This is a genomic window from Pseudonocardia sp. ICBG1034 (assembly GCF_020131375.1).
Classification (GTDB): domain Bacteria; phylum Actinomycetota; class Actinomycetes; order Mycobacteriales; family Pseudonocardiaceae; genus Pseudonocardia; species Pseudonocardia alni.
Map to the genome: position 1 here is coordinate 114,089 of NZ_JAHLEK010000024.1, position 57,671 is coordinate 171,759.

The following is a 57,671-nucleotide window of genomic DNA, read 5'->3' on the forward strand; positions in this document are numbered from 1 at the left end:
GCCGGCGCGGCCGCGGCGCTGCTCCTCGTCGGGTGCACGGCCCCATCCCCCACCGGCTCCCCCGGGACGCCGCCCCCGCCTGCCAGGCAGGCTTTCGATCCCCCGACGGCGTTCGGGCCCGCCGCGTTGTCCCTCGGCGGGGACACCGGGCTCCCGGCCCCGCAGGTCCTCGACGGCGTCTACGGCTGGTCTCTGGCCGACACCGGCCTGACCCGGGTCGACCTGACCTCGGGTGAGGCGATCGTGGGCGGCTTCCCCCAGGCCCCGCTGTTCAGCGGACTGGACGTGTCCCGGCCGACCGCGATCGGTGCCCCGCCGGTCCTCGGCGCCCCGGTGCTGGCCGACCTGCCCGAGGGCCGCCGGGTCCTGGCGGCCTGGCCCGTCGAGCAGCCCGGCCAGGGCACCACCCCGGCCCGCCGCGGCATCGAGCTGGTCGCCGCGGATCCGGGCACCGCCCGCACGCTGTCCTCCATCACCGTCCCTCTGCCTCCCGAGTGGCTCGAGGAATCGCTGACGGGCTTCACGGTCTCGGTCGCCGGCGTCGTGGGGACCACGGCCATCGTGAGCGCCTCGACCTCCGCGACCGCCCACACCGCCGCAGTCGACCTGGCAGGGGGAACCCTGCGATGGTCCGCGCCCGGCGTCACTGCTGTGCTCGTCGGCGAGAGCACCGTCGCCGTCGAGGCCCGCGACCTCGTCGAGCGTGAACTGCGCGGCCTGAGCATCGGCGACGGCAGCACCCGCTGGGCCGGGCTCACGGGCAGCGCGGTGTGGCCGGTCGGGCGAGCTCGGATGCTGGTCGACCTGAGCAGCCTGTCACGCCCGGCCGGAGGCAGTCAGGTCGTGGAGATCGCGACCGGGCGATCGGTCGACAGTCCGCTCAACGGCCAACCGGGCTGGTCCTGCCGCTCCGACGACCAGGCCCTCACGATCTGCTCGCTCGCCCCCTACGTCGGGACCGACGCCGTCCTCGGGTTCGACGCCGCCGGCGTCGAGCTGTGGCGGATCACCCGTGACTCGGGGCGGGTCCCACCGACGGTCACCACCGCCTGGCACGGCATGGTCTACGGCTACACCGACGCCGGACCGCTGGTCCTCGACGGCCGGACCGGCCAGGACAGGGTCGCCTCCGCTACGACGGCTCCGCTGCTGGTCAACGAGTACTTCGCGGTGGGTCCCGACGCCCCGAGGACGCCGGAACAGCGCCCGAACTACCGCCATCCGTCGCGGCTGGTCGCGAGTCCCACTGCCGGATGAGCGGGCAGGTCAGGGGCGGTCCGGGCGCTCGGTGTGTCCGGGCGTCGGCATGGCCCGCAGATCAGCGACGACCTGCTCCAGCGCTCGGCGGGTCGCCGGCCGGAGGTGACCGATGGCCCGGACGAGGTCGGCGATGTCTGCCTGCCGCACGACCTGCAGCACCTCGAGTTCCTCGGCGCTGACCTGGGCGTAGGGGTCATCGAGCAGGTAGCTGACCGGCACCTGGAAGAACCGGGCGATGTCCTCCAGGGTTGCCTTCGACGGGTTGGTGGTGCGCCCGAGGCGCAGGTGGTTGAGCGTCGCGCGCGACACCGATCCGCCGGAGGCCTGAATGCCCGCGACCACCTCGTCGAGAGTGGTGGGCCGCCCTTGCGACTCCAGCGTGCTGAACAGGTAGTTCAGCTTGTCCGCCAGAGATCGCGAGCCCGCGGAGTCCCCTTGCGCCACCACCCTGCCCCCCTCATCTGGCCCACTCCCGAGTCACGGAGAGGCCGACGGTAGTTCTACCGCCCGATGGCGCCACCTGGCCGCAGGCTGCCGCGCGTCAGCCGCCACCGCCGCCTGCCTCTGCTCCGCCCCGCACCGTCGATGCCCGGTCAACGAGTACTTCGCTGCGGGAGCTGCGAGTCCACCAAGCCCGTAACGGCGACCGGACTACCGCGCCCCGGGGCGGCAGGCCGCGAGCCCCACCGGATCCCACCGGATGGGGGGCGTCGACGCTTCTGAAACCTTGAAAGGCCACACGCGGGCCCTGCCGAGCGAAGTGGTTGGGGGGGAGTGCTCAGCCCTGGTCGTCCCCGGGCTCCTCGCGGTAGTGGTCCTCCGGCGCCAGTTCGGGCATACCCACCCGGTCCGCCATGTCGTGCGAGTCCTCGAGGTCGGCGCGGTACCCGTTGGCTCGGCGTTCGGCCTCTCGCGCGATCGCCGATTGCCATCGGGCGGCCACCTGGGGCGGCACGTGGAGCGGGTCGTGCGCGTTGGGCGGGTCTGGAAACTCGGTCTCTACTGCGGCGAGTTCGGCCAGCATGCGGTGAGCGAGGTCAGGGTTGCGGTCCATCACGATGCGTAGCCGTTCCTCTTGTCCAGCGGTGAGTGTCCCGGCGCGCAGATCCGCCAGGTCCTCCCAGCTGAACGGTGCCGGTGAGTTGCGGTCTTCGGGCGGTGTGGTCACAGCCGCTCCGATGCGCTGGTCAGTAGAGGAGACTCGCGGAGGAGTCTAAAAGGTTCCCGCGAGCTTCGCGTTCTTTCGCCCGGAGTTGTGCTCGCGCGGCGTTGGCCCGGTTGATGCGGCTGCGGACGGTCCCGATGGGCACGCCGAGGACCTCGGCAGTTTCCGCGTAAGAGAGCCCATTGACCTTGATCAGCTCGAAGGTCCGGCGCCACGGGGTGGGGATCTGGGCCAACGCCATGGCGATAAGGGCCCGGTCTGTGACCACGTCTGCGGGGTCGGCACCGACCTGTTCGGTGTCGGCAAGGCGGCCGGTGGAGATGTCGGTGACGCGGCGTTGGTCGCGTTGCCGGTTGCGAGCGGCGGTGCGGGCGGTGTTCTCGATGATCGTGCGAAGCCAGGCTCCGACCGAGCTGCGCCCGGCGTAGGTGTCGGCGCTGCGGAAGGCGCGTAGTAGACCGTCCTGCACAGCGTCATCGGCGTCGTGATGATTCTCCAGGACCCGGAGGGCGACGATACGGAGCAGGGTGCGGTGGCGCCGGATCAGCTCGTTGAACGACTGCGGGTCGCCGTCCAGGTGGGCGCGCAGCAGTCCGGCATCGGAGAGCGGGTCGAGTGCGTCGTCCCGTGCGCCGGGGGTACGGCTCGGTCCGGCAGCCTCGGCGGTGGACGTGTCCGTCATGGGCCGAGGCGCTGCCCGTGCGAGTCCGTGTCGAGCGAGCGGGATCGATCCTTCGGGGAGATCAATGCTCTGAGCCGACGCGGTCGGGCTCGTGCAGTCGAACATCAGCTGGCACCTCGGTCTATACGATGATCCCCCCGGACGTGGTCCGAGCGTCGCAACCCGGTGACGTAGATGGCCCTCTCATCCGGTCCAGCCGGGCGAACGACCAGGTCAGAACAGGTGATCTGGATGTTCACTGAGACGATCACGGCGCTCACTGAGAGGGAGCTGATGGCGGCACCGGAATGGTTCGTTGCGCACCTCGACGAGCTGCGACGAGTGCCAGGATCCCGGCCCGCGTCGGCGCGTACCTTGGCGGACTGGGCGGCCCAGATCGGTGATGCCGAGGCGCCCTCGAGGCCTACTATCAGCCGCTGGCTGAGCGGCACCACGCTGCCGACCGGGTTCCGCCAGTTGGAACTGATGGTTGCAGGCGTGCGGGAGCACAGTAGGAATCCGCCGCGCCAGGTGCGGGAGACGTTGCTGCGGGCGGGATGGTGGCGAGGCGCCTACGAGCGCGCCCTCGCCGAGTCCGGCCGAGTAGATGCCGGCAACGGTCAGCAACCGCAGATCGTGTATCAGGGCCTGGCGCCATACGGCCGCCACGATGCTAAGCGCTTCTTCGGGCGTGGGCCGGCCATCGAGTCGCTGCGCACCCGCATCGATGCCCTGTTCCGCTCGCGCGCGCCCGGGGTGCTCGTCGTGCTCGGCCCGTCCGGGATCGGGAAGAGCAGCCTGCTCGCCGCCGGGTTGCTCCCCGCTCTGGAGCGGCACGGGTTGGACTCCGTTCCCGAGGCCGCAGACTGGCCTGCTGCGGTGATCACCCCTGGGCCGGATCCGCTCGCCGCCCTCGCCGAGGCGCTTGGCCCGCCCGGCCACTCCTCCTCGCCGGTCGTGGACACCGAGGCCTCGGCCGCTGGTCGTCCGATGTTCCTGGTGGTCGACCAGTTCGAGGAGGTCTTCACCGTTGACGAGGATCGTCGGCAGCGGTTCGTGACCGCCCTCGTCGACGCGGCCACACCGCGCGCCGACTCGACCACCCCAGCGGTGCCGGCCGGACCGGCCGCCGTGGTCCTCATCGCCTGCCGGAACGATTTCTATCCGGACCTGCGGCGCCTCGCGCCGCTGAAATCTGCGCTCGACGCCCCCTTCAACCTCGACCCGCTCACCAGTGACGAGCTGAGCGAGGCGATCAAGGAACCCGCCCGACGTGCCGGGATCACGATCGGGAACGACCTGGTCACTCGGCTCCTTGCCGACTCGGGAGTGATCAGCGGCGGAACCGTCGACGGGCAGCTGCCGCTGATCTCCCACGTCCTTGCCTTGATGAACCAGTCCGGCCCGATGACCGTCCGCGCCTACGAGCGGGTCGGCGGCCTCGACGGCGCGGTCGCGCACACCGCCACCCAGGCGTGGGAACGCCTGCAGGCCGCCGGGGTCGGCGACACCGCCCTGGCGCTACTCGTGCGAATGGTGCGGGTCGGAGACCACCACAGCCAGGACACCCACCAGAGGCTGGATCGGCACGACGTCGCCCCACTCGAGGGCCCCACCGCCCAGGCGCTGGATGTCCTGGCGGCAGCGCGGCTGATCACCGTCGGTGAGGACACCGTGCAGATCACGCACGAAGCATTGTGGCGGGCGTGGCCGCTGCTACGGGACGCGATCGATTCCGAGCGCACCGACCACGTGCGTCGACAAGCGATCGATCGGTCGGCGCGGATCTGGGATGAGGCAGGCAGGCCCGACGAACAGTTGTATCGGGGCACCCTGCTCAGCGACGCACACCGGGTCACCACCCGCTCAGCCTCCGGCGCGGTGAGCGTCACCGGCATCACGCGTGAGTTCCTCGCCGCCGCCGATGAGCAGGAGCGCCGATTCGCACGGCGCCGCCATCGGGTCCGCGGGGCGGTGACCGCTGTCGTCGCAGTCATCGCCGCGTTGGCCGTCATCGCCGGCCACCAGGCCGTGACTAGGTACCAGTCTCAGCAGCGCGCCATCCTCGCCGAGGTCAAAGCCCACGCGAAGGCCTTGCAACCGACCGACCCCTCGATGGCCGCACAGCTCTACCTCGCGGCCTACCAGCGGCAACCCGACCCAGCGCTCTACACCACTCTGCTCGACACCCAGAACCAGCCGCTGGCACACCCGCTGCGCGGCCACCGCGGTGTGGCGCGCGCGGTGATCGCGGGCTCTACGGTGGTCAGCGGCAGCGATGACGGCACCATCCGGATGTGGGCCGCCGATCAGGCGGGGACACACCAGCCCACGAGCACACTCCCGGTGTCCGGACCGGTGACCGGGCTCGCGGTAGTTCCCGGCCGCCCGGTCGTTATCAGCAGCGTGGACAACGCGAGGTCAGATCAGAGCGTGCTGCAGGCATGGAGCGTCGCCGACCCGCGCCGCCCAACAGCGCTGACCCCGGAGTTGCCGAGCGGCCCAGCGGGGATCAACGCTCTGGCGGTCAGCCCGGACGGCAAGCTGCTGATCGCATTGGATGAGGATGGTGTCCTGGGTCTCTGGAACATCACCAACCCCGCCCGTCCGGTCGACCTCGGTGTACGGCTCCCCGGAGCGAGCACGAAGGTCTACGGAAGCGGTCTGGTGGTCAGCCCGGACGGAACTACTCTGACGGCCGCGGGGGACGGAGGAACGGTCGCCCGGTGGAACATCACCGACCCCGCCCGCCCGGTCCCACTGCCGGCACTGGACGGCGGCACGCCCCGAACCCAGGCCGTCGCGATCAGCCCCGACGGGGACGTCCTCGCCGCCGGTGGCGTGGCCGGCGCCCTCCGGCTGTGGGACACCTCGGATCCGGCCCGGCCCCGACTGATCGCACAGCCGCCCGTCGACCGCGCTTCATCCATTCTCGCGGCCGCTATCAGCCCGGACGGCACCACTCTGGCGGCGGCCTCGTCGGACAGCAGCGTGACGTTGTGGAACATCGCTGACCCCACTGGTCCGATCCCGCTCGGGCAGCCCCTGCGCACCGACAGCGGCCGCGGCATCGGTTCGGTCCAGTTCAGCCAGGACGGGAACAAGCTGATCACCGGGAGTGGTGACGGGATTATCCGGGTGTGGTCGCTGCCGCAGACCCGGCTGACCGCCAGCTCGGGCACCGCGGTGGATCTGGCGTTCCGCGACGACGGCGGGATGTTGGCGGTTGGGAACCTGGACAACAACTCGATCTATCTGTGGGACACCACCGATCCAAGCTCGCCTGCCCCGGTGGGTCCTCCCTTGTCGCAGGGCGGTGCTCTTCGCGCCCGCGGGTTCAACGTCGATTTCGCCGGACGCGACGACGACGTGCTTGTCAGCAGCGGCGGGCGCACCATCCGAGCGTGGAGCATGCAAGACCCACGTCAGCCCACCCAGCTGGGGCCGGACCTTGTTCTACCCGTGGAGGTCGGCGGCCAGGCGATCAGCCCCGATGGGCGCACCCTCGCCGTAGGCGGGGCGGATGGTGCCACCCGGCTGTTCGATCTCACCGATCCGACGCGGCCCATGCCGCTGAATGTCTCGTTGGCCGGCACCCGCGGCGAGATCGTCGCCGCCCTCGATTTCAGCCCGGACGGGCGCACCCTGGCCACGACGGGACACGACGGTCAAGTCCGGCTCTGGAATACCAGCGACCCCACCCGGGCCCGTGCTGTCGGTGCCCCATTGGTTGGGCATACCGACAACATCTATGGGCTGGCCTTCAGTCCCGACGGCACGCGGCTGGCCAGCGCCGGTTTCGACCACACCGTCCGGCTCTGGGACACCACCGACCCGGCATCAGCACGAGCGCAGGGCCCGCCACTGACCGCGCAGCGCAACGTTCTCGGGGAGGTGTCGTGGAGCCGTGATGGCACCACCCTGGCCGCGGCCAGCCATGACAGCACCGTGGCCCTGTGGAACGTCGCCGACCCGGTCCGGCCCACCGCGATCGGAAACCCATTGGGTGGGCACACCGACAACGTCTATTCCGCCGCCTTCTCGCCGGCCACTCCGTCGATTCTTGCCAGCGGCGCACGCGACCAGACCGTGCTGTTGTTCAACCTCGACGTTCATGAAGCGATCCGCCGGGTCTGCGCCGCCACCCCCGATACTTTGACCCCGCAGGCCTGGGACGCCTACGTCTCTCCGGACGAGTCCTACGAACCCCCGTGCGCGGACGCCGACATGGTCGGCGACGACCAGCGGTCGAGCGCGGCCTGGTAGGCCTCCGGCACCGTCCCGACCCGGTCGACCCGCCACGCTCTTTCCCTCTGGTCGGAAGGCACTGGTGGGATCTGAGCCGCGAGCTCGTTCAGCACGGCCGTGTCCCGCCACTGCTGGTCCTCGGCAAGCTGGCGTAGCGCGATGCGGGCCTCCGCGATCTCGCCTACACACTCGAGCGGTTTGTGTCCGTCCAACCCGAGCAGTTCTCGATATCCGGCGATCTGCGCTCGATCATCCAGGAGATCTCGCTGGAAGATCTGGACGAGCCGCGATCGGGGCATGACCGCCGCCAACGCCAAGAAGACCCACCGGCATTTCGCACAATCCAGACACCAACGCTCGGTCCTGTGCGGATCCGTGGACCGGACCACGACGTTGCAGCTGCTGAACAGCTCGTCGTAACCGTCGAGCGCCGCGAACATCCGGCAAATTTCTAGCTCGCCCATTCCACGCAGGAGCGAGAAGCAGCCCGAGGCGACTCCCGTGTGCTCGCGAAGAGCACGGTCGAGTGCCTGTTCTGCTACGGCGGATTTCGCCCACTGGTGGTTCACCTCGCGGCCGCGCCAGACCAGGTTCGGCTCGTCGGCCGAACGTTCGTTGGCCAGCACCGCGGGCCCGAGTCCATGCAGTGCTGCAACTGCGGTTCCGACCAGCGACGTCATCGCAGTCAGCGGCGCATGTCCCCGAAGGAGCGCCGTGTGCCGCATCAGCTGTTTCAGCTGTGGGTCCGGGCGCGGCCGGACCCGCAACAGCCTGACCTGCGCTCTTCTCATCAAGGGTTCGAGCTGTGGTTTGACTCGACGGTCGGTCGTAAATGCTGCCGGGTTGAGACCGCCGGACTTGAGGACCTCGAGCGCCACGACCGAGTCCTTTCCACCGCTGAACCCGACCAGGGGTGTGCGACCGCTGCCCCCCAGATTGTGCAACCGGTCGACCGGGTCCCGGTACTGGGAGCGCACCGGCAGATCCAGCACGTGCTCCAACTGATGACGGTGTGCGTATTCCGCGAGGCCTTCGCGGTAAAGCTGCTGAGCCCAGGCTGCGGCCGCCGGGGCAAGCGGCATCGCAGTGATCGACACCTGCGGCGGTGCCGATACTTTGTAGTAGAAAGTGCCGACAGCTATATAGAGTAGTTCCAATACCCGAAGAAACGCCGTCAACTCAGTGTCGCCGACACCGCCCTCGGGCAGCGGGAACTTGACACCCTCAGTGAAGCACAACCGCTGGGAACTACCCTCGTGGACGAAATCGAACTCCGCGATGCCAGTCTCCGGATCGAAGCGGATCCCGGAGTAGACAAATGTGTGTATCGCGGGGAGGCGGTCATCGTCCGGCCAGTCCACAGGGCGCCCTTCTCGTCGTCGCGGGGGTATGTCTTCTCGCTCGGGCGCGCAGCACCTGGATGTGCGCGCCCCAGGGTGACAGCAGCGGACTGGACGCACGCTACCGCTGGCGCTGCGTGCTCACGGGCACCCCAGCGAGGCCTTCGCGGGTTCGTGCCCCTCCCTCCGCGGACACCTCCGGAGCGAGTCTGCTCTGCCAGGAACTTTGACACCGCCGCGCGGGTCTCCTCTCGATCCGCCCCTCCCAGGCGCGCTCCCAAGAGCTGAGGCAGACCTCGTCAGGCCGGCGAGCTCGGGACAGCGTCATTGACGGCTGGCCCGCAGGGCAGCACTGGATGGGCAGAGCGCCTCGCAGCGTCGCCTCGGCTCGAAAAGTCTTGCAACGCGGGAACTTTCACCTCCACGACGCGAGTCTCCTCTCGGACCGACGCCCCGGTTGCGACCCAACCGGCACAGAAGCAGGCCCAGGACGGAGAGGCTATGTACCAGCCAAGTGCTGTAGTCCGTCACTACCCGGATTGCTCTGGTCCCCCCGCCCCTCGGGGAGAGACGACGTCCCAGCATGACGCCCGGCCGGCAGCCCTGATCAGCAGGCTGGAGCGGGAACTGACATCGCTGTCCAGCGCAGCCATCCACGCGCTGACCTCGATTCAACAGACGTTCGACGCGAAAGTTACCGGCGGCGCTGAGCCAGGGGGCGAGAGCACCGAACGGTTGCTGAGTCTCGCCGCGGAGGCACTCGAGTCGGCGCTCACGGCCCATCAGGCACTCCAAGCACGCATCGCGGCCGTTCAGGAGGAGCGGTGAGCCTGTTCGCTGTTCTGCATCTGCCGCAGGTCGTCGACGATCCGGGCGAGAGACTTACGAGTCTCGGGGCGCAGCTCACTGATGCCGCCGACCAGTGCGGCGAGGTCTGGATCCCGCAGCTTCGCGAGCATCTCGTGTTCGCCGTCGGTGAGGACGGGATGCGGGTCGTCGAGCAGGTAGGAGACCGAAACCTTGAAGTAGGTGGCCAAGGCTTCGATGGTGCTTCGGCGTGGGTTGGTGTTGCGTCCTCGCATCATCGTGTTCAGCGTGGCGCGCGAGACCTGTCCGCCCGCAGCTTCGATCCCCTCGACGATTTCGTCGAGGTAGAGAGCGCGGGTGCTACCGGGCGGGCGAGCGAGGTGGTTCAGCTTCTCGGCCAGCGTCCGCGGCGCGCCGCTGAGGCGAGGCTCGTCTGGCACCAGTCACCTCCGCACGAACACGCCGCCTCCGTGGGCGTGGCACGGGGCGCTGTGACGCTAGCTGCGCCCAGCGCCAGATCCCAGCCGGGGCGCCCACCCGCGGCTTAGGAACCGGATCTCGCACACGATCGGTTGACCAGCCGTCGCGCTGAGCGGATAGTGACGTGATGTCGTCTTGTATTCTAGATTCTGTTTGCGATCTGATCTATTTTTGTGGAGGAGGTCCGTCATGGCACCACCGTCTCGGCGGCACCGCGCAGGGCGGTGGGTGTGATGCCGATCCGGTCCCGTCCCGCACCGTCCTCCAGCGCGCCGTGGCGCACCGCCCCCGGGTTGGGCTCCGACGGAGCCGCTGCCCCCATCAGCCGGACCTCGAGTACTGCCCTCGACAAGCAGGAGAGCCATCCCAACGAGGGCACCGTGCGCGAACCTGCTCCCGTCTTGTTCCGCCCCCCTCTCCACCGCGCCCACGAGAACGAGCCCGCGACGAGCGCTCCCGCTCCGGCTGCTGTCGGTGACATCGACAAGGACCCCCCGGCCCGCGAGCAGAAGGTGGAACAGCCAACGCCGCCGGAACAGCCACGCGACGGCGAGGGCGACGCCACCGGTTCAGAACCCGCCGGTGCGCTCGCGCGACCCCAGGTGCGACTCGACGCCGACCTCCCCCGCGAGCAGGTGGCCCCACCTCACCGTGGTCGGGCCACAGCAGCCGATACAGCCGTGATGCGCTACACCGCTAGCCAGGACTCCTTCTCCCGCTCGGTGCGATCCCTGGAGCCGATCTCGGACCTGGAGGCGGCGAGCTTCGCGGGACGGTTCGCCACGGACTTCCAGTCGTTCGACCAGGACGACCCGAGCCGTCGGGCAGAGGTACTGCGGCCTCTGCTCGCTGACCCCCAGGCCTGCACCTGGGGGTGGTCGGGCGCGGGCAGGCAGCGCGCCGACTCACCGCTACCGGGCCGGATCTACCGGCCCAGCGACACGGTGGTGTTCGTCGAGGTGATCGTCCGTGTCACCACGTACGCGCGCGCCTGCCCGCAGCCCGACGAACCGGCGGCGCACCCCACGGCGGTCGAGTCCGAGCTGACCGGAGTCGTGGGTCCCTCCTGTGCGCCTCCCGACGCCGACCCCAGGTGGGTGGCGGCCGAGGCGAACTGGGTCCGGATGACGGTCCCGATCACCCGTGACGACGACGGCCACCTGGTCGTCGACCCGCACCTGCGTCCCACCGATTCCTCCTGACCCCCACCAAGAGGTAGCTGCTGATGTCCTCGTCCAACGGCACCAACAACACCCCCGCTGCCCCGTCCTGGCTGGACGCGGGCGCTGGATGGGCCGCTCCGACCACCGGGCACGACGGGGCCCAGGTCCCCGCGACCGAGCCCGAGCCCCCGGCCGCGCCGGCGAGCGCGTCGGCGAACTGGCCGAGCAGCTCGCCATCTCGCCCGGCGGCGCCCGCGCCGGAGCGCTTCCTCGCCGAGCCACCGCTGACGAGGGCCGAACCGGTCGGTCGGTCGGCGTCGTCATCGGCAGCGTCGTCATCGGCAGCGTCGTCATCGGCAGCGTCGTCATCGGCAGCGTCGTCCGTGTCAGCGCCCGCCCCGGCGGACCCGTCCCCCGCCCCAGCTCATCGGGACCCGGTTGCCTCGGAGGATCCGCGGGCGTTCCGCCCGGCGTGGGACGAGCAGACCGGGGTGCTGTCGGGAGTGGTCCGCGAGCGGCGGGCCCGTCCTCAGCAGGGATGGCGCCACTTCGCCTACCAGCTGACCGGCGGCCGCTGGAACCCCGGACTGTCCGAGGCCGAGGCCCGGCTGCGCGACCAGCTGCAGAAGATCCGCACCCCGCTGCCCGGCCCGCACAGCGTCGTCGTCGGCTCCATCAAGGGCGGGATCGGCAAGACCACCGTCTCCGCGCTGCTCGGGCTCGCGCTCGCCGAGTACCGCGGGGACCGGGTCATCGCGATGGACGCCAACCCCGACGCCGGCACCCTCGGCGACCGCCTCGTCGGCGAGACCCTGGCCGCGAAGACCACCGTGCGCGACCTGCTCTACGCCCTGGACGAGATCCGCGCCCACACCGACCTGGCCGGCTACACCCACCTCGCCGGGCGCCTGCAGGTCCTCACCAGCGAGCAGGAACCGGAGCTGTCGGAGACGTTCTCCGCGGCCGACTACGAGGCCGCGCTGCGGCTGCTGGCCCGCTACTACAACGCGATCATCACCGACTCCGGAACCGGGATCGTGCACTCGGCGATGCAGGGCAGCCTGCGCCACGCCGACTCCCTGGTCATCGTCGGTGCCCCGACCAACGACGGCGCCTCCCGCGCCGCTCGCACCTTCCGCTGGCTGGCCGCCAACGGCTACCGCCACCTCACCGAGGACGCGGTGGTGGTGCTGTCCTACGACCGCCACAGCCCCGACATCGACGACCGCGTCATCCGCGACTTCTTCGCCGAACGCTGCCGCGCGGTGATCGTCCTCCCCCCGGACCCGCACCTGCAGGCCGGCGGGATCATCGACTTCGACGCCCTCACCCCCGCCGCGCGCGACGCCGCGCTCGAGCTCGCCGCGACCGTCGCCGAGGGCTTCCAGGGCCGGCGCACCCACGGGCTGGCCAGCCACGGGTTCCGCACCCCGCCGACTGACCCCGGTGGTGCCCGGTGATCAGTCCCCAGCTGGTCGTGGGCGCCGCGCTGGCGCTCACCACCACCCTGACCGCGTCCGGGCTCGTCCCGGCCGCCGCCCCCGAGGGCGGGGTCGAGTGCGGGTGGCGGATCACCGCGGTGCACGTGCTCGCCGAGCTCACCGGCGACACCTCCGCGCGGGCGGAGAAGCTGCGCCGGGCCCTGCTCGATGTCGGCGCGAACAAGCCCGGCTTCATCCCGTCCGAGTGCTACGAGCCCGGCTCCGGCAACTCCAGCGGGTCCGGCTCCGGTGGGTCCGGTGGGTCCGGCAACGATTCCAGCGACACCGGTACGGCCCCGGGCACGGGCAACGGCTCGGGCAGCAACGACTCCGGTGGCAACGGCTCCGGTGGCAACGGCTCCGGTGGCAACGGGTCGGGAGGCGACGGCTCCGCAGGCAACGGCGCCGACGCGGGGAACAGCTCCGGCGGCGGGACGGCCTCGGGCGGCGGAGCTGCCAGCAAGTGCAAGACCACCGCGGCGGAGACGCTCGGCTGGGGCGAGCCGAAGGTGGCTGATGAGTTCGAGGGCACCTCGATCTCCGGGGACTGGAACGCCTACGACGGGCCCGGCCACGGCGGCAACGGCCGCCGGACCCCGGACGCGATCAGCGTCGCCGACGGGCAGCTGACCATCACCGGTTCGGAGAACGGCGATGCCGGCGGGATGGCCTGGTCGCCCCACAGCCAGCAGTACGGGCGCTGGGAGGGCTGCGCCCAGTCCCCGCCCGGGGCCGGGTCGCTGCACACCCTGTTCCTGCTCTGGCCGACCGCGGAGAACTGGCCCGAGGGCGGCGAGGTCGACTTCATGGAGATCTCCGACGGGACCCGGCAGAAGGTCGAGGGGTTCCTGCACTACGGCTCGGACAACTCCCAGACCCAGGGCTCGGTCGAGATCGACGCCACCGAGTGGCACGCCTTCGCCGTGGAGTGGACCCCGGACAAGATCACCTACCTCGTCGACGGCAAGCCGTGGTTCACCGACGACGACAAGTCCCACAACCCGCCCGGGCCGATGCACCTGACCATCCAGCTCGACTACTTCGGCGGTGACGCCTCAGGCGGGGCGGCGATGCACGTCGACTGGGTCCGCCAGTACGAGCTCACCGGCGGCGGAGCCTCGGCCGGGGTCGACGTCTCGGCCGGGCAGGACGGCGTCGACGCCGGCGCCGATGTCTCCCTCGGTGACGGCGACTCCACCGGTCAGAGCAGCGATGACCGCAGCGGCGGCGACAGCGACCGCGGTGGCGATGGCGGTGGTGAACGCGGTGGCTCCGGTGGCGGGTCCCGCGGAGGCGACTGACCGACCGACCTGCTCGTGAGACAGCCCCCGGATCACCTGACAGAGGACCTGTGACATGCCCTGGAACCGCACGTCGCGCCCCTCGTGGGCCGAGCACCTTCCCCCGTCCTCGCGCGGTCCTGCCGCGCGCCGCGCCGCGGTCGCGGTGCTCACCGCCGGAGCGCTGGTCGGGGTGACCGCGTTCTCGCTGAGCCCGCTACCCGCCCAGCTCGGCCTGACCGCGGTCGGCTGCAACGAGGGCAAGGCCGTGCGCCAGCTCGCCGCCGCCCGCGAGACCCGCACCCAGACCCGGGCGTTACTGGCCGATCTCGCCGTCAGCGACGACACCAGGGCTCAGGGGCTGGCCCGCGAGATCGCCGGGCTCGGTTTCACCCCCGCGACCCAGCCGCCCGGGTGGCGGCAGAAGGCCGTGGACGTCTCCGACCAGCTCAACACCCTCGACGCCGCCGATCCGCACCTGCAGCAGGTCGCGGCGAAGCTGGCCCGCGCCGGGTTCGGTCCGACCCCTGCCGACCTGCTGCCCAAGGACCCGCCGCCGCCCGCGCCGGGTCCGGTCGCCGAGCTGGGCGAGTCTCTCGGCAACGCCGCGGACAGCGCCGTCGGTGCGGTCACCTCCGCCGGTGAGGCGGTCACCGAGATCGGGAAACCCAAGCCCACGCCCAGCAGCGCCGGGTCCGCCGGACGACCTGCCGCCTCGAACCCCAAGCGGCAGGCCGAGCCCGCGCTGCCCCAGACCTGCATCGACCACGCCGGGGCCACCGCAGCGCCTGCCGCCCCAGCCCCAGCACCGGCCGCGCCGGCGCCGAAGCCCGCTGCGGCAGCACCCGCCGCCCCAGCCCCAGCTGCGGCACCGGCGGCGCCCGCAGCGACACCGGACCCCGAGCCGGGCGCGGACTCGCCCTCGGATGCGACACCGGACAGCGACGACACCAGCAGCCCGAGCACCGGCGAGACCGGCTCGGACAGCCCCGCCGACGACGGCGACGCCGCCGAGCAGCCCGACACCGGCGCGCCGAGCACCGCCGACGAGACCGACACCGACTCCTCGGAACCCAGCTCTCCCGGGCCGGACACCTCCGGCTCCGCCGACTCCGGTAACTCGGACTCCGGACCGTCGGACAACGACACCAGCACCGACGACCCGGACGACACCGCGACCGACAGCAGCACAGGCCCCGGTGCCGATTCCGGGTCCGGCTCGGACAGCTCGACGACCACGGACACCTCGCCGGGCAGCTCGGACAGTTCGTCGGGTCCGGGCGAGTCCTCTGGCTCGTCCGGAGGTGCTTCGGGCCAGGACCTGGAGAAGGCGCGGATCGCGTTGCAGCTGGTCGGTGAGCTGATGCAGGCTCTGGGTGCCAGCTCGGACGCCGATGCCGGTCAGGTCCGCGACTCCGTGCTCGGGGTGCTGGACCGTGAGCAGCTGGAGAAGCTCGGGGCCGACCCCGCGGACCTGGCCAAGCTCGATCAGCTCGACGACCTCGGTTCCGGGGACTCCCTCACCTCATCAGGCTCCGGGTCGAGCGACACCGGCACGGACAGCACCGGTTCCGACAGCACCGGCCCCGCCGATTCCGACGGCGCCGGTTCGGGATCCTCGGATACCGACTCGTCGACGAGCTCGGGCTCGGGTGACACGCCGACGATGTCGTCGTCGGGCGGTGGTGAGTCGTCGTCGACGACCGAGCAGGCCAGTGCCGGTGGCGCAGGTGATGCGTGGGAGGCCGGGGCGGAGAAGCTGGCCGAGCAGGTGCGCGACGCCGCCGACGCCGACCCGTTGGCCGAGCAGCTCGCCGAGAAGCTCGACGCCGCAGGCATCGGCTCCAGCACCGACAGCGGCTCCGACTCCAGCACTGGCTCCGGCACTGGCACTGGGTCGGAGGCCGGCTCGGGCGCGACGCAGCCCGATGAGCAGGCGACGGACGGCACGGGGCAGGGCGAGACCGGCAGCTCCGAGCAGCCCTCCACCGGGAACGGCGACGCCGACACCGGCGGAGGGGCCGGGTCGGGCACCGGTTCCGGCAGCGACGCGGCGGGCGGCGACGACGTGCAGAGCCCGCAGGCCGGGGACCCGATCTCGCGGCCCGGCGCGGACCAGAACGGGCAGGGCCAGAGCGGGGCGGGGCAGGCCGACCAGCCCAGTGACCAGCAGGACGACAGTGCCGGAGAGGCCGGGCAGACCGGCTCCGACGAGCAGGGAAGCTCCGACGGGCAGAGCGACCCGGATACGCAGGGCGGCTCGGCCGAGGACGGGGAGCAGCCCCGGGACCCGGAGGGATCCGAACCCGCACCGGCGGCCGGCGGCAGCGCGCAGGCCGCGACCTGGGACCGGCTCGCCCAGTGCGAGTCCGGCGGGGACTGGGCGATCGACACCGGCAACGGCTACTCCGGTGGGCTGCAGTTCGACCAGGCCACCTGGGCGGCCTACGGCGGCACCGGCTCGGCGCACGAGGCCAGCCGCGAGGAGCAGATCGCGGTCGCGGAGAAGGTCCGCGCCGACCGCGTCGGCTACTCGGCATGGCCGGCGTGCTCGAAGAAGCTGGGTCTGGCCTGAACGATGACCAACCGCTGCTGGCGCACGACGTCGACGACCACGGTCCTCACCACGGTGATGACCGCGGCGTTGGCGCTGGCGCTGTGGACCTCCGAGGCCCCGCAGGGCGCTCGGGTGGTGGGACTCGGGTCGGCCGCACCGTGGGGGTCGGCCGACCCGAGGACCCCAATCACATCCCTGGCGCCGGCGCCGCCGGTGCAGGGCCAGGCCGGGCCGGTCGTCGGCGGGCTGTCGGCGACCTCGGTCGGGGTACTGGTCGTCGACGGTGGCCGCCACCAGTGCTCGGCGGCGGTGGTCGCCTCGCGGTCGCGGCGGGTGCTGGCCACCGCGGCGCACTGCGTGTGGCTCGACGGCGGCTGGCGGGTCGACGGGGCGTTCTTCATCCCCGGCTACGCCGCGGGTGAGGAACCGCTGGGCCGGTGGACGGTCGACACCGCCTACGTGCCACCGGCCTGGCAGCAGATCGACTCCCCCATCAACGACGTCGCCGCCGACACCGACTTCGCGTTCGTGACGCTGCTGCCCCGCGACGGGGTCCTGCCCGAGCAGGTCCTCGGCGCGCAGGGCATCCGCTTCTCCACCCCCGACCGGCTCCCGGTCGCCGCGCTGGGCTACCCGGCCACCGGCGTCTACGACGGGCAGTCGTTGCGTGGCTGCGACGGCCCCGCCGCGGTCGAGACCTTCACCCGGCCGGACCGCGACGGCGGGCAGGTGCTGGCGATGACCTGCGACATGACCGAGGGCGCCTCGGGCGGGCCGTGGCTAGCCGGCCCGGACGCCGCGGCCGGGCGCGGGCAGGTCGTCGGGGTCGTGTCCGGCGGCGATGCCACCCAGCTGGTCTCCCCCCGATTCGGCGCCGCGGCCCGCGAGGTCTACGAGGCCGCCGACTCCGCCGCCCTGATCCCCGACCAGCCCACCACCCCCGACCCCGCGCTCGCCCGGACCGCCCCTCGAGGAGGGACCAGCTGATGACCTCACCCCGGAACGCGGCCGACCCGCACCACCACTGGGCAAGGCCGGGGGCATCGCCGCCGCGCAGCCCGTACGAGCTCAACCAGCGCCTCGGCGCCGCCGCGCGCACCCACGCGCCGGGCGGGCTGGGCGTGGTCGACACCGAGACCATCGTCGACACCACCTCCGCCGCAGCCGCCGCCGACCAGGGCCACGGTCCAGACCCGATCGAGGCCGCCGAGCAGCTCGGCGCGGCCACCGACGCCGCCCAGGACCGCACCCGCACGGCATTCCCCGAGTCCCGCCCGGTGTCCTGGGCGGCGTTCGGGCCGCTGATCCCCGTGCTCGCCGGGTCCGCGGGCGCCGGCGCCTCGTGTGTCGCGGCCGCGATCGTGGACGCGCTACAGCAGGACCAGCGATGCGCGCTGCTCATCGACGCCGACGACCCCGCACGCTCCGGGCTCGCCGGAGCCTCCTCGGTGGACGGCCCCTGGACCCGGCAGATCAACGACCACCTCACCGTGCGCTACAGCTGGCGCGCCGACGCGCTGCTGGCCCGGCTGGAGACCCGCGACCCCGCAGCGCTGCCGACCATCACCCCCGGGATGGTGCCCCCACCCCCGGACTGGCTGCCCGACCCCGCACCCGACCCGCTGCACGCCACCGTCGTCGACCTCGGTCACGGCGGCTGGCGGGCCGCCGCGACCCCGATCTACGGCGCCGGGGGCTGGCTACGCCGCGGCCTTCCCTCCCAGCGCCCGATCCTGGTGGTCCGCGCGACCCGCCCGTCGCTGCGCCAGGCCGAGCAGCTGCTCGCCCGCCTGGACCCCTGGGTGCAGCGCGGCCTGGCCACCCCGATCTACCAGCTCGTGGTCAACGGCGCCCGCAAGTGGCCGACGGGAGTGGCCGGCGCCGCCGGGCCCCGGGTCGCGGCCCTGCTGGACGAGGCCCTGTTCGTGCCGCACATCCCGGCCTGGGAGCTCGGCGGGGTCACCGACGAACCCAGCCCCCCGAAGGCGGTGGAGGCGCTGCGCCCGCTGCTCGCCTCCTGGCGGCTCATCCCCTCGCCGAGGCGCCGCTGACCAGCCGACCGGTCCGCCCCGCTGCGTCCGGCACCCCCACACCGGCACCAGCCCACACCTTCACCCCGGCACCACTACGTCCAGCCACCACATCGTCCACCCCACCCCTCCTGCGGAGCGCGCCATGTCTGTCATCAACGTGATCAACGAATCGCTGACCCAGATCCATCTGTTGCCGACACAGGACCTCCCCAAGCCGAGCCCGATCGAGCCCCCCGGCGCCGGGGCCATCCGCGACATCGTCGGCTACATCCAGTGGATCGCCGGGGTCTGCATCGTCGGGCTGTTCTTCGGCGGGATCGTCGCCTCGACCGCGGGCCGGCTCTGGGACCACCACGGGTCCGGACGTCTCGGGGCCCGCCTGATCGTCGGTGCTCTCGCCCTGGCCGTGCTGTACGGGATCGGCTACGGCGTGGTCAACCAGTTCGCGAAGACAAGCGCCTGATGGCCCGCCTGATGAACCCTGACGGCCGGCAGATGTACTCGCGGCCCGGGCGCCCGGGTCCGGGCGAGCGAGGGCGCGCGATGCTCATCCTCGGTGGGGTCGGTGTACTCCTGCTCGGACTGATCATCGCGGTGATCATGTCTCTGACCGGCATGTTCGCCGGATCCGAGGCCACCGGCACCCAGCCGTCTGCGGACCCGATGCTGTCCTCCCCGGGGCTCGGTCCGTCCGCTGGGAGCGGCCCGCAGGCCGAAGCGGCACTGGCACAGGCACCGATGCTGCAGCTACCGGTCAGCGCCGTGTCACCGCGAACGCTGAGCACCCGCAGCGCGGGACCACCGATCGCGCTTCCGCAGCCCGAGCAGGTCACCGGCGCTCTCGTGCCGACCGGGTTCCCTGCCACCGAGGCGGGCGCGCTGGCCCAGCTCGTGGAGCTGATGAAGGTCGGGATGGCCGATGCCGATCCCCAGACCTGGGCGCGTGCCTACGACTCGCTGGCCGAGCCCGGCGCGCTACCGGCCGCGCAGACCCGGACCAGCCAGGACCTCGTCGACCTGCGCCGCGGCTCCAACATGCACCCGACCGGCCCGCTGCGGTCCGGGATGCGCATCTCGTGGGCGCCGACCAGCGTGATGGTCAAGGGCACCACCGACGACCGCAGCTACACCGTGGCCTGCGCGCTCGGCGAGCTCGTCGCCGACAACGACGGCCGTGTCGTGAGCTTCGGGTGGGGCATCTGCCTGCCGATGCGCCGGGTCGGTGACCAGTGGCGCATCGCCTCGGGCCCGACCGCGGCCACCGCGCCCTCGGCCTGGCCGGGCAGCGAGGAGGCGGTCTCGGCCGGCTGGCGGGACATCACACGATGACCGCGCTCCTGCTGCCGCTCCAACCGGCACCACCGCCCGATGGCGGGGGTGGGCCGTCCGGCCCGAGCCTGGGCGACTACATCTCCAACCCCATCGGGTCGGCGGCGCAGTCCGCGTTCGACACCGCCATGCAGAACGTCTGGAACGCCGGGATCTGGCTGCTCAAGGCCGGGTTCACCCTGGCCGACCAGGTGTCCACGGTCGAGCTGGACAGCGTCACCGGCCAGAGCCAGGGGGCGTCGTCGCTGTGGTCGTCGCTGATGGGCGTGGCCGGGATGATCGCGCTGGGGCTGTTCTTCTTCCAGCTGATCTCGGTCGCGCTGCGCGGCGGGCGGGGCATGTTCCGGGCGTTCACCGGGCCGCTGCAGTTCGGTCTGGCGATCGCGCTGACCACCGGCGTCGTCGTGGCCCTGCTGCAGACCTCCGACGGGCTGACCGAGTTCTTCCTGTCCCGCCTCGACGGCGCCACCTCCTTCGACCAGGCGCTGGCCAACGACACCGTCGCCGCCCGGATCGGGGAGAACCCCGACCTGGGCGAGGTCGAGGACAGTGCCCGCTCGATGATCCTCGGGCTCGCCGCACTGTTCGGGATCATCCCGGCCGGGATCGGCTTCGCCCTGCAGATGATCTTCCGGCAGGCCGCGATCCTGGTGCTGGTCGCCACCATCCCGATGCTGGCGGCGATGCTCGTCGCCGACTCCACCGCGCCGTCGTTCTGGCGCGGCGTGCGCTGGTTGCTCGCCGCGATCCTCATGAAGCCCGCGCTCGCGCTGGTGCTGCTGATCGGTGTGTCGGTGATGGCTCGGGCCGAGGGCGTCGCCGGGCTCCTGGCCGGGACCGCGGTGCTGCTGGTCAGCCTGTTCTGCCCGATGGTGCTCTTCCGGTTGCTGGCCTTCGTCGACCCCGGCACCGGCGCGGGGATGGCGCTGCGCTCCGGCGGCGGGTCCCGCGGCTCGTCCGCTCCGGGTGCGGACGGCGGCACGAGTGAGTCGATCAACGTTGCCCGCATGGCCCGCTCGGGCAGCGGTGGTGGGGGCGGTCCCTCGGCCGGGGGCGGGGGCGAGTTGGGCGGCTCCACCGCGGCCTCCCCGACCGCCGGGCCGACCGCCGGGTCCACCGCGGCCGCCGGACGCGCCGGCGGCGCCGGTGCGAGCGCTGCCGGTGGCGGCGCGGGTGGCGGCGCGGCGGCGGGCGGTGCTGCTGCCGGGCTGGGCGCGGTCGGTGGTGTCGCGGCCGCGGCGGTCGTCGGCGGCTATATGGCCACCAAGGCCGCCGGGCAGGCCGCCGGGGGCTACGCCTCCTCCCAGATGGCGCAGACCGGCGTCGGGCACCCCGGCCCCGCGCCCGCCGCCGGTGGTGGAGACGTCAGCTCGGCGGCCGGCGGCGCCTACGCCGGGGCGACAGCCACCTCGGGCTGGTCCGGCCAGCCCGCGGGCGGCGACACCGGGCCGATCGAGCCCAGTGGCGCCCCGGCAGGTGGCTCGGAGCCTGAGCCCGCCCCGCTCAGCGTCGACACCGGGGCACCCGAAGCGGGGCGCCCCGACTTGGGCCCCTCGACCCCGCCCCGCCCTCATGAGGCCCCTCCGGTGAACACCGGCGCGGACGGGCCCTCCACGACGCCGGAACCGACTGACACCAGCACGACCGCATGGGCTCCCGCGCCACCCCGCCCCGCCCCTGACCGTGCTGCCCCCGATCGAGAGGACCGCGACCGATGAGCACCGCCACCGGGCCTGTCGGCCCGCGCGTGTACCGCGGGCTGAACCTCAAAGAAGGGATGGGCTGGATCGCCGGGATGACCCCGGTCCAAGCATTCCTGGTCGCCGCCGCGTGCACCCCGGCCCTGATCGCGATGTCGCGCAACCAGTGGTCCACCGCGTTCAGCTGGGGCGTGTTCGCCGCCGTGCTGGTCGTGCTGATCGTCGTCCCCGTCCACGGCCGCCCCGCGTTCCGCTGGCTGGCCGACCTGATCATGTTCCAGACAGGAGTGCTGATGCGCTGGTCACCCTGGCAATCACGCGCCGCGGCCGGGCTGGCCGGTGACCGCAGCGAGCCCGACCTGCCCGGCGTGCTGTCGCGCCTGGAGTTCCCCGACGGCCCGGAGTTCCACGGCTCGCGGATCTGCCTGATCCACGACACCGACCAGGGACGCTGGGGCGCCACCGCTCGCCTGACCCACTCCGGTGTCGGGATGCTGTCCGACGACGAGTGCGCCGAGCTCGCCCGCCGCCTCGGCTCGATGCTCGTCGGACTCGGGCACCGCGAGGTCGTCGACCGCATCTCGCTGCTCGTGCGCACCGTTCCCGACGACGGCACCGAGTACGCGGTCTGGCGCGAGCGCCACCAGCGCGCCGACGCCCCCACGCTGGCCCGGCAGGTGACCACCGAGATCGACCGCGACGTCGCCTCGGTCAGTGTGCGGACCGAGCTGTTCGTGACCGTGTCGGGCACCGAGGACGCGCTGCGCCGCCCGGCCAAGGCCGCCGGCGGCGGTGTCGCGGGCCGCGCGTACGCGCTCTACCGCGTCCTGGAAGCCGTCGCCGACGGTCTGCGCGGGCTCGGGGTGCAGTCGGTGACCTGGCTGACCTCCACCGGGGTCGCCGAGGCCATCAAGACCGGCTTCAACCCCGCTACCGCCGCCTCCCTGCAGTACCAGCACCTCATGCGGCCCGACCCGGACGGCTCGGTGGGGCTACCGATCTCCCAAGCCGGCCCCGCCCTCGCTCCCGCTCCGGCTGCCCGGGCCTATCACCACGACGGGTTCTCGTCGGTCTCCTACGCGGTGCAGCCCCCGGAATCCGGGACGATCTTCGGGTCGCTCGGCCCGCTGCTCGCGGTCCGCACCGCAGGAGAGCGCCGCACCCTGCAGATCCACTACGAGATCCTGTCCCAGGCCGCCGCCGCCCGGGAGGTGCGCTCCCAGCGGTTCCGCAACAACGTCCTGGTCGATGCCAAGGCCCAGCGCGGGTTCAACACCACCGCCGTCGACACCCGCCGCCAGACCGGCGCGCGTGAGCAGGAGGCCGCCGTCGCCGCCGGGCACGCCCTGGTCCGCTTCACCGTGGCCTCCTCGCTCACGGTGCCCGCCGAGTGGAACCTCGAGGACCACGCCGCCCGTCTGGAGAACGACTCCTCGGGCCGGTTCCGGCTGCTGCGCCTGGAGCTGGCCCAGGACTCCGCGTTCGTCGCCGCGGCCCTCCCGGTCGGGATCGGTCTGCCCCGTCTGACCAGGGCGTTCGACTCATGAGCATCTTCGGTAAGCGCCGCCACGTACAGCCGCGCACCACCAGCGAGCTGCTGAGCCAGTTCACCGACCTCGACGGCATCCCCGTCTCCGCACCCGCCGACCCCATCGGTCCGGACGAGGAGCGCACCAACGGCCGGCGAGGCGGCCGGAGTCGGGTCAACCAGGCCACCGCCCCCCGCCAGGGCCACCGTGAGCCGGGCCGCGGATGGGCGGCGGTCGACGCGGCCCGCCGGGCCCCGGTCTACCGGGCCACCACCGCCGAGGTCGGCGGACTGTTCCCGCTGCTGGCCTCCAACGGCGTCCCGGCCATCGGCGCCCGGCTGGGCTACGACACCCAGTCCGGGGGCGCTTTCTACGTCCACCCCACCGAGTGGGTGCTGCGCCAGATGGTCACCAACCCGAACCTGGTGGTGTTCGGTGAACCGGGCCGCGGCAAGTCCTCCACCGTCGTCGCTTTGATGCTGCGGATGATGCTCTTCGGCGTCCGCTCCCTGATCTCCGGTGATGTGAAGGGCGAGTACACCCCGCTGCTGCGCTCGCTCGGGATCACCCCGATCGCGCTCGGCCGCGGTAGCCACCACCGCCTCAACGCCCTGGACCTCGGCCCCATCCGATCGAGGTGGGGCACCTGGAGCACCGAGCGGCAGCGCGAGGAACTCACCGGCATCCTGGCGCGCTGGACAAGGCTGCTGACCGCGCTGGCCGAGGCCCAGGGCTACGACCCGACCGTCACCGACGAGCACGTCCTGTCCACCGTGCTCAACCGGCTCGTCGGCGCCGAGCACGGCGCGGACGAGCTGCGCCCGATCACCATCCCCGACGTCGTCGACCAGCTCGCCCACCCCGACGACGACCTGTGGCAGGCCACCCGCTTCGCCTCCCACCGCCAGTTCCTCGACCACACCCGCCAGATCACCGACGCCCTGTCCAACCTCGTCGTCGGCCCTCTGTCGGGGTTGTTCGACGAGCCGACGAACTTCAACCTCGACTGGGACGCCCCTGTCCAGTCGATGGACCTCTCGCTGCTGCGCAGCAGGGGTGATCAGGCAATCGCGGTCGCTCTGACCTGCCTCGGCTCCTGGTCCTCGATGATCACCGACCTGCAGGACGACGGCGACGTGCGCATCGTCGTGCGCGACGAGGTCTGGCGGCAGATGCGGCTCGGGCTGCGCGCGGTCCAGGCCGTCGACTCCGACCTGCGCCTGTCCCGGGCCGAACGCAAGATCCAGCTCCTGGTGATGCACAAGCCCTCCGACCTGCTCTCCGTCGGCGCCGCCGGCTCCCAGGAGGTCTCCATCGCCAAGGACCTGCTCGCGCTGTGCTCGACCCGGATCCTGCTCGGCCAGTCCACCCGGGTCGGCGACGAGCTCGCCGACGAGCTCGGACTGTCCGAGCGTGAACAGGCCGTGCTCACCGGCTGGGCGATGGAAGGCCAGGGCCGTGCGCTGTGGAAGCTGGAGAACCGCCCCGGCATGAAGATCCAGACGGTCCTCTCCCCCACCGAGCGGGCCATCTTCGACACCAACGCCGGGCTGCGCTCCCGAGACGACCAGCCCCACGCGAAACCGCAGCACCCCACGCTCCAGGAACCCGCGCTCCAGGAACCCGCACCGCCGACCGGGCGCCCAGGCCGCCCACGGCTGGTGCCGGTGAGCGCCTCCACCCCCGACCCCAGCCCCAACGCCGCCGCGCCCGCCACCGTCGAGCACCTGGCCGCGGCCGCCAGGATCTCGACCAACGGCACCGGCCACAACGGCCGTGGCTCCGGCGGCGCACCGCCGCGACGGTGACCTGACGGTGAACCAGAAGAAGAGCACCATCGCCCTGGCGGTCGGCGCGGTCATCCTCGTCTTCGCCGGCGCCGTGCTGACGATGGGCGTGGCCATGCTGACCATCGTCGCCGGGGGCGCGCTCCCCGGCGGGGGCTGCGGCGGCGATGGCGGCCTCGGCGGCGGGTCGCAGACGATCGGCGGCACCGACTGGAACGCCGAGCAGACCGACAACGCCGCCACGATCGTCAACATCGTGGCTCAGCGGGGCCTGCCCAAGCGGGCCGCGGTGATCGCGATCTCCACCGTGATCGTCGAATCGAGACTGGTCAACGTCGGCCACGGCGACCGCGACTCCCTGGGCCTCTACCAGCAGCGGCCCTCGCAGGGCTGGGGCTCACCGGAGCAGGTCCTCAACCCCGACTACGCGACCCGGATCTTCCTGGACCGCCTCATCGCCCTGCCCGGCTGGGCGACCATGCCGCCGGGCACCGCCGCGCAGGCGGTGCAGCGCTCGGCGTTCCCCGACCGCTACGCCCCCCAGGAAGCACCGGCCGCAGCCCTGGCCGACCGGTTCTGGGTCGGCCCGGACAACCCCGCCCCCGCCGCACCCGGTGCCGCACCGGACGTGCAGCTGGCCTCGACCGCGTTCGCCTGCCCCGACCAGGGCGGCGCCGGGGTCCCGCTGGCCCCGTCGAACATCGACCCGACCAAGCTCCCGCCCGGGTTCGTCCCGCCCACCGACCCCGCACAGCGCACCGCGGTCACCTACGCCCTGGCCCAGCTCGGCAAGCCCTACATCTGGGGTGCGAAGGGACCCAACGGCTTCGACTGCTCCGGGCTGATGCTCGCCGCCTGGGCCGCCGCCGGCGTCCCGATCCCCGCCGGGACGGTCAACCAGAAGAACGCCGGCACCCCCGCCGGCCCCGCGACCATCGCCCCCGGGGACCTGGTGTTCATCCCCGGCTCGCTCGGCTCCCCTACCAACCCCCGCCACGTCGGCATGTACGTCGGCAACGGCCTGGTCGTCAACGCCTACGACTCCAGCACGGGGGTCATCCTGCAGCCGCTCTCGGACTGGGCCGACAAGATCACCCACGTCCGCCACATCGCCGGCCCCGCCGGTGCACCGGCCGCGGCGCCCGTCCCCGCTGCCCGCGCTGACACAGCCCTCGCCGAGGCCGCGGGCTCATGACCGCTGTCTCTCACCTGACATCACCAGCAGCCGCTCCCCGGGAGGACCCGTGCTGATCAACCGACGGAAGTTCCTACGTAGCTCAGGGCAGGTCGGGCTCGGTGTCGCCGTGTCCGGCCCCGTCCACGGTCTGCTGAGCCGCGCCACGACCGCGGCACAGCCGGGTGCTGCAGCCGGGTACGGGCCGCTCGTCGACGACCCAGAGGGCATGCTCGCCCTGCCCGAGGGGTTCTCCTACCGAGTGGTCACCCAAGCCGGGAAGACCCGCCTCTACTCCGAGCACGCCTCCCCCGGGATCCACGACGGTGCCGCCGCATTCCCCGCTCCGGACGGAAACGTGCTCGTGGTGCTCAACCACGAGGTCCGCGGCGGCCCCGACGACGGCGGCGCCGTCCCGCACCTGCGCGGCTACACCTGGCGCGAGGACGCCGGCGGCGGCTGCACCGTCGTCAAGACCACCCCCGACGGAAAGCTCATCTGGGAGACCGTCGCACTCGCCGGGACCTCCACCAACTGCGCCGGTGGCGTCACCCCCTGGGGTACCTGGCTGACCTGCGAGGAGACCGACAAGGACGGTCATGGCTACGTCTTCGAGGTCGACCCGGTCGACCTGCAGGCCAACCGAGACCCGCAGCCGATCAAAGCCCTCGGCCGGTTCGTCCACGAGGCCTGCTGCGTCGACCCCGACACCCTCACCATCTACCTGACCGAGGACACCTCCAACCCCTACGGCACCGTCTACCGCTGGACCCCACCCACCGGGTTCCGCGGCCGCAGCGGCGCGCTCAAGGCCCTCGACGCGGACGCCGGGGAGCTCGCCGCGATGGCGGCTGCCGACCGGTCCGGCAAGGTCGTCGCCGACCTCGACCAGGCCGACACCGTCGGCACCTCCTACACCGTCACGTGGGTGCCGGTCACCGATCGCGACGCAGCGCGGGGTCCGGTTCGCTCGCTCGACGGGATCACCCGGGCGAAGAAGCTAGAGGGCGCCTGGTGGGCCGACCACGACGGCGCCCCCGGCGCCTACCTGGTCTCCAGCTTCTCCGACTCCCACCGCGGCCAGATCTGGCACTACGACCCCAAGGCCTCCAGCTTGACCCTGACCACGGTGTTCGCCGTGGAGGCCGACGGCGAGACCGTCGAGGCACCCGACAACATCGTCGCCGCCCCGTTCGGCGGGCTGATCGTGTCCACCGACGGCGACGGCGACAACCACCTCGCCGGCGTCACCGACGACGGGACCGCCTACCCCATCGCCCGCAGCCAGATGGGCTCGGAGTTCACCGGCCCCACCTTCTCCCCCGACGGGACGGTGCTGTTCGCCGGGATCCAGCAGCCCGGCACCCTGTTCGCCATCACCGGCCCCTGGCAGACGGGCGCCGAAGCCGGGCAGAGTGCCTCGGCGGAGAAGGGCACGCCGCGGGGCGCTCAATCGCAGGGCTCCAAAGCCGGCACCGAATGGGGTTCCACGAGCCGCGATCAGGGCGCGGCCCGCCGTTCTGAACGGGACGCGTCGTGAGGACCCGGTCCGGAGCTCCTCGTCCCTGGGTTCAGGACGTTGCCCTCCCCGTGACGGCTGTGGGGTTCGCGCTGGCTGTCGCCGTCATTGTCGAGCTGGCGGCCGTGGTCACCGGGCTCCTTCTCGGCGCGGCGTTCCCGATGTGGGTTGGGTTCTCCGATGTCGCAGACATCGTCCGGGGCTCTCTCGGTGCTCCGTTGTCTGCCGATGGCACTGCTGGGCGTCTTATCCGGCATTGGACGCTGTTCCTTGTTTGCGCCGCGGTGGCGGCCGTGGTGCTGGTCGCCGTGACCGCCTTCGCCGTCCGGTGGGGTGGTCGACGCTTCGCCCCGGCACCGGGCGGCCACGCAAGCGTCGACGAGATCAACGCGGAGCTGTCCGCCACGGCGCTCCGACGGAGCGCGGAACGGACCCGGCCGTCGTTGAGCCCAGGCGAAGTACGGAGCGTCCCGCCGACCGAGCTGGGCTTCCCTTTCTACCGGTACCGCAACAAGCAGCTATACGGATCTTTCGTCAACCTCACGGGCACTCTGGCCCCGACCCAGTCGGGGAAGTCTCGGAAAGACCTGGTGCACAAGGTCCTCGACGCTCCCGGGGCACTGCTGTGCTCGACCACCAAGCTGGACTTGGTGGAGTTCGCCGCGCTGGCCCGCTCTCGTCGCCCCGTGGCCGGTCCTGTCATCGTTCACGACAGCACGGGCCGGCTGCGGTGGCCCGCTCCACTGCGTTGGGCCCTCATCGGTGGGTGCGAAGACCAACAGGAAGCCAATCGACGCGCTTACACCCTGGTCGAAGCCTCAGCGCTGCGAGTGGAGGCCGGCGGCGGTGGTGGTGCTGGCAACGATCGGGTGTTCCGGGAGCGCGCCGTCGTAGTGCTCACCGCCTACCTCGTTGCTGCTGCGGTTTCCGGTTCGTCGGTGGACACCATCCGTGCTTGGGCCACCGAGCCTCCTGAGGCTGACTCAGCCGCGCCGGCAGCGGCGGGTAGGCCAGGGGTCCGGCCTCCTACGGCGGCACCGAGGCGGAGGCTCCCCGCGGATCCGGCACCGGTCACGATTCTCCGCAACGCAGGCCGCGGGGAACTCGCCGCCAACCTGGCTGCGGAGATGGCGCTCGACCCCCGGACCGCGTCGGCGGTGTGGATGTCGGTGCGCCGCGTCGTCGGGGCTTGGACCGATCCCCGGGTCCGGGAGCTGATCAGCCCTGCCCACGGGCACGGTCTGGACGTTCGTCGTTTCATCGCACAGGGCGGGTCGCTCTTCCTGATCGCTGACCAGCAGCAGGCGGCCGAGGCAGTTCCGGTCTTGACAGCTCTGGCGGAGCACTGGCTGCGGACGGCTCAGGAGATGGCTATGGACTTCCCTGCCCGTCGTGTCGACCCGCCCGTGACGGTGGTGTTTGACGAGCTCGCCAACGGCACACCTGTCCCCCGCCTCGCTGAGGTGATCTCCGACGCCGCAGGTCGAGGCGTGATCATCCACTGGTCGGCGCAGTCACTTGCTCAGCTGGAACGTTTGTTCGGCCCGGTGGGCTCTCGGGAGGTTCTGGACAACACCGTCAGTCTGAGTGTGTGGGGCGGAATCAAGGACGATCGCACGCTGCACGCGCTGTCCGACCTCTGCGGCACACACGAGACGTATCGGCGCCAGAGTCACACCGATGGTCTGTTCAGTAGTACGCGCCACTCGCTCAGTAGCGAGACCACCCCGGTCCTTCGTCCCGGCGACATTCGCAAGCTTCCACCGGGTCGCGTGCTGGTGATCCACCGCGGCATGCCGGTGTTCGTCGCCGACGCCGTCGACGTCACGGATCGATCCGACTATTCGGATATCGCCACCGACACAGCCATCCTGCGGGACAGGTCCAGCATCCCGATCGATGCTCGCGGCTACCAGTCGATTCACCCCGCATAGGCGCGCTCGACTGGTATCGGGGGCTGACAGGGTGGAGTGCGGCTCGATCACCCTGACAAGATCAATCGTACATATGTTCGTCGAATGTATGTTCGACACTTTACAGCGGCGCGCGGAGGGCGGCCCACCTGCACAAGGGCGCGGGCAGGGTCTGCCACGATGGAGGGGATCCGAAGTACCACCTGCCAGGTGGGAAGCAGACGGAGGGATTACTCCATGGCTCGCGTACATGTGGTTGCAAATCAGAAGGGCGGCGTCGGGAAGACGACCGTCACGGTCAACTTGGCCGCGGTCGTCGCGGACACCCTGGGCGGGACCGCAGAGTCGTCGCCGGTTCTGGGTGTTTCCACTGACCCACAGGCCTCGATGCTGGAGTGGGCCCAGCGGGTCGGGGACGACCTGCCGTTCGACTTCGAGCAGTGCCACGACAATCCGCAGTTGCTCGGCAAGTTGCGGGAGATCAAGCAGTACTCACACATCTTCGTCGACACCCCGGGGAGCCTGGAAGACGAGTCGATTCTGCAGACCGTCCTGACACAGGCCGATGATGTCATCGTTCCGCTGGAGCCCGAACCAATGTCGTTCTCGCCGGCGACGCGCTCCATTCAGCGGGTCATTGAGCCCGCGGGAGTCCCGTGGCGCGTGCTGCTCAACAACTGGGATCCCCGCGACGGGACGGGCGACCTCGACCAGACCCGCGAGTATGTGGCCGCGAAGAAGTGGCCCGTGTTCAACACGGTCATCCGGCACTACAAACTCCACACACGTGCCTCAGCCGAGGGCGTCACCGTGGTCCAGTACGCCAAGAACCGCGTGGCCCTCGAAGCGCGTCAGGACTTCTTCAAACTCGCCCTGGAGGTCCTCGGCACTGGTGGTGAAGGGCCGCGACACGCGAGCGGTGTAAACGACGTTTACACCCCTGGTGAGGGCTGAGCCGTGGGTAAGCGCGTGAACCTGGCGGAGCTCGCACGGGAAGAGGTGCCCGAGGACTACTCGGCCCGCACGCCAGTCGAAGCATCAGCCGCCCCGGCGCCACCGCCGCCGACCGCCCCCCAACCTGTCGTGGAAGCGGATCCCGGTCCGGCCACGTCGATGCTCCCGGTCGGGGACATCGTGTCCAACCCGCTCAACCAACGCGCTGCCGCGGACGAAGAGGATGCCGAGTTCTACGAGCTCGTCGCGACGATTGGCAATCACGGGGTCTTGCAGCCCATCGTCGTCTGCTCGGCTGCTGCCTTCGTCGATCGGTACCCCGAGCAGCAGGCCGCTGTGGGCAGCGCCCGTTGGGTAGCGCTGATCGGCAATCGCCGGCTTCGCGCCGCTGGGGTGGCTGGGCTGCAACAGATCCCGGCCCTGGTCAACGACGACCGGGTCGCCTCGATGTACGAGGTCATGCTGGTGGAGAACAGCCACCGCAAGGCCCTTGGTCCACTCCATGAGGCAGAGGCGATGAAGCGCCTCCTTGAAGAGGCCAACATCAGCCGGCGGGCTTTGTCGACACGGATCGGACGCACTCCGATGTATGTCAGCCAACGGATGGCTCTGCTCGATCTGATTCCTCCGCTGCGGGATGCACTTGAGACCGGGACGCTCAAGCTCGAGCAGGCCCGCCAGTTCGGCACTCTGCCGATATCGGAGCAGGAAGCCATCGCCGCAGCCGGCCCCCCGTATCGGCGGCGTCCGGCGGGAGGGGCCCCGGGGAACTCCGAGTCGCCGAAGCGCACGCGCCGCAGCATCGCGGTGTCGAGCCCGGCTCGCGCCGCTGCTTCGATCCGGGAAGTGTTCACCGAGACCGAACGGGCCGAACTCGTCCGTCTCCTGCTCGAGTCCACCACCGCGCCTGACACCAGTCCTGCGGAGTGACGGCGTAGGACGAGCCAGATCCTCTGGCTCCGGAGTGCAGCGGCACCTGCACAGGGCCTGGGTGTAAACGACGTTTACACCCAGGCCTTTCGCTGCCCATTCGATCCTCTGATGATCCACCGCCGCGGGTGCCGGCACACACGCGATCGGTTGGTGCCGACAGCTCGCACCAACGTTGTGCACGTCCGCGATAGAGCGACCACGGCCCGGTCAAGCCCCACCAGTGAACCGCCCCGGCATGGCCGGAGACTTGATCGTCCGAGGAGATGGAGCCAGGACACGTCGTCGTTCCCAGGGGCACTACCCACCGAAGTTGCGGGAGCGGGCGGGCGGTGCGAATGCTCGCCGAGATCGCGGGTGACTACGACTCGCCGTGGCGGGCGATGCACGCGGTCGCGGAGAAGTTGGAGGTCGGCTCGGTGGGAACGGTCCGCAAATAGGTCCAAGCCGAGGTCGACACCGTTGACCGGCGGGAAACCACGACCGAGGAGTCCGAGGAGCTCAAGCACCTGCGGCGGGAGAACACCGAACTCAGACGGGCCAACGAGATCCTGAAGACGGCGTCGGCCTTCTCCGCGGCCGCGATCGACCGGCCACAAGGGCGCTGGTGAGGTTCATCGACCAGCACGCCGCCCCACACCACCGCGGGCCGGCGGTGGGGTCGACCTGTGCCCAGCTCGCTGAGGTGGGCGCGGCGATCGTCCCACCGACTTACTTCGCCGCCCGCGCCGACTTGCCAACAGCAGCGCGACCGGGGAGCTGACCGCCCAGATCCGGCGGGTGCACGCCGAGAACTAGGGCGGCTATGGGGAGCGCAAGGTGTGGGCTCAGCTCAACCGCGGGGGAGCCAAAATCGCTCGCTGCACGGTCGAGCGGCTGATGCGCGAAGCCGGGCCAGTCGGAGTGCGCCGCGACCGCCGGATCCGGACCACGATCACCGGGTGCCCGGGCACCCGGGCGGCGGACTGGTCGGGCACCCGTTCGACCGGCCAGCGCCCGACCGGTTGCCGGTCGCTGACTTCACCTACGTCCCCACCCTGGTCCGGAATGGTCTATGTCGCGTTCGTCATCGACGCGTACTCGCGACGGATCCTGGGCTGGCGCGCAGCCACCTCGATGCGCACCGAGCTCGTGCTCGACCCACCGAGCAAGCGGTGTCGATCCGCGCACGGCGCGGCCACGACGACCTGTCCGGGCTGGTCGCCCACTCCGATGCCGGGTCGCAATGCCGGTCCATCGCCTACACCGAACGCCGCGCCACGGCTGGAGCGGCGCCCTCGGTCGGGTCGGTCGGCGACGTCTACGACAACGCCATGGCCGAGTCCACGATCAAGCTGTTCAAGACCGAACTGATCAAGCCATGTCGAAAGGACGACCGCCCCCACATCAGCGCCGACTGCTGATCGAGTCAGTGTCAGCTCCGCAGCCCGAGGCGTGTAAACGGCGTTTACACCATCCCGCACGGTCGCGTCTTCGCCCCGGAGCCGAGAGTCCGTGAGCAGCGACGTCTTCGATGGCGTGCAAGCGTGCAGCGCTGAAGTAGGCCATGGAGTCGCCGCACATCCCACGCTGCTGCTCGAGCCCGGTGTGGCCCGACAACGCGCTCGCACTATCCGCGCGAGATGCTGCAGCCCGACCCTCCCCGCTTCGACAGCGGTGCAGACCTCACGGAGGTCCGGCATCGGTCAGGTGAAGGACATCTGTCCCAGATGACTCTGTACTGCCAGCCCTCCCACAGTTACAACGACTCCCTGCCGTGCTCTTAGCGCGCCGACCGTAGGTCCCCATGCTGCACTTACCCCGCCCGCTGGGGTACAGCTGCACACCCCGCTCAGTTGCAAGTCTCGCTGGATCGTGGCGCAACCGATCGACTTACCATCTGAAACCAGAGTATTTGCGATAGTATATCACTTTTAGTGACAAGCGAGCCTTCCTGGGCGAGAAGTCCATCCAACTGGCTGGTTCAGAACTCTGACCGAAGGTTGCCTTAGGCTGAGGGAGGGCCCCACCTGCACTTGCAGCGACACCGGAACCAACGGCAATGATCGGAGGCCGAAATGATTGGTGGTCGTTTTGGCGACACGCATGTCGCCCCGGTGCCGCTCTTCGATGTCTGTGATCCGCATGCGGCCCCGCCGGCTGACTCGCATGAAGTGCAGTTCCGCATGCCCCTCTCGCTGTCGGCGCTGCTCGACGGCATGGCTACAGCAGGCTTGGACCAGGACGTCGCGGGGTGGGGGACGGCCTACACCCAGCTGGTGCAGGAGCGGCTTCTGCGTCGGGTGCAGGAGGCGTGTGGCTACGCAGCAGATCCAGCGAACCCCGACGTCGGCCTGCCGGCACGTCTAGAGCTGGCCGCGGTGGTGGAGGCTGCGGTCCCGGGGATCGACGCAGCGCGATGGCACTGTCACGTCTACGTCGGGTCGACAGCATGTGTGCTGGCCACGGGGGAGCGGCTCCCCGTCTACGCATCCCAGATCGAGCAGGGGGTCTTCGGCCTCGCACACAGTTTCCACAACGCCGACGTGCGAGAGCTCGCGGAGCGCGAGTTTGGTGTTACGTGGGGCGATCCAGGCCCGACGGCCACGATCGAAGAGATCGTGGATCCGCCATGGCACGAGCATGTTGATCCTTCGGCTGTCCGTGGTGTGTGTCCCGGCCCCTGGGAGGTCCAGGGCGTGCGGGTAATTGCCGACGAGCGCTCGTTGCGTCTTGCTGCCCAGCAGGAGGTGTTCCTCCGCACGGAGCTGGAGCGGCGTGCGAACGAGCCTCAACCGTCGCCGCCGTCGCTGATGGAGCGGTACGCCGAGTTGCTCGGTGATGCAGTTTCGCCGCCGTCGCGCTGACCGAAGACGTCCGCGTGGCAATCGCTGCCACTGGTCCTGCGATCCCCACGGGTGTCTGAGACACGCATGGGACGCCTCCGCGTCGCTGTGCGGGAGACGGCAGGCCCCTGGCTTTCGTCGACCGCTGGCGTAGCGGTGGGGTTAGTGGTCGTAGTCAGTGTCGTAGGGGTCGTAGTCCGCGCCGTGCTCATGGCCCTGTTCGTGGCTCTGCTCGTCCTGGCCACTCTGGTGCTGGTGGCGTTCGTTCTCGATGGCGAGCTGGTCGCGGTGGGCCCGTTCGGCATAGCCACTATCGAGGTCGCGGTCCCGGTGGGGCTGGTCGTTCTGGACACGGGCCTGCTGGTGCAGCTCTCGGAGCTGCGACCCGCGGGTCACGCGACGTAGATCATCGACTGCGTCGCGTACCGCGCCCGGATCGCGCTCGGCGCTGTGGCCAGCACCGTTGTCCGAGGAGGGTACCTCCTGGGCGGCCTCGGGTGTCTCGCTCCCGCGCGGCGGCTCCTGCACGTCCGGTTCGACCGCAGGCGAGTCCTCGCGGTGCCCGGTGGCCGGCGCCGTCCCCGAGCGCGTGCCCGGTCCCTCATGCTCGGCGTTCCTACGCGTGGCGGCTGGGCTGCTCTCGGACTCCGCGGCCCCGGCGGGCGCCGGGACCTTGGTGGGCAGCGTGAGTTGTTCCCCGGCCGCCGGTGTCGGAGTGTCGCGCCAGGCGGGGAGCTGGCGCCGTTCCAGTTCCCCGGCCGCGGCCTGGTCGGCCTCGCGCAGCGGGGCAACCTCATCCCACCACTGCTGCCGAGCCTCGTACTCCTCGGCCATGTCCGCCGCTTGGGCGGTGTAGGCCTGTGCGAGGGCCCGATAGCGGTCGGCGGCCGCGACCAGCTCGTCTCGGCCAGGTCCGTCGGCGGTCACGTCTGCTTCGGCTGCGGTGAGCACGGCGTCGTCGCTGATCTCGGTGGCCAGCCGCTGGGTCGCGGCCAGGTCTCCACCGACGGCGCGGGGCCCGTACTCATCGGCGTGGTACAGCGCGAGCGCCCAGGCTTCGCGGGCCTGGTAGAGCTCGCTGTCGGTCTTGTGCTGCCAGGCCAGCGCGGTTGGGTCCGGGTCGAGAGCTTCGGTGGCTTCGCGCCACAGCGCGTAGGCGAAGGGCTGCTGGGTCGGGGGCGCCTGCCCGAGCGAGGACTGATGCGCGGGAATGCCTCGGTACTCTCGGTACGCCGCGACCACTCCGGCGCGGTACTCCCATGCGCGGCGGGCGTCGGTGTCGTCCTGGTCGGGGACGTCTGGGAGCCGGTCGAGCGCCCACTGCGGCGGGTCGAGAGCGATCTCGTTGCCGAGTTCGCGCTGCCGGTCGGTGGCCAGTTCCCCGAGCTGGTGGAGGTAGTCGCGGACGGGGCCGGGAGCCAGGGTGTCGGCGACCGCGGTCCAGTCGTGTTCCGGCTCGGCAGTTCCGTTCTCCGGTGCGTGGGCGGTGGTGAGCTCTCCGACGCGCCAGTGCAGAACCTTCGCGATGGACTCGGCGTCGTCGAACCCGCGACGCGTCACGGCCTCGGTGAGCAGTGCGCGCGGGTCGTGTCCGTCGAGTTCGGCGCCGTAGACGGCGGCCAGCATGCGTCCGTAGGCCTCCTCGCCCTGCAGGCGTTCCATCTGCTCGTCGGTGAGCAGTTCCCTGAGGATCTCGGCGTTGCGGCCGCCGGAGGCCCGCATGCTGACCTGGTTGATCAGAGCACCCAGAGTCTCGAACGAGGCAGTGTCGTGCTTGGCGACCTCGCGCACGGTCAGCGCCGCTTCCGCGACCTCTGTGCGCGCGAGGATGTCGGTGAGCCGCTGGGCGGGTGTGTCCTCGATGCGCCGCTGATCGTGACCGTCCGGGGCCTGCTCGGTGACCATGTAGAGCAGGTTGTTCTCCCTCCCGCGGCTGATCGGCACATACACCGACTCGCGGGTCGCGTCACGGTCGAGCAGGCCCCGCCCGACATCGACGGTCACGCCCTGGGCCGCGTAGGCGGTGACGGCGTAGCCGAGGATGACGTGCTTCTTGACGTACTCGGGGGTCATATGTGCGACCGCGCCGCGCTGGTCTCGGGCCAGGATCGCGCCGTCGGGGCTGAGGCCGATGACGGTGTAGCGCTCCTTGTTCAGGACCTCTCCAACGGTCCCATCCGGTGCAGGATCCACGCGCAGTCGCCGGTCGTTGCGGGTCGCCTGGATCAGGTCCCCGACCCCGATATCGTTCTCCACGCCGCCAACAGTCACGGTGGCAAGAGCGTCGGGCGAGACCCGCCCAAGCCCGACCAGGGTCCGGCGAACCTGCTGCGACATCTCCGCCGCAGTCCGGTTGGTTCCGACGATGAGCAGGGCGTCCTTGCCGTCGAGCATGTCGGCCATGTGCCCGCGCACGGCGTGCTCGCTCATCTCCTCCAGCGTGCCCGTGCGCAGCCGACCCCGGTCGGCGTAGGCGGCTACGGCGTCGACGTCACCCACGCGCAGCTGCAGCGACGCCTCGGCCTCCCAGGCGTGGCGGAACCGGTGCACCGTGTCCAGCTCGAGGACGCCGGCCTGAGCGGCGAGGTGAGCGAACATGCCGCCCGCGCCGACCGGCTGGAGCTGGTGGTGATCGCCGACCAGCAGCACCTTGGCCCCGGCCGCCGCAGCGACGTCACTGATCTCGACCAGCTCGGCGGTAGTACTCATGCCGGCCTCATCGACGACCACCAGGTCCCCGGCCCGGAGCCGATCACGAACCTCGCCGGTAGCCCGGTCAGGCAGGAACCGCTGCCGCCACTGCGCGGTGTTCATCCCCTCCAGGCCGAGCTCGCCCAGGTTGCGCGCGGCCATCTCCGCGGTCGCCAACCCCAGCACCCGGCCACCTTGCTCACCCGCCCACACCGCTGACAGTGCGCCAACGGTGTGCGACTTCCCGGTGCCCGCCGGCCCGACCAGCACGTCCACTGTCCGACCGGACCCCAGCACCCCTGCCACCACGGCAGCCTGATCGGCAGACAGCCTCTGGGCGCCGAGTACCTCAGCGAGTTCGACGAGCCGCGCGGCCGGAAGCGGTGTGACACTGTCGGTCCGGCTGTGGCCCAGCAGCCGCTCTTCGGCGGTGACCGCCGCGGTGGTCGCGTAGCGCTCATCGATGTGGGCGCGGAACATCGATCGGCCGTCACCACTGGCGCCGAGGCGGCGCAGCTCGTCCGGGACCGGCACCGGGTCGGACGCGGAGACCTGCACGATCCCGAACTGACCGGGCGCGGCCAGCACCGCCTCGGTGACGGTAGCCATGAACGCCGGACGGGCGGCCGCCGCCACCCCGAGCGCGGCCGCGTGGTCACCGAGGTGGTCGTCGATGGCCGCGGTCAGGTTCCCGACCGTCCACGTCGCATACCGGCTCTGGACATCGGCCACTCCGGCCTCGATAGCGATGGCCACTGCCCCCGCGAGCGGGGCCGGGCCCTCACCGACAGGCATGTTGTGGCCGGACACCGCTCGGCCGGCGCCGATGACCGCCAGGACCTCCAGCGCAGCCTCGCGTCCGTCAATGGCCTGTGCCTGGTCACCACGTCCGGACACCGGATGGGTGCCGTTGGCCGCCGCGGTCATCACCACCTCGTCGACCGCGTCCAGTGCGGCCGCGAGCCTGTCCACCCGCCCCGGCTGTCCGGTCGTCCACGCCAGTACCGCGGCCGGCCCGGCCAGACCGCGCTTCGGCTCGCGGGTGCCCTTGACCGCCTGTTCGACCAGCGCGCGGCGCGCCCGCGGCCCCGGGGCCCGCCCGTGCCGGGCTGTGTAGGCCTCCACCAGCTCCGCGACCGCCGGGCGGACACGCTCCAAGGTGCGGGTGCTCGCCTGCGCCAGCAGTTCCGGGTCGAACCCGGCGATCTCCCGCGCCAACCCGTCAGGCCGCAGCTGGAACAGCACCCCCATCCGCTCGGTCAGCAGCTGCTGGTATGCCCGCGTGTAGGCCGCCGACAGCGCCTCCTTCACCGGCCGGAACGCCTGCCCATCCAGCGCGAGCACCCGCCCATCGGCGGTCGCGGCACGGTTGAGCACCCCGGCGTGCGAGTGCAGCTGGGGCTCACCGTCACGGTTGGTGTGGTGGCCATAGACCACGGCGGCCAGGCCCGTGGCCGCCTCCCACTGACCCACTGTCCGCCCCGACGGGCCCCGGCCCTCGTGGCGGCCCGAGCGGACATACGCCACGTCGGACTGCACCGACGACAACGCGATCCGCACCGCCTCGTCGTGCGCCCAGCGGACCGTCTCCGCGCCGTCGTTGTCGCCCGCGGCGAGCAACGCCGTGTAGTACATCGACACCGACTTCACCGGCGAGAACGTCACGTCGTAGTAGGCCGTCGGAGTCCGGGTGTTGCGGGTCGCCGCCGTCTCGATCTCGAATCGGCGCTCCGCCGACGCGGTCGGTTCTTCCTTGAGTGCGTCGGCCACGATCTGGGCTGCTGTGCGGAACTTCCGCGGCTTCGAACCGAGGTAGACCGGCGTCTTCTCGGTCGACCCCGCGAGCACGTGCTCTGGATAACGCAGCTGCCCGAACACCGCCCGAACGTCATCTGCGCTAGCCGTGGCGCCGGCCGCGAACGGCAGCCCGAGCCCCTCGATCCCAGCGCCGAACCAGACGCCGTCGGGCTCGCCATGCTCGGCCGCAGAGGTCAGGTACTCGGCGGCACCGGGGGTGCGCTGCAGGCCATCGCCGCCGTTCTCAATACCCTGTTCTGAACCGTGTTCGTGGCCCTGTTCGGGCCGCGAATCGCACCCGTGGAGCAGGTACTCGACAGACCCGGGCGCCATCGCAGTGACCCGCACGACGCCCACGGCGAGAACGCTACGCGACCGGCAATCCATCCAGCAAGATCATTTGATGCATAGGTGTGAGGCGTTGAGGCGTTGATAGTGGACAAGCGGAGATGTAAGATCAGGACACAGCAACATGATCGAAAAGTGGTGGTTCGGAACGAACCGAATCAGGCCAGGGTGATGTCCGGTGTCAGCGAAGTTGAGCCAGTGTCAGCAGATCTGAGCTAACAGGCTGGTGCGTCTCAGGAAGTTGAGCCAGCTGCTGGTAGCAGAGGACAGCAGGGACCGGATGGCACGACGAGTTGGCTCAGGTCCGGTGAGACCCGAGCACCGGCTCCGTCTCAGTCGTTCTGAGCCACCGCAGCTCACCGCTTCGGACGTGGCTCGGGTCAACTGAGACAGGACAGGTGAGGCCGAGTCGGAACGCTGAGAGAGACGTACAGGGCCGGGGCCGAGTGCTGATGGAGGGGGCCGGGCATCGCTGCCAGGCGACCGAGCGCGGCGCCTCGCCGCCGCTGCGGCCGGCTCCACAGCGGGGCCCGGGAGGACACGAGTTGGTGCCCACCTGACGTCGGCAGGGGTCACCGGTAGGTGACCAGCTGCGTGCGGCGTTCGGGATCGACAAGAGGCGGGGGAGCGAACGATGGCGACCAGGAAGACAGCACAGGCGGAGCGGGCGGTCCGGGATCGGGCCGATGCCATCGCGGCGGCACGCGATCGTCTCGATGCCGATCAGGCCGAGCGTCGACGGCGGGAGGACGAGGCGTTCGCGCGCTACGCGCGAGCCGACCGTGATGCCGAGCAGATCGTTGCCGACCGGGACGCGGTGATCGCCGAGCTGGAGCAGCGCCGGCGCGACGCGGAGGGTGAGGCACAGAAGCGGCTCGAGGAGGTCGAGACGCGCCAGCGCGAGGTCCTCGCCGAGCTGCACCGCGATGGCCGGAAGGCCGAGGACCTGGCCGCGATGTTCGAGCTGTCGGTCAAGCGCGTGCGTGGACATCTACGTCAGGCCCGCCGCGCGAGCGCGGCCACCGATTCGCCGCCGGTGGCCGCCTCACCGACGCCACCGGACACCACAAGCGACCACGCGGCCACTGCCTGACCGTCCGTGGCCGCGGCTCCATGGCCGGCCCCGCAGGTGATCGCGGGCGATGCTGTGCCGCCGAAGGCGGGTCCGCTCTGAGCGCTCGGCCTGGCGCGGCCGTGAGCGCCACGTTGGGCCCGGGCCGGCGACCACGTTGGGCCCGGGCCGGGCGGTCAGGTGGACTGTGCGTCGCGCCAGGCGATGACGGCGAACTTGTCGGCCTTGGTCATGACTCGCCAGTCCCGCCGCAACCGGGCGTCGCGCTCGGTCGGGCTGGTCGAGGTGGCGGCGATGTAGTCGCACCGGGCGGTCAGCATGGCCTGCCGGGTCGCGTCGGCGGCCGGGACGGCGATTCCCGGGGTCCCGTCCTCGCGGCAGTCCTGGCAGAGCCCGTCGCGGTTGGCGCGGCGCTGGTCGGCGGTCGACCGCTCGACTCCGCAGGCCACGCACGGAAGACCGCGCATCGGCGGGACTGCCGCAAGGTCGTAGTCCAGACGGTCATCGTGCTGGGGTTCGTTGGTGTCCTCGACCGGGTCGATCCGGTCGGCGAAGTAGCGGGCGACGGTGTCGCGCTCGACGGCGCGCGGGTCCTGTCGCCCGCGCGGAGCGCTCCGGCGGCTGGTCAGGTCACGCGGCTTGCGGGCTGCGTGAGCCTGGTCCTTGGCGCGGTTGCTGCGCGCGATGCGGTCGGCGTCGCGGGTCTTCTCCGCGCGCCGCTCCGCGCTCGGGGCGCACGCCTCGACCAGCGCGCGCCCGTCGTCGTCGGCCTTGCGCCACTCGCGGCGCAGCTTGGCGAGCATCGTGGTCGGGTGCTCGGCTTCCAGGGCCTCCACGCAACGGACCAGCAGCAGACGCGCCGACGGGTCCGTGGTGTCCAGCAGTCGCGCGAGACGGGCACGAGCGCCACGCAGCGCGCCGCGCTCGATCATCTCGGCGATCTGGCCCAGCTCCGCGGCCGCGGCCGCCATGGTGATCGTGCTGGTGTTCGTGGTGGTGGTGGTGTCGGTGGGGTTCATCGCGACTGCACTCCCTCGCTGGCCGGTGGACAGGACCGGGTGGGCCTGGCGGCCCGTCTCGGGTGGCGGGCGTCTGCCCCGCCACCGCGAAGCGGCGGTCGCGCGGCATCCGAGGCTCGACGTCAAGGGCAGCCCGAAGGGCTGTCGCCGAAGGCGACGCGGAGCTTGCGTAGCGCCCTTGACGTTGAGTGATGCCGTGCTCAGCTCTAGGGCCGGCAGGCCCACCCCGCCGAAGGCGGGTCCACCGGGTTTCCTTGGCCCGGCGCGGCCGTGAGCGCCACCACCCGACCGGCGGCCGCGGCCGCCCACTGGCACCGCTTCGCTTCTGGCGCGGGTGCGCCGTCGCCGCGGCCGAGGTCAGCCTCAGCTGCTCGGCGCGACCTCGCGGACGACCAGGATCATCCGGCCCGCCCGGGCCTCGATGACGGCTCCGCCGTCGAGCACGACCGACACCGGCTCGTCCCTGCCGTGGTGCACGACGTCGGCCACCCGAGCACACGAGGTGGTGTCCACTCGTGCGGGGACGCCGTCGTAGTCGTGTCGCATCCGATCGATCGTGTCGAGTGGCAGCAGGTCCCCTGCCCGGATCTTCGTGGGGTAGGTCTGGTGGATCTCGATCTGCATCGGCCGGGCCTCCTCGTCGGAACACGGGCCGGGCCCCGCCCGGCGGGCGGGGCCCTTGGCGGGCGAGCCGCCCTCAGTAGGGCGGCTCGTCGTCGCCGGGCTCGGCCTCGCCGAGCCCGGTCGGCTCGTAGAGGTCGACGAGCAGGTCCTCCAGGACGCGCTGGTCGTTGATGCTGAGCTGGGAGGGAATGACCCCGTCGAGGGCCCAGAGGCCGGTCTCGGTGTCGATGTCGACGCGTCGGGTAGCGCTGGTGCTGCTCATGTGTGGGCCTCCGGTGCTCGGTGCGGCTGGAACGCGGCGCAGCCTCAGCGCGGCCGGGGTGGGGGCCCGCAGGGCCGGCGGCGGTTCTGGCTGGCCCATCCCGGTGTGACCCTGTACGCGGGCGCCGCCGGTGCTGCCCGAGGTGACGGGGTCTCACCGGGATGGGTCGGCCAGGTTCGTCGGCGCTTGCCCACCCCGGGTGTGCTGACCTTCGGGCGATCCAGACGTGCCGAGCACCGGAGGCCCACCCCGCACCACCCACTGCTGCGGACGGCAACCCTGCCGACCCGACCGGCACCGCAGCCGGTGACCCGACGACCCTGGCCGGCACCGAGCTGGCGACACGGCGATGCCCACCGGCACCGGGCCTGGTGACCCGACCACCCTGGCCGGCACCGAGCTGGTGACCCAGGCACGTGACCGGCACCGCCGCTGGCGTGCCGCCCGGCCGGCGCAGCCGGGCGGCACGCGAGTCGGATCAGTCGCCGGGCTCGTGCTCGTGCTCGGTGATGGTGATGTTGTGGGCGATCGGGATCGACAACGCCGAGCTGATCTCGTGCTCACCCGCGCAGCTCGGGCACGGCACCCGGTCGCCGACCTCGTGCTCGCCGGGCACGATGCTCATCGCATCGGTGCACCCGTCACCGAACTCGACCATCGTCGCGTCGCTCAACGCCAGGCCGTCCTCGACCCTGGGATTGACGATCGGGAACTGCTCGCTCATCACGGTCCTCCTCGCGGTGCTGGGTGGTGCGGCTGGAACGCGGCCCTGCCTCAGCACGGCCCGGGTGGGCCCGTCAGGGGCGGCGGGGAGCCGGTGCTGGCCCGCCCGGCGTGGGATCGGCCGCAGGCCGACGAGCGAACAGCGAGCTCGTCCCACCCGCGGCGGCGTCGGCGGCGGGTATCGCCGCGGACCCACCTGGGGTGTGCTGACCTCCGGGCGATCCAGTCGTGCCTGCCCCGCGCCCGCGAGGACCGCACCGGAGTGAGCAGCTCAAGTACTGCCGGACCGGTCAGGGCGTCGGGAGCAGGGTGGCGCCCTCGTGCACTGCGGCGTGCTCGGCCAGCCGGCGGAACTCGTCCCGGACCTGCGCGACCCGGGACGGGTCACCGACCAGGAGCGTCTCCAGCTCCGCCAGTGGCCACCGGAGCGTGACGCCGTGCCGGGCCAGGTAGAACGCGAGATGCCGGGCCTTCCACCGGTCGCCGGTGTCGAGCCAGGCGTAGCCGAGCAGCTGCCACACCCACCGCGCGATCCGCGCGGGCTGATCGGCCCGCAGTACCGTCTTGACCTCCACCAGGGTGTCGCCGACCAACAGGTCGGCCTCTGCCCAGTGCGGGACCAGCACCGGCGAGGCAAAACCCAGGGGCTGCCCACGGCTGGGATCACCGGCCCACCCGCGCCAGTCCGCGAGCGTGCCGGACGACTCGACGACCCGCGCGATCGCGGCGGCGTCCTCGACGACCTCCGGTAGGGCCAGCGCGCGCAGCTGCTCCACCGTCGCTCCGCCGACCTGTGCGATGCGAGCGAGCGGCGGCGGGGTGATCCCGGACCGGTATCGGTCCTCGCCGAGAGTCCACACCGCGTGGGTGCGGGCCAGCGCCGCCTCGACACCGGCTGTGCCGATCACCCCGGTCGGGGCATGGCGGCGGGCGAAGGAGTGGCCCCGGTGGGCGAGTTCGGTGAAGACCACGTCGCCGGGCCGCGGGCCAGCCCCGTCAGCCGGTGGCGCGAGCAGTGCGACGACATCGCTGGGGGAGGGGCGCAGCCCCACCGCGGCCTCGGCCAGCTCGGGCTCCTGGGCCAGCACAGCTTCCTGGGCCGGGTAGCCGGCGGCGATCGCGTTACTCGCCTGCGCTGAGACCAGCTCGGCGCCGACGAGCCCGTACAGGGCTGCGTACGGCGCGGCATCCTGCACCAGCGCGGCCAGCCGCGCGCTGACGATCCCTCCCACCGCTGGCCAGTGGCCCGCCCCGATCCGGCCCGGCGGTCGCGCCACCGTGGCCGTGGTTGCGGCCGCGCGGATCTCGTCGACCACAGCACGGGTGCCAGGCAGGTGCGCCGCGCACCAGCGCGCCAACGAACTGTGCTGCAGCTGCGAGGTCAGCGACACCGCCACCACCTTCCATCTCGATCCTCAAGGCTCCAAGCCGGGTTCTTCTTCCAGTTCGATGCCGTCGTGCTCGGCGATCTCGCGGTTCAGCTGCGCCTCCCAGTCCTCGACGAGTTCCTCGTAGAGGTGGGGTGCGCCGCCGTCGCGCTCGTACTCGAGGTGACCGACGGCTGCGTGGTAGGCAGCCAGAGAGGCCGGGTGGACCTTGGTGGTCCAGTCCGGTTCAGCGAGGTCGGGTGTGGCTGGGGTGAGCTCCCCGCGTTCCGCGGCGGCCAGGCGCTGCTCGGCGGCCGCCAGTGCTTCGCGGGCGGCGTCGATCGCCGCCCTCTCCTTGGACCAGTCGTCATCGGGGTTGTGGCGTACGAGGGAACCGTCGGCCTCCGCCGCCTGCTCCTGTTCTAGCTCCCCGGTCGCGATCCTTAGATCCTTTCTGGCTTCGTCGACGGCCCACGCTTCGTGGGCGACGTGAGGGGTCTCGAAGGAACCGTCGGGCATCTCTCCCAGGTAGCGGACCGCGTTCTCGGTGTAGACGTGACGCGCCCCGTACCCATAGAACCGGTCCAGGCCCGGCCTGTGCTGGTCTGATTCGGCCATCCCGAGTTCGACCATGCGGCGGTCGTACTCATCAGCACGGGCCGGAGTCGTTCCGAGCTGCCGCTCGTAGGCTTCCTCGGTGCTGGACATGGCGTTCCTCCAGTAGTTCGTCAGCCGGGCGTCCCAGGACGGGGCAGGGTCGGCGTCGCGGTCTGTTCTGGTCGTCGGAGCTACTGATCATCGGTGGCGGAGTCGGTGGCGCGACCGCGGGCGATGGTGCGCGGGGCGCGGATCCCGAAGGTCATCCCCCGCGTGATCGTCCGTTCTGCCTCGGCGCGGGTGAACCCTGCGACCCCGATGTGCGCCGCGGCGGCGTCGAGCAGGACCGCGTAGGCGTTGTCGGCGTCGAGCTCCCCGCCGCCGACGAGCTGGCCGAAGACCCGGGCGGCGTTGAGCAGCGTGATCTGCCGCTGGCCTTCCGCGGCGTGTTCGACCTTGTCCAGTTCGTCGGCCTGGATCGCGGCGATGTAGGCGTTCGCCCGCTTGGTCGACAGTCCCCTCGTCGGCGGTCCCTGCGGGCGCGGCGCCGGCGGCGGGGTGAGCAGGGTGGCCAGCCACGTCGGGAGTTCTGCGATCTGGCCGTGCTCGGCGACCAGGTAGGCGCCCTCGGGGCGGATGCTCCCGGCGCCGACGACGAACCCGCCGATCGCCCGTGTATCTACGAGCGGACCGAGGCTGTGCCCATGCCCTCCCTGGGTGTTGCGCAGCTCCAGCCCGTCGGGCATCCGGTAGTAGGCGTGCTCTCCGTCGGTCGGCGTTCGTACGGAGTAGGTGTCGGGCAAGGTCTCGCCGTGCTGGGCGGCGAGCTGGTCGAGGACTTCCCGGCCGGTGGTGGCTCCGTCCCAGTCGGGCAGGGGTTCGGTGCGGGTGTCGAGGTCGATCACCACCAGCCCCGACGGCCCGCAGGCGATCCCGACGTTCCACCGGGTGGAGTTCGACCACCAGCGCCGGATCTGGGCCGGGTCGCGCGTGGCGCGCTGCTCCCAGCCCTGGTGCCCCTCAGCGCAGGGCCCGCGCCCGCGGCACCGGGTCTCGCCGTGGAAGGCGGGGATCTTCGAGCCGGCCTTGACCGGGAACACGAACAGGCCGGCGGCCGCGGCGTCGAGCGCGACCTGTCGCAGCCGCAGGACCTCACGGTCGAGGCGCGGGCGGGCACGTCGCGGCATGCGCGCTGTCTCCTCCCGCCCGGGTCGGGTTCCGTTGTCGTGCACAGCATCGCACCGCGTTGCGTCGGATCGGGGGCTGTTGATGCTGGTCGTGACGGTCATGAGGGTGTTCCTCCTGTGCTCTACCAACCCCGTGCCTGGCCGGGCGGGGATCCGGGCCGGCCAACCGGGGGCAGGCTGTGCGCCTGCCCCTCGGGGGCCTCGCCCCGAGGGCGCGTAGAGGCTCACGGGTCCAGGGCAGCCCGCCAGGGCTGTCGCGCGAGCGACGCGTCAGCGCCCTTGAAGCGTGAGGAACGCGCCCGCAGGATCGGCCCGATCCCTCCAGGTCCACCGTGCGGCGAAGCCGCTCCACCGGTCTGTGGGGTCTTGGGCGTGTGCTCGGCGCGGTCCCGGTACGACACCCGGGGCCGCGCCGAGCGGCTGGGATTACAGATCCAGTTCCTTCTCCGCGTGCTGCTGGATCCAGAAGGAGCGCTCGGCCAGCTCCTCGTCGGTCGGGCTGCGCCCCGCAACAGGCTGTGGTTCGGGCTCACCGGCGGCCTCGCGCTGCTGCTCGGTGGCCTCGGCTTCGGACAGGCCCTGTTCGGCGTGGTGCACCGCGACGTTCGCGTGGCAGACCGCGTTCAGGTTGACCAGGCTGGGCTCGTGGTCGCGGGCCTCGCGAGCGACCTCCAGGTCGTCGCGCGCGTGCAGAAGGTTCTGTTCGGCCTGGGCGACGTCGAGGCCGCGGAACGAGCCGTCGGCCATCAGGCCGAGATCGCGCACAGCGTTGGCCTCGTACCACTCCGGCGGCATGATGTCGCCGTAGTAGACCCCGGACCCGGGCGCGGAGATGCCGGGTTCGGCGAGACCGAGCTCGATCATGCGGGCATCGGTCTTGGCGGTGTGGTCGTCCCATCCGGACCGGCGTGTGTCGCGCATCGTGGCTCCTCGTGGTGTCGGGGTCTGTGGTGATGTGCCCGGTCGAGCGCGGCGGGACCGGGCGCGGCGGGGGTTCGGTGCTGGCCCGAGCGGTGTGGGAACCCGCGGAGCGGGTCCGAGCGCAGCGAAGGCGGTGTCCCACCCGGTCGGTGTCGGCTGCCGGTTCATCGCCGGTGCACGGGCACGGTGTGCTGAGCTTCGGCGCTCACCTCACCCGACACCTCGCAGTAGCCGCAGCACACCGGGCATCTGGGCTGCGACCTGTGCTCGGTGCGCGACACTGCTGATGTCCGACGCGATCGAGGGAGGGGAGAAGCGCCATCGACGCGATGACGGCCTGGGCCAGCCCTGGGCTGCTCGCCACCGAGGACGCTGCGGACTCCGTGGTCGCCTACGTGACCGTCACGTTCGCCGTGACGGTCCAGACCAGCGATCCGCACCCGGCGGCCGAACCGGTCGACGCGATCACCTCGGCGCTGCTCGGGCGCGGGTTCGCGATGCTGACCGACATGGGCCCTGAGGTCCTGCGAGCGGCGCCGGTCGTGCCGGGGTGGACCGGTGTGATCACCGGCGACGACCAGCTCCGCCTCGGTGCACCGGGCGAGCAGTTCTACGACGGGGACCTCGGGGCCGCTGTCCCCGCCCGGTGGCACGCCACCGCGTTGTCTCGCGGCTGGTTGGTCGTCCTGGTCGCCACCCGGCTGGATCTGCACCGCGACGACCGTGCCGAGCAGACCCACAGCGCCCTGCACGACGGACGGCTCCTCGCCGGGCAGGTCCCGCTACGGGGCTCACCGGCCCCGTAGCGGGCTCCTGCGGCACCGGTCAGCCGGTGGCGAGATGGGCGTCGGCGACGACGTCCATGAGCAGCTCGTCGGCCTCGGCGCCGCGCCAGTACCCGGCACGGCGCAGCCGCCCGGCGTGGGCGAACCCGGCCTTCTCGTAGGCGGCGATCGCGCCGAGGTTCGGCTCGAGGACCTTGAGCCACACCGAACGCAGCGCCGAGATGGTGAAGGCGTAGTCCAGGGTCAGCCGAGTCGCCTCGGTCGCCAGGTTGCGGCCGCGGCCGTCCGCGCCGAGCAGGATGATGAATTCCGCGGTGCGCACGTAGTGGTCGATACGCAGCGCGCTGGTCCCGACCGGCACCGGCCCACCGGGCCGGGTCAGGTCATAGATCGTGAACCGCGGAATGGTGCCCATGCTGCGGGCCTGGGCGTCGTAGCCGGCCAGGCGGGCTTCGAGCGATTCCGGGGTCTGGCGGCCCATGCCGGCGATCACGGCGGGCTCGTTCTCCCACTGCCAGTACAGCTCGGCCAGCTGCCGGGTGAACGGGCCCAGCGCGGTGCGCTCGCCCCGCATCCACAGCAGCGGTGTGGCCGCGGCGGCGGGGTCGCCACTCGTGGCGCTGGGGGCGGTGGTGTCAGCTGTGGCGGTGTGGCCGTTGGAGGTCAGCGTCATGAGGTGTCTCCTTTCGCCGCCCGGCCATGGCCACGCGCGGGCGCGGCGCCGGGTTCGGGCAGCTGGATCAGTGGTGTGAAACGCAGCGTGGAGGTGGGCTCGCCGACGGGGCAGCCGTCGAGACTGAGCCAGGCGTGCAGCCTGATCGGATCCGCGGCGATCCCGTGGCACCACCCAGCTCGCCGGCCGGTGACGGCCAGGGCGAGCATCGCCGCGACGGTTTCCTCCAAGCACGCTGTCCGGAACGGAGACACGCGTCCGATGACGCGCACACAGTCTAGGACCGCCACCACCTGGGTGTCGCGTGCCGGGCGTCGTGCCACCCGGGTGGTGATCCGGACGAGGCGCAGGAGGCGGGAGAACGCGTGGGGTCGGCGCCCGGCTGTGCGCACGAGCAGCACCGTCGCCAACGCGCACGCCGCGAGGGGCGCCCACGTCGGCGACAGTGGGCCACGTTCCGGGAGGGCGCCGGGCGCTTCCTGGGTGCCCCAGCTGGGGCCGGTCGCCGGGAGCACCACGACCGGTGCGGGCGCCGTGTCCGACCGGGCCGAGAGGAACCCCGCGCCCGACAGGCTGGCGGCCAGTGCCTCGGCCTCGGTGCCGGGCACCCAGGTGCCGGTGGCGTCGAGGGCGAGGAACGCTTCGCGTTGGGCACCGAGCAGGGCGCGCACGGCGCCGGTGCGCTCGTGCAGCAGTACGACGGTGTGGCCGAGATCCGCGGCGCGGACCTCGGGCGGACGGACGAACATCGTGGTCATCAGAAGACCTCCCATCGGGAACAGGTCGAGACCGTCGGAGGCGGGTCCCCGGCCGTGGAGGCCCATCGCGCGGCCGCGGGCCACTGGTTGAGGGCGCGGAGCCACACCTCGGTGGCCAGCACGGGGTTGAGCTGGTGGAACCCGATGCCCGGGGCGCCGGCGGCCGCCCGGGACAGCAGCGACCGGTAGCGGGCGGGGTCGATCAGACTGCGGGCGGCCAGTTCGCCGTCGACGAGCGCGGTGAGGGCCCCGAGGTGGGTGCGTAGTCCTCGGTACTGGTCGGGCGTGAAGTCGCCCTTGGTCCGCCGTGCGGTCACCGTGTCGGGCAGCAGCCCGGTCATGGCGCGACGCAGCAGCGGCTTGTAGTCGCCGGGTCCGGCGCGCCGGGGTCCCGGGATCGCGAGCGCGGCGTCGACCACGCCGGGGTCGGTGAACGGGTTGTGCAGGCTGATGCCGTGGAACTGTTCGGTGATCTGAGCGTCGGCTCGGGCGGTGCGGGCCACGACCCGCATGGCCGTGCGGGTCCGCGCCGCTTCACCCGGCTCACCGCGGGTGGCGGCCGTGCGGGCCTGGGTGAGCAGCGGCCAGACCGCCGTCCGCCGCAGGCGGGCCCAGCCCAGTGCGTGCCGCAGCAGCTGGGCCTGGGCGCGCACTGTTGTTGTGGCGGCGAGGTCGGGCAGGTATCCGGTCTGCGGGCCGAGCAGGGTGTCGCCACCGTCGCCGGTCACCAGGTCACCGACACCGAGGGCGGCGAGCACACCGAGTTCGGCGTCGAATCGGGCGATCGCGATCGTCGAGGGCGCCGGCTCATCGGTCGCCGGGACCAGCTCACCCATCTGCCCGTAGGGCAGGTGACGGTCGTCGAGCGGGCAGAGCAGGTGTCTCACCGATCGGGCCCGCCCGGCCAGCCCGATGCGGGCGTGGTCGACAGCGGCGCGGGCGTAGTCGAGATCGCCACCAGAGGTGATCCCGGCCGGGTGCACCGTGACCGCCAGAACGGTGCCGGGCACGTCCTCGCCGCGAGCGTCGCGATGCTGGGCCAGCAGCATCGCCAGCGAGGTGGAGTCCATCCCACCGGAGCAGTCCGCCGCCACCGCGGCGCCGGTCGAGCCGGGACCGTCGGCGATCCCGGCGACCGCGTCCTGCAACGCCTCCCGAAGCCGGTCGGACACGGCGCCGGTGGCGGTGAGCGGGCAGATCGTGATTCCCGCCGCGGAGATGGTCAGCCGTACGCCGGGGGGCACCGTGGTGATCCCGGCGAACGCGGACCGGTCCCCGGCGCCGTGTTCGACCACGGGATCACCGGCGTGTCCGGGGTGTAGGTGCTGGTGCAGCCACGTGTCGTCGACGCCGGAACCGGTCAGGGCGGCCAGCGCCAGCGAACTCGACCCCCACAGCGCAGCGCCGTCGGTGGTGGTCGTGGTGTAGATGGGCTGGACCCAGCCAGGATCGGTGAGCACCACCGTGGCGTGTGCGGTGATCTCGACGACGGTGTAGGCCCCGGTCAACGCGGTGACCGCGGAGTCGGGGACACCGGTGCGCACCCATCGGGTCAGCAGGTCGATGTCACAGCGGGCGCGGCCCAGGACCGCCACTGTCCGGGCGGGCCCCTGCGCGATCGTGACCTGTGAAGCGGGCCAATCCCCGCACAGCCACGCGGTACCGATGTCATCAGCGAGCGCGCGGCCGCCGGCCGGGTACCCGCTGGTGCCGGTGGTGCTGCGGCCGCCGAACCATCGAACGTTCATCTCCTGACCTCCCACCTCGGGGTACTGCGGGGCACCCCGGGTGGGGTGCGGTAACGACGAGGGCCCGGTGAACGACAGTGCGTTCACCGGGCCCTCGTGCCTCTCGCCTGGATCAGGCGTAGACGTAGCGCTTGTCCTCCGACGTGCCGGAACCACCGCCCTCGGTCAGGACCGCGGCGTCACCCAGCTCGACCATCTCGGTCTCGGTGTGCTGCGACATGCGAAATCACCTCCTCCCAGTGCTCGTGATGGGCGCATCGACCAGGTACTGGCCGCGCGCTGCCCTCCCCGGCCGCTACCGGCCGGATCTGGGGCCCCACCGCCGGTCGCGGTGGGACGTGACTCGCCCGCACCTCGCGGGCCGCCGCGCCGGGGACGCGCGCTCGCCCGACCGGTGTGACACCACCCCGCCCGCACTCAGGCGGCCGAGGGACGAAGTCGGTGGTGTCACCCGCGTCGGGTGCGGCCGGCGCGGCATCGGTGGGAAAGGCGGACCGTGGGGTGCAGAGTCGCCACGTCCCCACCTCGACGGCGGAGGATGCTCCGACCGGGCGCCACGGGTGGTCACGGCCGCGGTCGTGCTACCGGCACCAGGCCTCACTCACCCCGGCTCCGGGATGCGGCGCAGCGCGTCGGCGTCGGTAGTGGTCTGACGACTACCGTTCGACGCAGCTGTAGCCGTTGTCGATCGCCAGGCCCGCCGGGGCCGATCGGTCCCGGCGGGCCTGGCTTGGGGCCGGTCCGGTCATGCGCTGGTGCGGACCTCGGCCCGCCACCGGTCGAGGGTGCGGCGGCTGACACCGGCCTGGGCGGCGACGTCGTCGATCCGATCGCCCTGCTCGACCCGGGCGATGGCCTCAGCTCGTCGGCGGGCCCGGTCACTGCGTGGAGTCCGGTGGTCGGTGCGGCGGGGGCTGCCGGCGGTGCGGCCGCGCCGTAGGGCGCGGCGCTCGTCCTCGCTCAGCCCGCCCCATACCCCGATCTGCCTGGTGGACAGGGCCCACTCCCGGCAGGCGGCCATGGCTGGGCACCGGCGGCACACGGCCTTGGCGGTGTCGAGCTGGTGCTCGGCGGCTGGTCCGGACCCGACGACGAAGAACAGCTCCGGGTCCTCGTCGCGACACGGCAGGGCGTTGTCCAGGAAGTTCATCGCAGCTCACCTCTTTTCGGCGCTCAGGTGGGGTGGAGACCGGGCGGGGCACCGCCTGAGGGGTGGCTGGTGCCCCGCCCGGTGGCCGACCGGGGGTCAGTCGGCCGTCTGGGGAGCGGTGGTCGAACCGGCTCGCTCGCGCCCGGGCTGGCGGGTCACGCTGGCCCTGGCGCGGCGCAGGTCCGCGGCGATGGTCTGGGCCCGCAGCTCGGTGCGCCGGACCGGGTAGTCCTGCCCGGTGGGGGTGAAGGAGTTGTCGGCGAGCTTGCCGATCACGATCACGGCGTCCCCGGCGTGCAGCGAGTCGGCGGCGTTCTCGGCCAGCTCGCGGAAGGCGACCACGTCGGTCCAGACCGGAGGGTTCTCGCGCCACTCGCCGCTGCGGCGGTCGAAGTAGCGGTCGTTCTGGGCGATGGAGAACCGCAGGCGGGCCTCGCCGGTGTTCTTGTTGTAGGTCAGTTCGGGCTTCTTGCCGATGTTGCCGGCGAGGGTGATCTCGTTCATGGGGTGCCTCCTGGGGTGTCGGGCTGGTTGGTGACGCGGCCCTGCCTCAGCGCGGCGGTGTGAGGCCCGTCAGGGGTGGCGGGGGTTCGGTGCTGGCCCGAGCGGGTGGGAACCCGCGCTAGCGGGTCCGAACGCAGTGAGGCGCCGTCCCACCCGCTCGGCGTCGGGCGCCGGTTCATCGGCACGTACCTCGCGCCGGGGTGCTGACCTTCGGGCGTCTCCACACCTGGGCACCGACATCCCCAGGAGGCACCCCGCCCCACCGGGGCACTCGTTCCCGGCCGACGCGTCGCAGCGTGGCGTGCACGGCCGCCGTCAGCAGACAGCCACCGCGCCCAGACCCATGCTCAGACCCAGACGACGTCGCGCTGGTGGGCTCGCGCGTAGAGCGTGACCTCGCGCAGCACCGCGAGCCGGGTCTGCAGCCACCCGACCGGTCGCCCGAAGTCGATCACCGCGCCGTCGCGGTACTCGGTGATGGGGACGCCGGCGTCGGCGGGCGCCGCCGCCAAGGCCAGCTCGACCCGGCCGAGCATCAGCTCCGCGGGCAGAGATCCCACCAGGGCATCCTCGGCGTCCTGCGGAGTGGACGGCACGATCCCGGCCATGGTCGCCGGGTGCAGGTCGCCGGCGCCGATCTCCGGGCACAGGCCCAGGGCGCGCAGCAGCGTGCGCGCGTGGACGCTGGCCAGATTGAGGCGCGGTTCGCCGTCGGTGCTGCGGTGCTCGACGACGTAGCCCGCGCGGCCCCCGCACCACGGATCCGTGCAGAACCGGTGGTGTTCGGCCAGGCCCGCGGTCGCGGCGATGTAGTCGCGGAACCGGCGGCGGTCCTGGCGAGGGGCGGCGGGGCAGTGGATGGACGCGCCGAGCACGGTCGCACCGGCGGCTGGCCCGGCGGGGAAGAAGGTGACGGTCACGGTCGGCTCCCTACTCCTGGTGTTCGGGCGGGCAGGCCGCCGTGGTGGATGACGTAGAGGTCGGTGAGGTGCTCGCAGACCTCGCGGGACTGACCGGCGGTGATCATCGGGAGGAACTGGCGGGTGTAGATGCCGCTGCTGCCCTCGACGAAACACACCCCACCGGGCAGCAAGTCGCACGGCTCCGGGCCCTCGCCGGGGACCTGCTCGCGTACATCGTGGAACTCGACCCCGCCCATGTCCGGCGCGTCGAGGTGAGCCCAGAGCTCGACGGCTCCGGCGGGGCCGGAGCAGATCAGCGAGTGCTTGGTGTGGAGCCCGCGGACCTGGCGCCGCCCCCAGAGGGTCAGGCCGGGAACGTGGAGGATCTCGCCGTTGATGTGGGCCAGGGTGGTCATCGTGTGCCTCTCGTTCGGGACCGGCTCGGAGCCAGAGCCTGTGGTGATCGGCGGTCAGGGGGAGCGGGCGTGCCCGTCCTCGTGGCCGGAGGTGGTCAGGCGCTCGCGCGGTTCATCACGCGCCCGGCGATCAGGACGTTGTGGTAGGCGGTGAGGGCGTCGCCGCTGGTGCCGCCGTCGTCCTGGACGTTCTGCGCCGCTCGGGTGGCGTCGGCGACGAGGACGGGCAGGACCGGCTCGATCACGAGATCGAGGACGACGTCGGCGAGGGCGCCTTCGTGGTCGGCGAGCACGCGCAGGGGGACCCCGGCGCGGTGCAGCGCGGCGCCGATCAGGCACATCGGGCGGTGGCCGTCGGCGCTGACGTAGCGGCACGAGGGCAGCCCGTGCTCGACACTGTTCTCGGCGAACAGCGGGTGGTGATCCTGCGGGTCGACGTAGGCGTCGGGATCGGTGTCGATGTCGGGGTAGGTCCAGTTCAGGCCGCGATCAGCGACCACCGCGTGCAGCGCAGCAGTGAGCTGGTCCTCGGTGATGGCGAAGGTAGGCATGACGAATGACCCCTCTGGAGAAGGTGGGATGGGAGGCGACACGACGGGCCCCGGCCCTGGCTGGGCCGGGGCCCGCCGGGGTCAGCGGTTGAGCAGGTCGCGGTGGTAGCCGGCCAGGACCACGATCACGGGACCGAGGTCGCCGGCGTCGAAGATCGGCCGGATGTCGCGGGCCAGGGCATCGTCGGCGAGCGTGTCGGGATAACAGATCCCGACGGTGACCTCGTCGCCGGTGAGCTCGCAGTCCTCGCCCAGCTCCTCGGCCCGCCGGTCCGCGCACAGCGGGTGGACCGAGTGCAGCGTGACCGAGAGCCCGTCGGTCCTCGTGCGCGTGGCCCACGAGTCCGCGAGCCAGCGCATCTCCACCGCGCCGTGGTCGTCGGAGACGACCAGCCGGACCCAGTGCGGATCCGGCGCGATGTGGACGCCCAACCCGTCGAACCGGGTCGAGCGCTCCCGGAGCCGGTCGAGGCTCAACGCCTCGCCGACGTGGGCGCCGCTGCTGCTCGTGTTGGTGATCGTCATGGTGGCCCTCCACGGGGTCGGTGAGGCTCGGCGGCTGGAACGCGGCTCTGCCTCAGCACGGCGGCGGTGGGGCCCCGCAGGGGGCGGCGGGGGTTCGGTCTGGCCCCGACGGTGTGAGACCGCGACCGGGACCACGACCCGGCCGGGAACAGGCGCAACCGGCCCGCTCCCGGCCTGCGGGCCCGGCAGGTGACCGGCGCCCCCTCCCGAGCAGCACCCGGATGCTCGTAGCCGGCACCGGGCTGACCGGCTCCGCTACGGCCCGTCTCGTCCTGGCGGTCTCACCCGGCCGGGTCGGACGGGTTCATCGCCGCGCACCCCACCGCCGGTGTGCTGACCTGTGAGCGATCCGGCCCGAGCCCTCTCCGGCGCCAGGACCGGGCGGCCGACCACCGACAGCTCGTGCCGGGCACACCACGGGGCGGGGCGCCTCAGCGCGCCCCGCCCCGGAAGTGGTGGGTGATCAGCCAAGGGCCGCAGCCTCGCTGTCCTCCTCACCCTCGGGTGCACCCTGCTCGTCGACATCAACATCGTCATCAACATCGTCGGCGGGGTCCTGGAGGACGTCGGTGGTGTTGTCGGTGGTGTTGTCGGTGAGGACGAGCTGCTCGACGTCGGCCAGGGCGTAGCCCCAATCGCGCAGCTGGGCGAAGTAGCGGCGCGTCGCCGGGGTCGGGTTGCGCCAACTGTCGCGGGTGGTGCCGTCCTCGTAGGCGGCGAGCACCAGGGCGAGCGCGAGCATGGTGGCCCGGGCCGCGGAGCCGGAGCGTGCGGCCTCGGCGATGGGGTTGGGCCTGCCGCTGTAGTAGCCGTAGCCGCCTGCGTCGCCGAGCCCGAGCAGTGTTGAGGCGAGGGCGTTGCCGGACTCCATCGCCCGGCGCAGGTCGTGGTCGCCCTGGGCGAACTCGGCGGCGACGAAGATCGCCGCCCCCTTCGGGGCAGCCTTGCGCGCGAACAGCTCGCGCAGCCAGTCGCAGCAGGCCTTTCACTCACCGGTGATGGCCACCCGGCGTCGCTGGCCGGGTGGTGCGTCCCCGATGGCCGGGGGCGCGCTGCGCGTCTCCGGCGGCCCGACGGGTGGTTCGGTGGGGGTTCTGCCGTGGTCGCGGCGGCGTGGACCCGCCGGGCGGTGGTGATGCGCATACGGGTAGCTGCTGGGGCGGGTTCACCCGCGGGGACCCCGCGGCAGGTTCATCACCGAGGCACCCGTCGGGGTGCCAGCGTGGGTCCGCCCCCTTACTGCGGGGCGGACCCCGTACCGGCAGCGCCTACCGCTCCGCGATGGCGAGGTGGTCGTGGCCGTGCCGGCACAGCGGCTCGTGGGAGTGCGGGCACTGGTGTGCTGGCACAGAGCTGATGTCAGCCGCCCAGCCGAGTATCGCGAGGGCTCTCGACAGGTCGGGCAGCAGCCGCGGGTGCACCCGCATCCGGACCTCGGTGTAGAGCGGTGATGCGCCGATCCCGCCGACCTCACGGTTGTCGTGGGTAGCTCGGATCTTGTGTTCCAGCGACGGCTCGGCGACATGAATCTGATCGATGGGTCCGGCGTGCGGGTGCGCCGATTGCAGCAGCACTCCTGCACCGACGTCGTCCGCGCCGCGCCGCACCAAGCCCCGAAGCTCGGTCAGGTTGGAGCGGACCTCGGCCAGATCGATTCCTCGGCGGCGGTGCGGGCGTCGGCGGCGCGCCGCCATTCCCGCGCCGCAGGCCGGGCGGCGCGGTAGGGCTCGACCAGGCGACGATGCAGATCGGCGGCGATCCGGGCTGCGGGACGGGCCGGATCGGCCGTGGCCCGGGCCCGCAGGGCCTCGGTGCCCGGCACGTCCCGGGCGTCCGACGGTGGCTCGCAGGCCACGATCAGCCGCCCGGTCTCCGTGCCGTGTCGGCCGATGCTCATCCGCAGGACGGCGTCGTCGGCCGCGGTGAGCAGCACCCCGCGCTGCTGGGTGCTGACCGTCCAGCTGTCCTCGTCGATCGCGGTCAATGCCGCGGCCACGGCAGAAGCGATGTCACCAGTGACATCGTTGTCGCTCAGCTGCGCGGCGCTGGTCATGACCGCACCTGCCCGTTGTGTGCCTGTTCCGCGAGGTAGAGCAGGTTGCTGTCGTCGTTCAGCCCGATCGCGGTGAACATCTCATCGAGGTGGCCGACCAGGTCGGCCCCGCTGATCGATCCGCCGCCGTCGTCCTGGAGGTCCCGCCAGGCCACGAACAGTCCGAGAATCCACCGCTGGGCAGGGTCGTCGGCGCGAAGCGGGAACGGCCGGTGCGCGGCCGGCGGGGCGAGGCGGGCGAGCACGGCGGGGATCACGCGGCACGCCGGTTGGTGTGGCGGTGCAGGACCGGTAGGACGCTCTCCGCCATGGTGGAATCGGTACGGCCGTGCTCGACCAGCGCACCGTGGGCTATGACGAGGTAGTGCCAGCCGATCCGCCAGCCGGCCCGCTCGAGCGGGGCGAACCACACCCGTGTCCCGTCCGGTGTGGTGAGCACGAACGCGGGTGTGCCGTGGCTGTCGGGTGGGGTCGGGGTGAGCTGGTCGGGATCGATACCGCGCACGGAGAAGGTCCGCCGGATGTCGGCAATCGTGGTCATCGCTGGAGCTCCTGTTCGCAAGGGGATGGTGGTCAGACACGCCCCGGGCCCGCCGACCGGCACCCCGCTGACTACGAGCGGGGTGCCGGTCGGACGGGCTACCGCGGTGAGGAGTGGTCAGCTCGCGGCCGCGGCGAAGGTGGCCGAGAGCTGCATGGCCTCGATGCCGCGTGACTCGACCTCGTAGGCCTCGTCGACGTCGGGGATGCTCTGGGCGGCCGCGGTGACCGCGTGCAGCACCCCACCCGAGGTCGGGGCCCCACCGCGGATGAAGTGGGTCAGGATCGAGTCCTGGGCGGCTGTGGAGAAGCGCAGCTTCTTG

At 71.8% G+C, this 57,671-nt stretch carries 52 protein-coding genes and 3 pseudogenes (1 of these 55 cut by a window edge); 23 read left to right on the forward strand and 32 right to left on the reverse strand.

Translation table 11 applies throughout. From position 1 onward, the window contains the following. Positions 1-126: 126 nt before the first annotated feature. Positions 127-1,257, forward strand: coding sequence for a hypothetical protein (locus tag KPF22_RS30215; protein ID WP_224404095.1), 1,131 nt, complete (start codon positions 127-129; stop codon positions 1,255-1,257). A 9-nt stretch (positions 1,258-1,266) separates the two neighbouring features. Here KPF22_RS30215 and KPF22_RS30220 read toward each other — a convergent pair whose 3' ends face one another. From KPF22_RS30220 to KPF22_RS30230, 3 genes are all read right to left on the reverse strand, one after another. Further along, on the reverse strand, positions 1,267-1,707 hold the full coding sequence (locus tag KPF22_RS30220; RefSeq protein ID WP_224404096.1) for a helix-turn-helix domain-containing protein: 441 nt from the start codon (positions 1,705-1,707) through the stop codon (positions 1,267-1,269). A gap of 331 nt (positions 1,708-2,038) precedes the next feature. Then, positions 2,039-2,428 carry a hypothetical protein gene (locus tag KPF22_RS30225; RefSeq protein ID WP_224404097.1) on the reverse strand — a complete coding sequence of 130 codons (390 nt, stop codon included), beginning with the start codon at positions 2,426-2,428 and terminating at the stop codon, positions 2,039-2,041. A 19-nt stretch (positions 2,429-2,447) separates the two neighbouring features. Continuing rightward, positions 2,448-3,107 (reverse strand): RNA polymerase sigma factor, encoded by a 660-nt coding sequence (locus KPF22_RS30230; protein WP_224404098.1) that lies wholly within the window; start codon positions 3,105-3,107, stop codon positions 2,448-2,450. Positions 3,108-3,338: 231 nt separating this feature from the next. Here KPF22_RS30230 and KPF22_RS30235 point away from each other — a divergent pair, with 231 nt between their 5' ends. Continuing rightward, positions 3,339-7,352 carry a WD40 repeat domain-containing protein gene (locus tag KPF22_RS30235; RefSeq protein ID WP_224404164.1) on the forward strand — a complete coding sequence of 1,338 codons (4,014 nt, stop codon included), beginning with the start codon at positions 3,339-3,341 and terminating at the stop codon, positions 7,350-7,352. Here KPF22_RS30235 and KPF22_RS30240 read toward each other — a convergent pair. From KPF22_RS30240 to KPF22_RS32545, 3 genes are all read right to left on the reverse strand, one after another. Next, positions 7,286-8,695: a hypothetical protein gene (locus KPF22_RS30240; RefSeq protein ID WP_224404099.1), complete on the reverse strand. Its 1,410-nt coding sequence runs from the start codon at positions 8,693-8,695 to the stop codon at positions 7,286-7,288. The genes KPF22_RS30235 and KPF22_RS30240 overlap by 67 nt on opposite strands. Before the next feature lie 791 nt (positions 8,696-9,486). Beyond that, on the reverse strand, positions 9,487-9,921 hold the full coding sequence (locus KPF22_RS30245) for a helix-turn-helix transcriptional regulator (protein ID WP_224404100.1): 435 nt from the start codon (positions 9,919-9,921) through the stop codon (positions 9,487-9,489). A 227-nt stretch (positions 9,922-10,148) separates the two neighbouring features. Next, positions 10,149-10,283 carry a hypothetical protein gene (locus tag KPF22_RS32545; RefSeq protein WP_255625382.1) on the reverse strand — a complete coding sequence of 45 codons (135 nt, stop codon included), beginning with the start codon at positions 10,281-10,283 and terminating at the stop codon, positions 10,149-10,151. Positions 10,284-10,644: 361 nt separating this feature from the next. Between KPF22_RS32545 and KPF22_RS30250 the strand changes: the two genes are divergently transcribed. The 19 genes and pseudogenes from KPF22_RS30250 (at position 10,645) to KPF22_RS30345 (ending at position 34,156) form a co-directional block, all read left to right on the forward strand. After that, on the forward strand, positions 10,645-11,163 hold the full coding sequence (locus tag KPF22_RS30250; protein ID WP_224404101.1) for a hypothetical protein: 519 nt from the start codon (positions 10,645-10,647) through the stop codon (positions 11,161-11,163). A 452-nt stretch (positions 11,164-11,615) separates the two neighbouring features. Further along, positions 11,616-12,584 (forward strand): MinD/ParA family protein, encoded by a 969-nt coding sequence (locus tag KPF22_RS30255; protein WP_224404102.1) that lies wholly within the window; start codon positions 11,616-11,618, stop codon positions 12,582-12,584. Beyond that, complete coding sequence (locus tag KPF22_RS30260) at positions 12,581-13,906, forward strand: family 16 glycosylhydrolase (protein ID WP_224404103.1); 1,326 nt, start codon at positions 12,581-12,583, stop codon at positions 13,904-13,906. Before KPF22_RS30255 ends, KPF22_RS30260 begins: the two co-directional genes overlap by 4 nt. Positions 13,907-13,961: 55 nt before the next feature. Next, positions 13,962-16,460 carry a transglycosylase family protein gene (locus tag KPF22_RS33775; RefSeq protein WP_374107547.1) on the forward strand — a complete coding sequence of 833 codons (2,499 nt, stop codon included), beginning with the start codon at positions 13,962-13,964 and terminating at the stop codon, positions 16,458-16,460. Positions 16,461-16,463: 3 nt separating this feature from the next. Then, on the forward strand, positions 16,464-17,429 hold the full coding sequence (locus tag KPF22_RS30270; RefSeq protein ID WP_224404104.1) for a serine protease: 966 nt from the start codon (positions 16,464-16,466) through the stop codon (positions 17,427-17,429). Further along, positions 17,429-18,493 (forward strand): hypothetical protein, encoded by a 1,065-nt coding sequence (locus KPF22_RS30275; protein ID WP_224404105.1) that lies wholly within the window; start codon positions 17,429-17,431, stop codon positions 18,491-18,493. The genes KPF22_RS30270 and KPF22_RS30275 overlap by 1 nt, the downstream gene beginning before the upstream one ends. A 124-nt stretch (positions 18,494-18,617) precedes the next feature. Then, positions 18,618-18,938 (forward strand): hypothetical protein, encoded by a 321-nt coding sequence (locus KPF22_RS30280; protein WP_100877338.1) that lies wholly within the window; start codon positions 18,618-18,620, stop codon positions 18,936-18,938. An 80-nt stretch (positions 18,939-19,018) separates the two neighbouring features. After that, entirely contained in the window at positions 19,019-19,804 is a 786-nt protein-coding gene (locus KPF22_RS30285; protein ID WP_224404106.1) for a hypothetical protein, read from the forward strand. Next, positions 19,801-21,522, forward strand: a complete 1,722-nt coding sequence (locus KPF22_RS30290; protein ID WP_224404107.1) for a hypothetical protein — start codon at positions 19,801-19,803, stop codon at positions 21,520-21,522. Before KPF22_RS30285 ends, KPF22_RS30290 begins: the two co-directional genes overlap by 4 nt. Continuing rightward, positions 21,519-23,051, forward strand: coding sequence for an SCO6880 family protein (locus KPF22_RS30295; protein ID WP_224404108.1), 1,533 nt, complete (start codon positions 21,519-21,521; stop codon positions 23,049-23,051). The genes KPF22_RS30290 and KPF22_RS30295 overlap by 4 nt, the downstream gene beginning before the upstream one ends. Beyond that, positions 23,048-24,841 (forward strand): ATP-binding protein, encoded by a 1,794-nt coding sequence (locus KPF22_RS30300; RefSeq protein WP_224404109.1) that lies wholly within the window; start codon positions 23,048-23,050, stop codon positions 24,839-24,841. The genes KPF22_RS30295 and KPF22_RS30300 overlap by 4 nt, the downstream gene beginning before the upstream one ends. Before the next feature lie 7 nt (positions 24,842-24,848). Then, positions 24,849-26,015 carry a C40 family peptidase gene (locus KPF22_RS30305; RefSeq protein ID WP_224404110.1) on the forward strand — a complete coding sequence of 389 codons (1,167 nt, stop codon included), beginning with the start codon at positions 24,849-24,851 and terminating at the stop codon, positions 26,013-26,015. Between the two features lie 109 nt (positions 26,016-26,124). Next, complete coding sequence (locus tag KPF22_RS30310) at positions 26,125-27,534, forward strand: alkaline phosphatase PhoX (RefSeq protein ID WP_224404111.1); 1,410 nt, start codon at positions 26,125-26,127, stop codon at positions 27,532-27,534. A 59-nt stretch (positions 27,535-27,593) separates the two neighbouring features. Further along, on the forward strand, positions 27,594-29,447 hold the full coding sequence (locus KPF22_RS30315; protein WP_224404112.1) for a type IV secretory system conjugative DNA transfer family protein: 1,854 nt from the start codon (positions 27,594-27,596) through the stop codon (positions 29,445-29,447). Between the two features lie 216 nt (positions 29,448-29,663). Next, positions 29,664-30,380: a ParA family protein gene (locus KPF22_RS30320; RefSeq protein ID WP_224404113.1), complete on the forward strand. Its 717-nt coding sequence runs from the start codon at positions 29,664-29,666 to the stop codon at positions 30,378-30,380. A gap of 15 nt (positions 30,381-30,395) precedes the next feature. Continuing rightward, the gene (locus KPF22_RS30325; RefSeq protein WP_224404114.1) at positions 30,396-31,310 is read left to right on the forward strand and encodes a ParB/RepB/Spo0J family partition protein; all 915 of its coding nucleotides are present in this window, start codon (positions 30,396-30,398) and stop codon (positions 31,308-31,310) included. An 816-nt stretch (positions 31,311-32,126) separates the two neighbouring features. Next, a pseudogene (locus tag KPF22_RS33780) lies at positions 32,127-32,219 on the forward strand (IS3 family transposase); the annotation flags it as partial. A gap of 245 nt (positions 32,220-32,464) precedes the next feature. Beyond that, the gene (locus tag KPF22_RS30340) at positions 32,465-32,713 is read left to right on the forward strand and encodes a hypothetical protein (RefSeq protein WP_224404167.1); all 249 of its coding nucleotides are present in this window, start codon (positions 32,465-32,467) and stop codon (positions 32,711-32,713) included. Positions 32,714-33,406: 693 nt separating this feature from the next. Continuing rightward, a complete protein-coding gene (locus KPF22_RS30345; RefSeq protein ID WP_224404115.1) occupies positions 33,407-34,156 on the forward strand; it encodes a hypothetical protein in 750 nt (249 codons plus the stop codon). Between the two features lie 141 nt (positions 34,157-34,297). On the opposite strand, the gene mobF is transcribed toward KPF22_RS30345, so the two are convergent. Then, positions 34,298-38,980 carry a MobF family relaxase gene (mobF, locus tag KPF22_RS30350; protein ID WP_224404116.1) on the reverse strand — a complete coding sequence of 1,561 codons (4,683 nt, stop codon included), beginning with the start codon at positions 38,978-38,980 and terminating at the stop codon, positions 34,298-34,300. A gap of 625 nt (positions 38,981-39,605) precedes the next feature. Between mobF and KPF22_RS30355 the strand changes: the two genes are divergently transcribed. Then, the gene (locus KPF22_RS30355; protein ID WP_224404117.1) at positions 39,606-40,064 is read left to right on the forward strand and encodes a translation initiation factor IF-2; all 459 of its coding nucleotides are present in this window, start codon (positions 39,606-39,608) and stop codon (positions 40,062-40,064) included. 155 nt (positions 40,065-40,219) lie between these two features. Here KPF22_RS30355 and KPF22_RS30360 read toward each other — a convergent pair whose 3' ends face one another. The 8 genes from KPF22_RS30360 to KPF22_RS30395 form a co-directional block, all read right to left on the reverse strand. Beyond that, entirely contained in the window at positions 40,220-41,062 is an 843-nt protein-coding gene (locus KPF22_RS30360) for a hypothetical protein (RefSeq protein ID WP_224404118.1), read from the reverse strand. A 363-nt stretch (positions 41,063-41,425) separates the two neighbouring features. Next, entirely contained in the window at positions 41,426-41,686 is a 261-nt protein-coding gene (locus tag KPF22_RS30365; RefSeq protein WP_224404119.1) for a hypothetical protein, read from the reverse strand. Positions 41,687-41,759: 73 nt separating this feature from the next. Continuing rightward, complete coding sequence (locus KPF22_RS30370; RefSeq protein ID WP_224404120.1) at positions 41,760-41,948, reverse strand: hypothetical protein; 189 nt, start codon at positions 41,946-41,948, stop codon at positions 41,760-41,762. Between the two features lie 478 nt (positions 41,949-42,426). Then, positions 42,427-42,672 carry a hypothetical protein gene (locus KPF22_RS30375; RefSeq protein WP_224404121.1) on the reverse strand — a complete coding sequence of 82 codons (246 nt, stop codon included), beginning with the start codon at positions 42,670-42,672 and terminating at the stop codon, positions 42,427-42,429. 289 nt (positions 42,673-42,961) lie between these two features. Continuing rightward, a complete protein-coding gene (locus KPF22_RS30380; RefSeq protein WP_224404122.1) occupies positions 42,962-44,062 on the reverse strand; it encodes a hypothetical protein in 1,101 nt (366 codons plus the stop codon). A gap of 24 nt (positions 44,063-44,086) precedes the next feature. Further along, positions 44,087-44,746 carry a hypothetical protein gene (locus KPF22_RS30385; RefSeq protein ID WP_224404123.1) on the reverse strand — a complete coding sequence of 220 codons (660 nt, stop codon included), beginning with the start codon at positions 44,744-44,746 and terminating at the stop codon, positions 44,087-44,089. Positions 44,747-44,826: 80 nt separating this feature from the next. Continuing rightward, on the reverse strand, positions 44,827-45,822 hold the full coding sequence (locus KPF22_RS30390) for a bifunctional DNA primase/polymerase (RefSeq protein ID WP_224404124.1): 996 nt from the start codon (positions 45,820-45,822) through the stop codon (positions 44,827-44,829). Between the two features lie 426 nt (positions 45,823-46,248). Then, entirely contained in the window at positions 46,249-46,743 is a 495-nt protein-coding gene (locus KPF22_RS30395; protein WP_224404125.1) for a hypothetical protein, read from the reverse strand. Between the two features lie 329 nt (positions 46,744-47,072). Here KPF22_RS30395 and KPF22_RS30400 point away from each other — a divergent pair, with 329 nt between their 5' ends. Further along, a complete protein-coding gene (locus tag KPF22_RS30400) occupies positions 47,073-47,549 on the forward strand; it encodes a hypothetical protein (protein WP_224404126.1) in 477 nt (158 codons plus the stop codon). A gap of 19 nt (positions 47,550-47,568) precedes the next feature. On the opposite strand, the gene KPF22_RS30405 is transcribed toward KPF22_RS30400, so the two are convergent. The 17 genes and pseudogenes from KPF22_RS30405 to KPF22_RS30485 form a co-directional block, all read right to left on the reverse strand. After that, positions 47,569-48,201 carry a GNAT family N-acetyltransferase gene (locus KPF22_RS30405; protein ID WP_224404127.1) on the reverse strand — a complete coding sequence of 211 codons (633 nt, stop codon included), beginning with the start codon at positions 48,199-48,201 and terminating at the stop codon, positions 47,569-47,571. After that, complete coding sequence (locus KPF22_RS30410) at positions 48,198-48,959, reverse strand: lasso peptide biosynthesis B2 protein (RefSeq protein ID WP_224404128.1); 762 nt, start codon at positions 48,957-48,959, stop codon at positions 48,198-48,200. Before KPF22_RS30410 ends, KPF22_RS30405 begins: the two co-directional genes overlap by 4 nt. Next, positions 48,959-50,707, reverse strand: coding sequence for an albusnodin/ikarugamycin family macrolactam cyclase (locus KPF22_RS30415; protein WP_224404129.1), 1,749 nt, complete (start codon positions 50,705-50,707; stop codon positions 48,959-48,961). Before KPF22_RS30415 ends, KPF22_RS30410 begins: the two co-directional genes overlap by 1 nt. Before the next feature lie 112 nt (positions 50,708-50,819). After that, a complete protein-coding gene (locus KPF22_RS30420) occupies positions 50,820-50,927 on the reverse strand; it encodes an albusnodin family lasso peptide (RefSeq protein WP_224404130.1) in 108 nt (35 codons plus the stop codon). A gap of 525 nt (positions 50,928-51,452) precedes the next feature. Further along, positions 51,453-51,575, reverse strand: a pseudogene (locus KPF22_RS33785) (helix-turn-helix domain-containing protein); the annotation flags it as partial. Positions 51,576-51,638: 63 nt separating this feature from the next. Continuing rightward, positions 51,639-51,857, reverse strand: a pseudogene (locus KPF22_RS33790) (WhiB family transcriptional regulator); the annotation flags it as partial. Positions 51,858-51,953: 96 nt separating this feature from the next. Beyond that, positions 51,954-52,361 (reverse strand): single-stranded DNA-binding protein, encoded by a 408-nt coding sequence (locus tag KPF22_RS30435; RefSeq protein ID WP_224404131.1) that lies wholly within the window; start codon positions 52,359-52,361, stop codon positions 51,954-51,956. Positions 52,362-52,708: 347 nt separating this feature from the next. Continuing rightward, a complete protein-coding gene (locus KPF22_RS30440; RefSeq protein WP_224404132.1) occupies positions 52,709-53,281 on the reverse strand; it encodes a hypothetical protein in 573 nt (190 codons plus the stop codon). Then, complete coding sequence (locus KPF22_RS30445; protein WP_224404133.1) at positions 53,278-53,679, reverse strand: hypothetical protein; 402 nt, start codon at positions 53,677-53,679, stop codon at positions 53,278-53,280. The genes KPF22_RS30440 and KPF22_RS30445 overlap by 4 nt, the downstream gene beginning before the upstream one ends. A 95-nt stretch (positions 53,680-53,774) precedes the next feature. Then, on the reverse strand, positions 53,775-54,230 hold the full coding sequence (locus KPF22_RS30450; protein WP_224404134.1) for a hypothetical protein: 456 nt from the start codon (positions 54,228-54,230) through the stop codon (positions 53,775-53,777). An 81-nt stretch (positions 54,231-54,311) separates the two neighbouring features. Further along, a complete protein-coding gene (locus KPF22_RS30455) occupies positions 54,312-54,755 on the reverse strand; it encodes a hypothetical protein (protein WP_224404135.1) in 444 nt (147 codons plus the stop codon). Positions 54,756-55,218: 463 nt separating this feature from the next. Next, positions 55,219-55,626 (reverse strand): hypothetical protein, encoded by a 408-nt coding sequence (locus KPF22_RS30460; RefSeq protein WP_224404136.1) that lies wholly within the window; start codon positions 55,624-55,626, stop codon positions 55,219-55,221. 397 nt (positions 55,627-56,023) lie between these two features. Then, complete coding sequence (locus tag KPF22_RS30465; RefSeq protein ID WP_224404137.1) at positions 56,024-56,329, reverse strand: hypothetical protein; 306 nt, start codon at positions 56,327-56,329, stop codon at positions 56,024-56,026. A 50-nt stretch (positions 56,330-56,379) separates the two neighbouring features. Then, complete coding sequence (locus tag KPF22_RS30470) at positions 56,380-56,808, reverse strand: hypothetical protein (protein ID WP_224404138.1); 429 nt, start codon at positions 56,806-56,808, stop codon at positions 56,380-56,382. Then, positions 56,805-57,065: a hypothetical protein gene (locus KPF22_RS30475; protein WP_224404139.1), complete on the reverse strand. Its 261-nt coding sequence runs from the start codon at positions 57,063-57,065 to the stop codon at positions 56,805-56,807. The genes KPF22_RS30470 and KPF22_RS30475 overlap by 4 nt, the downstream gene beginning before the upstream one ends. After that, entirely contained in the window at positions 57,062-57,349 is a 288-nt protein-coding gene (locus KPF22_RS30480; RefSeq protein ID WP_224404140.1) for a hypothetical protein, read from the reverse strand. Before KPF22_RS30480 ends, KPF22_RS30475 begins: the two co-directional genes overlap by 4 nt. 117 nt (positions 57,350-57,466) lie before the next feature. Then, positions 57,467-57,671 carry the 3' portion of a DUF932 domain-containing protein gene (locus tag KPF22_RS30485; RefSeq protein WP_224404141.1) on the reverse strand. The gene runs 965 nt beyond the window's last position, so the window shows 205 of its 1,170 coding nt (coding positions 966-1,170); the start codon falls outside the window, past its right edge; the stop codon is at positions 57,467-57,469.

Coding starts and splice junctions, on each gene's coding strand:
- KPF22_RS30230 (WP_224404098.1), bottom strand. CDS start 3,107: ATGACGGACACGTCCACCGCCGAGGCTGCCGGACCGAGCCGTACCCCC.
- KPF22_RS30235 (WP_224404164.1), top strand. CDS start 3,339: ATGTTCACTGAGACGATCACGGCGCTCACTGAGAGGGAGCTGATGGCG.
- KPF22_RS32545 (WP_255625382.1), bottom strand. CDS start 10,283: ATGGGGGCAGCGGCTCCGTCGGAGCCCAACCCGGGGGCGGTGCGCCAC.
- KPF22_RS30250 (WP_224404101.1), top strand. CDS start 10,645: ATGCGCTACACCGCTAGCCAGGACTCCTTCTCCCGCTCGGTGCGATCC.
- KPF22_RS33775 (WP_374107547.1), top strand. CDS start 13,962: ATGCCCTGGAACCGCACGTCGCGCCCCTCGTGGGCCGAGCACCTTCCC.
- KPF22_RS30270 (WP_224404104.1), top strand. CDS start 16,464: ATGACCAACCGCTGCTGGCGCACGACGTCGACGACCACGGTCCTCACC.
- KPF22_RS30275 (WP_224404105.1), top strand. CDS start 17,429: ATGACCTCACCCCGGAACGCGGCCGACCCGCACCACCACTGGGCAAGG.
- KPF22_RS30280 (WP_100877338.1), top strand. CDS start 18,618: ATGTCTGTCATCAACGTGATCAACGAATCGCTGACCCAGATCCATCTG.
- KPF22_RS30285 (WP_224404106.1), top strand. CDS start 19,019: ATGCTCATCCTCGGTGGGGTCGGTGTACTCCTGCTCGGACTGATCATC.
- KPF22_RS30290 (WP_224404107.1), top strand. CDS start 19,801: ATGACCGCGCTCCTGCTGCCGCTCCAACCGGCACCACCGCCCGATGGC.
- KPF22_RS30295 (WP_224404108.1), top strand. CDS start 21,519: ATGAGCACCGCCACCGGGCCTGTCGGCCCGCGCGTGTACCGCGGGCTG.
- KPF22_RS30300 (WP_224404109.1), top strand. CDS start 23,048: ATGAGCATCTTCGGTAAGCGCCGCCACGTACAGCCGCGCACCACCAGC.
- KPF22_RS30320 (WP_224404113.1), top strand. CDS start 29,664: ATGGCTCGCGTACATGTGGTTGCAAATCAGAAGGGCGGCGTCGGGAAG.
- KPF22_RS30355 (WP_224404117.1), top strand. CDS start 39,606: ATGGCGACCAGGAAGACAGCACAGGCGGAGCGGGCGGTCCGGGATCGG.
- KPF22_RS30360 (WP_224404118.1), bottom strand. CDS start 41,062: ATGAACCCCACCGACACCACCACCACCACGAACACCAGCACGATCACC.
- KPF22_RS30365 (WP_224404119.1), bottom strand. CDS start 41,686: ATGCAGATCGAGATCCACCAGACCTACCCCACGAAGATCCGGGCAGGG.
- KPF22_RS30370 (WP_224404120.1), bottom strand. CDS start 41,948: ATGAGCAGCACCAGCGCTACCCGACGCGTCGACATCGACACCGAGACC.
- KPF22_RS30375 (WP_224404121.1), bottom strand. CDS start 42,672: ATGAGCGAGCAGTTCCCGATCGTCAATCCCAGGGTCGAGGACGGCCTG.
- KPF22_RS30385 (WP_224404123.1), bottom strand. CDS start 44,746: ATGTCCAGCACCGAGGAAGCCTACGAGCGGCAGCTCGGAACGACTCCG.
- KPF22_RS30390 (WP_224404124.1), bottom strand. CDS start 45,822: ATGCCGCGACGTGCCCGCCCGCGCCTCGACCGTGAGGTCCTGCGGCTG.
- KPF22_RS30395 (WP_224404125.1), bottom strand. CDS start 46,743: ATGCGCGACACACGCCGGTCCGGATGGGACGACCACACCGCCAAGACC.
- KPF22_RS30400 (WP_224404126.1), top strand. CDS start 47,073: ATGACGGCCTGGGCCAGCCCTGGGCTGCTCGCCACCGAGGACGCTGCG.
- KPF22_RS30405 (WP_224404127.1), bottom strand. CDS start 48,201: ATGACGCTGACCTCCAACGGCCACACCGCCACAGCTGACACCACCGCC.
- KPF22_RS30410 (WP_224404128.1), bottom strand. CDS start 48,959: ATGACCACGATGTTCGTCCGTCCGCCCGAGGTCCGCGCCGCGGATCTC.
- KPF22_RS30415 (WP_224404129.1), bottom strand. CDS start 50,707: ATGAACGTTCGATGGTTCGGCGGCCGCAGCACCACCGGCACCAGCGGG.
- KPF22_RS30420 (WP_224404130.1), bottom strand. CDS start 50,927: ATGTCGCAGCACACCGAGACCGAGATGGTCGAGCTGGGTGACGCCGCG.
- KPF22_RS30435 (WP_224404131.1), bottom strand. CDS start 52,361: ATGAACGAGATCACCCTCGCCGGCAACATCGGCAAGAAGCCCGAACTG.
- KPF22_RS30445 (WP_224404133.1), bottom strand. CDS start 53,679: ATGACCACCCTGGCCCACATCAACGGCGAGATCCTCCACGTTCCCGGC.
- KPF22_RS30450 (WP_224404134.1), bottom strand. CDS start 54,230: ATGCCTACCTTCGCCATCACCGAGGACCAGCTCACTGCTGCGCTGCAC.
- KPF22_RS30455 (WP_224404135.1), bottom strand. CDS start 54,755: ATGACGATCACCAACACGAGCAGCAGCGGCGCCCACGTCGGCGAGGCG.
- KPF22_RS30460 (WP_224404136.1), bottom strand. CDS start 55,626: ATGGAGTCCGGCAACGCCCTCGCCTCAACACTGCTCGGGCTCGGCGAC.
- KPF22_RS30470 (WP_224404138.1), bottom strand. CDS start 56,808: ATGACCAGCGCCGCGCAGCTGAGCGACAACGATGTCACTGGTGACATC.
- KPF22_RS30480 (WP_224404140.1), bottom strand. CDS start 57,349: ATGACCACGATTGCCGACATCCGGCGGACCTTCTCCGTGCGCGGTATC.